This is a genomic window from Pseudomonas sp. OTU5201 (assembly GCF_038440135.1).
In the GTDB taxonomy this organism is placed as follows: domain Bacteria; phylum Pseudomonadota; class Gammaproteobacteria; order Pseudomonadales; family Pseudomonadaceae; genus Metapseudomonas; species Metapseudomonas resinovorans.
On sequence record NZ_JASATC010000002.1, the window covers coordinates 168,833 to 223,730 of the forward strand.

54 protein-coding genes, 2 tRNA genes and 3 pseudogenes (1 of these 59 only partly in view) are annotated in these 54,898 nt (G+C 62.2%); 34 read left to right on the plus strand and 25 right to left on the minus strand.

What is annotated here, in order from left to right:
- Positions 1-16: 16 nt before the first annotated feature.
- Complete coding sequence (locus AAHM40_RS02050) at positions 17-1,354, minus strand: OprD family porin (RefSeq protein ID WP_342243209.1); 1,338 nt, start codon at positions 1,352-1,354, stop codon at positions 17-19.
- 708 nt (positions 1,355-2,062) lie between these two features.
- On the opposite strand from AAHM40_RS02050, the gene AAHM40_RS02055 reads away from it, so the two are divergent.
- Both AAHM40_RS02055 and AAHM40_RS02060 read left to right on the plus strand, forming a co-directional pair.
- Entirely contained in the window at positions 2,063-2,488 is a 426-nt protein-coding gene (locus AAHM40_RS02055) for an HIT family protein (protein WP_342243210.1), read from the plus strand.
- Positions 2,489-2,491: 3 nt separating this feature from the next.
- Positions 2,492-2,698: a SlyX family protein gene (locus AAHM40_RS02060; RefSeq protein WP_342243211.1), complete on the plus strand. Its 207-nt coding sequence runs from the start codon at positions 2,492-2,494 to the stop codon at positions 2,696-2,698.
- Between the two features lie 48 nt (positions 2,699-2,746).
- On the opposite strand, the gene AAHM40_RS02065 is transcribed toward AAHM40_RS02060, so the two are convergent.
- The 5 genes and pseudogenes from AAHM40_RS02065 to AAHM40_RS02085 form a co-directional block, all read right to left on the minus strand.
- The gene (locus AAHM40_RS02065) at positions 2,747-2,971 is read right to left on the minus strand and encodes a cold shock domain-containing protein (RefSeq protein WP_162945915.1); all 225 of its coding nucleotides are present in this window, start codon (positions 2,969-2,971) and stop codon (positions 2,747-2,749) included.
- A gap of 54 nt (positions 2,972-3,025) precedes the next feature.
- Positions 3,026-3,424 (minus strand): annotated as a pseudogene (locus tag AAHM40_RS02070) (cold shock domain-containing protein membrane protein); the annotation flags it as partial.
- 75 nt (positions 3,425-3,499) lie between these two features.
- Positions 3,500-4,567 (minus strand): GGDEF domain-containing protein, encoded by a 1,068-nt coding sequence (locus AAHM40_RS02075; protein ID WP_342243212.1) that lies wholly within the window; start codon positions 4,565-4,567, stop codon positions 3,500-3,502.
- Positions 4,568-4,673: 106 nt separating this feature from the next.
- Positions 4,674-5,144: a Dps family protein gene (locus AAHM40_RS02080; RefSeq protein WP_280286138.1), complete on the minus strand. Its 471-nt coding sequence runs from the start codon at positions 5,142-5,144 to the stop codon at positions 4,674-4,676.
- 134 nt (positions 5,145-5,278) lie between these two features.
- A complete protein-coding gene (locus AAHM40_RS02085; RefSeq protein ID WP_342243213.1) occupies positions 5,279-6,097 on the minus strand; it encodes an SDR family NAD(P)-dependent oxidoreductase in 819 nt (272 codons plus the stop codon).
- Positions 6,098-6,369: 272 nt separating this feature from the next.
- Between AAHM40_RS02085 and aspS the strand changes: the two genes are divergently transcribed.
- The 16 genes from aspS (at position 6,370) to nadA (ending at position 19,664) form a co-directional block, all read left to right on the plus strand.
- Complete coding sequence (aspS, locus tag AAHM40_RS02090) at positions 6,370-8,145, plus strand: aspartate--tRNA ligase (RefSeq protein ID WP_342243214.1); 1,776 nt, start codon at positions 6,370-6,372, stop codon at positions 8,143-8,145.
- Positions 8,146-8,206: 61 nt separating this feature from the next.
- Positions 8,207-8,956: a YebC/PmpR family DNA-binding transcriptional regulator gene (locus AAHM40_RS02095; RefSeq protein WP_342243215.1), complete on the plus strand. Its 750-nt coding sequence runs from the start codon at positions 8,207-8,209 to the stop codon at positions 8,954-8,956.
- 136 nt (positions 8,957-9,092) lie between these two features.
- Positions 9,093-9,617: a crossover junction endodeoxyribonuclease RuvC gene (gene ruvC, locus AAHM40_RS02100; RefSeq protein ID WP_028627594.1), complete on the plus strand. Its 525-nt coding sequence runs from the start codon at positions 9,093-9,095 to the stop codon at positions 9,615-9,617.
- A gap of 21 nt (positions 9,618-9,638) precedes the next feature.
- Complete coding sequence (gene ruvA, locus AAHM40_RS02105) at positions 9,639-10,244, plus strand: Holliday junction branch migration protein RuvA (protein WP_028627595.1); 606 nt, start codon at positions 9,639-9,641, stop codon at positions 10,242-10,244.
- A 6-nt stretch (positions 10,245-10,250) separates the two neighbouring features.
- Entirely contained in the window at positions 10,251-11,303 is a 1,053-nt protein-coding gene (ruvB, locus tag AAHM40_RS02110) for a Holliday junction branch migration DNA helicase RuvB (RefSeq protein WP_342243216.1), read from the plus strand.
- A 92-nt stretch (positions 11,304-11,395) separates the two neighbouring features.
- On the plus strand, positions 11,396-11,842 hold the full coding sequence (gene ybgC, locus AAHM40_RS02115; protein ID WP_028627597.1) for a tol-pal system-associated acyl-CoA thioesterase: 447 nt from the start codon (positions 11,396-11,398) through the stop codon (positions 11,840-11,842).
- A 2-nt stretch (positions 11,843-11,844) separates the two neighbouring features.
- The gene (gene tolQ / locus AAHM40_RS02120; protein WP_028627598.1) at positions 11,845-12,540 is read left to right on the plus strand and encodes a protein TolQ; all 696 of its coding nucleotides are present in this window, start codon (positions 11,845-11,847) and stop codon (positions 12,538-12,540) included.
- 34 nt (positions 12,541-12,574) lie between these two features.
- Positions 12,575-13,033, plus strand: a complete 459-nt coding sequence (tolR, locus tag AAHM40_RS02125) for a protein TolR (RefSeq protein WP_028627599.1) — start codon at positions 12,575-12,577, stop codon at positions 13,031-13,033.
- Positions 13,033-14,046: a cell envelope integrity protein TolA gene (tolA, locus tag AAHM40_RS02130; protein WP_342243217.1), complete on the plus strand. Its 1,014-nt coding sequence runs from the start codon at positions 13,033-13,035 to the stop codon at positions 14,044-14,046. Before tolR ends, tolA begins: the two co-directional genes overlap by 1 nt.
- Positions 14,043-15,347, plus strand: coding sequence for a Tol-Pal system beta propeller repeat protein TolB (tolB, locus tag AAHM40_RS02135; RefSeq protein WP_028627601.1), 1,305 nt, complete (start codon positions 14,043-14,045; stop codon positions 15,345-15,347). The genes tolA and tolB overlap by 4 nt, the downstream gene beginning before the upstream one ends.
- A 57-nt stretch (positions 15,348-15,404) precedes the next feature.
- A complete protein-coding gene (gene pal, locus AAHM40_RS02140) occupies positions 15,405-15,902 on the plus strand; it encodes a peptidoglycan-associated lipoprotein Pal (protein WP_028627602.1) in 498 nt (165 codons plus the stop codon).
- A gap of 6 nt (positions 15,903-15,908) precedes the next feature.
- Positions 15,909-16,733, plus strand: a complete 825-nt coding sequence (ybgF, locus tag AAHM40_RS02145) for a tol-pal system protein YbgF (protein ID WP_137822567.1) — start codon at positions 15,909-15,911, stop codon at positions 16,731-16,733.
- Positions 16,734-16,859: 126 nt separating this feature from the next.
- Positions 16,860-17,507, plus strand: coding sequence for a 7-carboxy-7-deazaguanine synthase QueE (gene queE, locus AAHM40_RS02150; RefSeq protein ID WP_342243218.1), 648 nt, complete (start codon positions 16,860-16,862; stop codon positions 17,505-17,507).
- A 71-nt stretch (positions 17,508-17,578) separates the two neighbouring features.
- A complete protein-coding gene (queC, locus tag AAHM40_RS02155) occupies positions 17,579-18,253 on the plus strand; it encodes a 7-cyano-7-deazaguanine synthase QueC (RefSeq protein ID WP_342243219.1) in 675 nt (224 codons plus the stop codon).
- 58 nt (positions 18,254-18,311) lie between these two features.
- A tRNA-Lys gene (locus tag AAHM40_RS02160) sits at positions 18,312-18,387 on the plus strand.
- Between the two features lie 218 nt (positions 18,388-18,605).
- The gene (gene nadA / locus AAHM40_RS02165) at positions 18,606-19,664 is read left to right on the plus strand and encodes a quinolinate synthase NadA (protein ID WP_274800743.1); all 1,059 of its coding nucleotides are present in this window, start codon (positions 18,606-18,608) and stop codon (positions 19,662-19,664) included.
- 74 nt (positions 19,665-19,738) lie between these two features.
- On the opposite strand, the gene AAHM40_RS02170 is transcribed toward nadA, so the two are convergent.
- The gene (locus tag AAHM40_RS02170) at positions 19,739-21,172 is read right to left on the minus strand and encodes a M48 family metalloprotease (protein WP_342243220.1); all 1,434 of its coding nucleotides are present in this window, start codon (positions 21,170-21,172) and stop codon (positions 19,739-19,741) included.
- 156 nt (positions 21,173-21,328) lie between these two features.
- On the opposite strand from AAHM40_RS02170, the gene AAHM40_RS02175 reads away from it, so the two are divergent.
- Both AAHM40_RS02175 and AAHM40_RS02180 read left to right on the plus strand, forming a co-directional pair.
- Positions 21,329-21,580 (plus strand): sulfurtransferase TusA family protein, encoded by a 252-nt coding sequence (locus AAHM40_RS02175; protein WP_028627608.1) that lies wholly within the window; start codon positions 21,329-21,331, stop codon positions 21,578-21,580.
- Positions 21,581-21,617: 37 nt separating this feature from the next.
- On the plus strand, positions 21,618-22,688 hold the full coding sequence (locus AAHM40_RS02180) for an AI-2E family transporter (protein WP_342243221.1): 1,071 nt from the start codon (positions 21,618-21,620) through the stop codon (positions 22,686-22,688).
- Positions 22,689-22,728: 40 nt separating this feature from the next.
- Here the strand turns inward: AAHM40_RS02180 and AAHM40_RS02185 are convergent, their stop codons facing one another.
- Both AAHM40_RS02185 and AAHM40_RS02190 read right to left on the minus strand, forming a co-directional pair.
- Entirely contained in the window at positions 22,729-23,202 is a 474-nt protein-coding gene (locus tag AAHM40_RS02185; protein WP_342243222.1) for a peroxiredoxin, read from the minus strand.
- Between the two features lie 13 nt (positions 23,203-23,215).
- Entirely contained in the window at positions 23,216-23,773 is a 558-nt protein-coding gene (locus AAHM40_RS02190) for a glycine cleavage system protein R (RefSeq protein ID WP_342243223.1), read from the minus strand.
- A gap of 176 nt (positions 23,774-23,949) precedes the next feature.
- On the opposite strand from AAHM40_RS02190, the gene dapA reads away from it, so the two are divergent.
- The 4 genes from dapA (at position 23,950) to AAHM40_RS02210 (ending at position 27,172) form a co-directional block, all read left to right on the plus strand.
- Positions 23,950-24,828, plus strand: coding sequence for a 4-hydroxy-tetrahydrodipicolinate synthase (dapA, locus tag AAHM40_RS02195; RefSeq protein ID WP_342243224.1), 879 nt, complete (start codon positions 23,950-23,952; stop codon positions 24,826-24,828).
- A 19-nt stretch (positions 24,829-24,847) separates the two neighbouring features.
- A complete protein-coding gene (gene bamC, locus AAHM40_RS02200) occupies positions 24,848-25,966 on the plus strand; it encodes an outer membrane protein assembly factor BamC (protein WP_342243225.1) in 1,119 nt (372 codons plus the stop codon).
- Positions 25,967-26,053: 87 nt separating this feature from the next.
- Positions 26,054-26,923 (plus strand): phosphoribosylaminoimidazolesuccinocarboxamide synthase, encoded by an 870-nt coding sequence (locus tag AAHM40_RS02205; RefSeq protein WP_342243226.1) that lies wholly within the window; start codon positions 26,054-26,056, stop codon positions 26,921-26,923.
- A 159-nt stretch (positions 26,924-27,082) separates the two neighbouring features.
- A tRNA-Ser gene (locus AAHM40_RS02210) sits at positions 27,083-27,172 on the plus strand.
- Between the two features lie 93 nt (positions 27,173-27,265).
- Here AAHM40_RS02210 and AAHM40_RS02215 read toward each other — a convergent pair.
- On the minus strand, positions 27,266-28,114 hold the full coding sequence (locus AAHM40_RS02215) for a hypothetical protein (protein ID WP_342243227.1): 849 nt from the start codon (positions 28,112-28,114) through the stop codon (positions 27,266-27,268).
- A 143-nt stretch (positions 28,115-28,257) separates the two neighbouring features.
- On the opposite strand from AAHM40_RS02215, the gene AAHM40_RS02220 reads away from it, so the two are divergent.
- Positions 28,258-28,617: a Rap1a/Tai family immunity protein gene (locus AAHM40_RS02220; RefSeq protein WP_342243228.1), complete on the plus strand. Its 360-nt coding sequence runs from the start codon at positions 28,258-28,260 to the stop codon at positions 28,615-28,617.
- A 222-nt stretch (positions 28,618-28,839) separates the two neighbouring features.
- On the opposite strand, the gene AAHM40_RS02225 is transcribed toward AAHM40_RS02220, so the two are convergent.
- The 7 genes and pseudogenes from AAHM40_RS02225 to AAHM40_RS02255 all read right to left on the minus strand — a co-directional run bounded on the left by AAHM40_RS02225 (position 28,840) and on the right by AAHM40_RS02255 (position 33,513).
- Positions 28,840-29,406 carry a recombinase family protein gene (locus AAHM40_RS02225; protein WP_342243229.1) on the minus strand — a complete coding sequence of 189 codons (567 nt, stop codon included), beginning with the start codon at positions 29,404-29,406 and terminating at the stop codon, positions 28,840-28,842.
- A 186-nt stretch (positions 29,407-29,592) separates the two neighbouring features.
- Positions 29,593-30,030: a PH domain-containing protein gene (locus AAHM40_RS02230; RefSeq protein WP_342243230.1), complete on the minus strand. Its 438-nt coding sequence runs from the start codon at positions 30,028-30,030 to the stop codon at positions 29,593-29,595.
- Between the two features lie 107 nt (positions 30,031-30,137).
- Positions 30,138-30,614: a hypothetical protein gene (locus AAHM40_RS02235; RefSeq protein WP_342243231.1), complete on the minus strand. Its 477-nt coding sequence runs from the start codon at positions 30,612-30,614 to the stop codon at positions 30,138-30,140.
- A 380-nt stretch (positions 30,615-30,994) separates the two neighbouring features.
- Positions 30,995-32,470, minus strand: coding sequence for a site-specific integrase (locus AAHM40_RS02240; RefSeq protein WP_342243232.1), 1,476 nt, complete (start codon positions 32,468-32,470; stop codon positions 30,995-30,997).
- A gap of 159 nt (positions 32,471-32,629) precedes the next feature.
- Positions 32,630-32,938 (minus strand): annotated as a pseudogene (locus tag AAHM40_RS02245) (tyrosine-type recombinase/integrase); the annotation flags it as partial.
- A gap of 12 nt (positions 32,939-32,950) precedes the next feature.
- Positions 32,951-33,280, minus strand: coding sequence for a type II toxin-antitoxin system RelE/ParE family toxin (locus tag AAHM40_RS02250; RefSeq protein ID WP_342243233.1), 330 nt, complete (start codon positions 33,278-33,280; stop codon positions 32,951-32,953).
- Positions 33,277-33,513 (minus strand): type II toxin-antitoxin system ParD family antitoxin, encoded by a 237-nt coding sequence (locus AAHM40_RS02255; protein WP_342243234.1) that lies wholly within the window; start codon positions 33,511-33,513, stop codon positions 33,277-33,279. Before AAHM40_RS02255 ends, AAHM40_RS02250 begins: the two co-directional genes overlap by 4 nt.
- Positions 33,514-33,668: 155 nt before the next feature.
- Here AAHM40_RS02255 and AAHM40_RS02260 point away from each other — a divergent pair, with 155 nt between their 5' ends.
- Positions 33,669-36,506: a 1-acylglycerol-3-phosphate O-acyltransferase gene (locus AAHM40_RS02260; protein WP_342243235.1), complete on the plus strand. Its 2,838-nt coding sequence runs from the start codon at positions 33,669-33,671 to the stop codon at positions 36,504-36,506.
- Between the two features lie 127 nt (positions 36,507-36,633).
- On the opposite strand, the gene AAHM40_RS02265 is transcribed toward AAHM40_RS02260, so the two are convergent.
- The gene (locus tag AAHM40_RS02265; RefSeq protein ID WP_342243236.1) at positions 36,634-37,020 is read right to left on the minus strand and encodes a hypothetical protein; all 387 of its coding nucleotides are present in this window, start codon (positions 37,018-37,020) and stop codon (positions 36,634-36,636) included.
- Between the two features lie 113 nt (positions 37,021-37,133).
- Here AAHM40_RS02265 and AAHM40_RS02270 point away from each other — a divergent pair, with 113 nt between their 5' ends.
- Positions 37,134-37,565 carry a hypothetical protein gene (locus AAHM40_RS02270; protein ID WP_342243237.1) on the plus strand — a complete coding sequence of 144 codons (432 nt, stop codon included), beginning with the start codon at positions 37,134-37,136 and terminating at the stop codon, positions 37,563-37,565.
- 25 nt (positions 37,566-37,590) lie between these two features.
- Here AAHM40_RS02270 and AAHM40_RS02275 read toward each other — a convergent pair whose 3' ends face one another.
- The gene (locus AAHM40_RS02275; RefSeq protein ID WP_342243238.1) at positions 37,591-38,292 is read right to left on the minus strand and encodes an SOS response-associated peptidase; all 702 of its coding nucleotides are present in this window, start codon (positions 38,290-38,292) and stop codon (positions 37,591-37,593) included.
- A 283-nt stretch (positions 38,293-38,575) separates the two neighbouring features.
- Here AAHM40_RS02275 and AAHM40_RS02280 point away from each other — a divergent pair, with 283 nt between their 5' ends.
- From AAHM40_RS02280 to AAHM40_RS02295, 4 genes are all read left to right on the plus strand, one after another.
- Positions 38,576-40,189, plus strand: coding sequence for a M28 family metallopeptidase (locus AAHM40_RS02280; RefSeq protein WP_342243239.1), 1,614 nt, complete (start codon positions 38,576-38,578; stop codon positions 40,187-40,189).
- 208 nt (positions 40,190-40,397) lie between these two features.
- Entirely contained in the window at positions 40,398-41,012 is a 615-nt protein-coding gene (gene imuA, locus AAHM40_RS02285; protein ID WP_342243240.1) for a translesion DNA synthesis-associated protein ImuA, read from the plus strand.
- Positions 41,013-41,018: 6 nt separating this feature from the next.
- On the plus strand, positions 41,019-42,434 hold the full coding sequence (locus tag AAHM40_RS02290; protein WP_342243241.1) for a Y-family DNA polymerase: 1,416 nt from the start codon (positions 41,019-41,021) through the stop codon (positions 42,432-42,434).
- Positions 42,431-45,511 (plus strand): error-prone DNA polymerase, encoded by a 3,081-nt coding sequence (locus AAHM40_RS02295; protein ID WP_342243242.1) that lies wholly within the window; start codon positions 42,431-42,433, stop codon positions 45,509-45,511. Before AAHM40_RS02290 ends, AAHM40_RS02295 begins: the two co-directional genes overlap by 4 nt.
- A 441-nt stretch (positions 45,512-45,952) precedes the next feature.
- On the opposite strand, the gene AAHM40_RS02300 is transcribed toward AAHM40_RS02295, so the two are convergent.
- Positions 45,953-46,351, minus strand: a complete 399-nt coding sequence (locus AAHM40_RS02300) for a hypothetical protein (RefSeq protein ID WP_342243243.1) — start codon at positions 46,349-46,351, stop codon at positions 45,953-45,955.
- Positions 46,352-46,379: 28 nt separating this feature from the next.
- Positions 46,380-46,862 carry a GreA/GreB family elongation factor gene (locus AAHM40_RS02305; RefSeq protein WP_342243244.1) on the minus strand — a complete coding sequence of 161 codons (483 nt, stop codon included), beginning with the start codon at positions 46,860-46,862 and terminating at the stop codon, positions 46,380-46,382.
- 575 nt (positions 46,863-47,437) lie between these two features.
- Between AAHM40_RS02305 and AAHM40_RS02310 the strand changes: the two genes are divergently transcribed.
- Both AAHM40_RS02310 and rmuC read left to right on the plus strand, forming a co-directional pair.
- A complete protein-coding gene (locus AAHM40_RS02310; RefSeq protein WP_342243245.1) occupies positions 47,438-47,848 on the plus strand; it encodes a tetratricopeptide repeat protein in 411 nt (136 codons plus the stop codon).
- A 52-nt stretch (positions 47,849-47,900) separates the two neighbouring features.
- Positions 47,901-49,379, plus strand: a complete 1,479-nt coding sequence (gene rmuC / locus AAHM40_RS02315; protein WP_342243246.1) for a DNA recombination protein RmuC — start codon at positions 47,901-47,903, stop codon at positions 49,377-49,379.
- A gap of 171 nt (positions 49,380-49,550) precedes the next feature.
- On the opposite strand, the gene AAHM40_RS02320 is transcribed toward rmuC, so the two are convergent.
- From AAHM40_RS02320 to AAHM40_RS02330, 3 genes and pseudogenes are all read right to left on the minus strand, one after another.
- The gene (locus tag AAHM40_RS02320) at positions 49,551-50,435 is read right to left on the minus strand and encodes a metal-dependent hydrolase (RefSeq protein WP_342243247.1); all 885 of its coding nucleotides are present in this window, start codon (positions 50,433-50,435) and stop codon (positions 49,551-49,553) included.
- A 10-nt stretch (positions 50,436-50,445) separates the two neighbouring features.
- Positions 50,446-52,209 (minus strand): SDR family oxidoreductase, encoded by a 1,764-nt coding sequence (locus AAHM40_RS02325; protein WP_342243248.1) that lies wholly within the window; start codon positions 52,207-52,209, stop codon positions 50,446-50,448.
- Positions 52,210-52,235: 26 nt separating this feature from the next.
- Positions 52,236-52,691, minus strand: a pseudogene (locus AAHM40_RS02330) (M24 family metallopeptidase); the annotation flags it as partial.
- 262 nt (positions 52,692-52,953) lie between these two features.
- Between AAHM40_RS02330 and AAHM40_RS02335 the strand changes: the two are divergent.
- Positions 52,954-53,763, plus strand: a complete 810-nt coding sequence (locus AAHM40_RS02335) for a MerR family transcriptional regulator (protein ID WP_342243249.1) — start codon at positions 52,954-52,956, stop codon at positions 53,761-53,763.
- Positions 53,764-53,767: 4 nt separating this feature from the next.
- On the opposite strand, the gene AAHM40_RS02340 is transcribed toward AAHM40_RS02335, so the two are convergent.
- Positions 53,768-54,898 carry the 3' portion of an MgtC/SapB family protein gene (locus AAHM40_RS02340; RefSeq protein WP_342243250.1) on the minus strand. It continues 126 nt past the right edge of the window, so the window shows 1,131 of its 1,257 coding nt (coding positions 127-1,257); the start codon falls outside the window, past its right edge — the gene reads right to left on this strand; its stop codon occupies positions 53,768-53,770.

A 54,898-nucleotide genomic window follows, 5' to 3' on the forward strand; every position in this document is an offset into this window, starting at 1 on the left:
GTGTACGCGAGGGATATTACAGGATATCCAGCGGGTACTCGGTGATCACACGGATTTCGTCGTTGGCAGTGCCGCCAGCGGAGCCGAAGAAGGCCATGTCGTTATTGGCGCGCCAGCTGGCGTGACGAATACGGATGGACAGGTCTTTAGCAGCACCTTCCTGAACCACGTACTTGGCTTCGATGTCGCGTTCCCACTCCTTGCCGTCGTCGCCGATTGCACCTGCGAAGGCGCCAGTCGGGTCGGCCTTGGTGCCGTCAACGTCCTCACCAGTGATGTAGCGAGCCATGAAGCTCAGGCCAGGTACGCCGTACTCAGCCATGTTCAGGTCGTAGCGAACCTGGATGGACTTCTCGTTCGGGCCGTTGAAGTCGGAGTACTGAACGGAGTTGGCCAGGTAGATGGAGTCGCCGGAGTTCTGGCCGTCCATCGCGATGTAGTCGAAGGGTTCGTCGCCGTTCACTTTCTGGTAGGCCAGGGTGAATTTGTGGGCGCCGATGGAGTAGGCGGCGGCGGCAGACCAGGCGGTGCTGTCGAGATCGCCAGCCAGGGCCTGGCCCTCATCAAGGGTGCGGTAGACGTTGAAGTCCAGGTTCAGCGCTTGGCTGTCGCTGAACGGGATGTTCCAGTTCAGGTTGCCGTAGTACTGACGCCAGATGTCTTCCAGCTCGGCACCGTACAGGCTAGCGCTGACGTTGTCGGTGAAGGAGTAGGAACCGCCCACGTAGTCGGCGCTATCACTGGCGATGCCGGTGTAGGTGGTGGTGATTTCGCCGTGGCTGTTGGTGGAGGCGCTGCCATCACGGATGGAGGTGAAGTGGCCGGCGTCGATGTTCAGGCCTTCGATCTCGCTGCTCAGCAGTTGGAAGCCTTCAGCAGAGCCAGGGAACAGACGAGCGGTACCGGTAGCGAATACCGGAGCGGTCGGGAACAGGTTGCCGTATTTCAGCTGGGTGTTGGACACCTGCATTTTAACGGAGCCACCCGCATAGGAGTAATCGTCCTGGGAGCGACCGTCAGAGCCGGTGGGGAGCAGGCCGGTACCGTTGGTGCCGTTGCCGCTGTCCAGCTTCAGGCCCAGCATGCCGTGGGCGTCAACGCCGAAGCCAACAGCGCCTTGGGTAAAGCCGGACTCGTACATGGCGCTGATGCCATGGGCCCATTCTTTACGGTAGTTCTGGCTGGTAGAAGGGTTGTTACGGAAGTCGCGGTAGAAGAAGAAGTTCTTGTTCAGAAGAGTCAGGTTGCTGTCTTCTACGAAGCCCTTGGACTCTTCCTGGGCGCTGGCAAAAGCCAACTGCATGCTACCGGCGGTCACGGCCAGAGCCAGTGCGCTCCACTTCATCACTTGCATTGTGATTGCTCCTTTGGTTTTGAAGATTCTCGCCGCTTTCTTATTTATGGAAGGCGGTTCTTTCTTTTTGTGTCGGCGCTAACTTATAGCACGGCGACAATTATGGCGATAGTTGAAACCTAGTCCTTACGATTTCTTCACAGTGCTGTCGCAAATCGAAAAGACCTGTGTCGCATATCTATAGATTCGGCCTTGCATCCCTTCATCCCCTATGTATTCGAGGCACTATGCGGGTGGGCGTCCATTGGAGTTGTTCCCGTTCCCGCGTGTGACCTGGCACCTGTTAAGCAACAACCGTGCACAAACTGGGGAGGACGGAAAGAAAACCTCCCTTACCCACGTGGTGCGGTCGTTCCAGCTTGGCCAATGCCTGATCCCAGCATGCTTGGAGCGGAAAGTCTCTGCCCCGAAATGAGGCATTTTGCGCGTCGGGTGGCTATTGACAGGCGATCACGCCAAAGCCTTGGATGGTCAGTGGCTGCGGTCTGGCTTGCGGAGCGTAACTCGAGTGTGGCGAGAGGTAACGAAACGCGGGTCGTGCGCGATTCTGGTGCGCTGTATCGCTTTGCTTCCTTATATATAGATGGCGGGGCACTCCGAGTTCCGCTCACCGCGCGCCTTGGCTATGCTGCGCGCCCCTGCGTTGGTTGTATGGCTGTGGCAGGGTGCTAATCTCGAATCCCCTACCGTCGAACAGGAGAGGCCAGTATGTTCGCCCTGGACCCAAGACTTCAGCAGGACACTCTGCCCATCGGTGATTTTCCCCTGTGCCGCCTGCTGTTGATGAACGATGCCCAGTACCCGTGGTTCATTCTGGTGCCGCGTCGCGAGGAAGTCAGTGAGCTGTTCCAGCTCGGCGCTGACGAGCAGCGTCAACTCTGGCAAGAGACCACGTTCCTGGCGGAAACCCTCAAGGACACCTTTGGGGCCGACAAGATGAATGTCGCGACGTTAGGTAATGTGGTCAGTCAGTTTCACATGCATGTAATCGCGCGGCGCCGTGAGGATGTGGCCTGGCCTGCTCCGGTCTGGGGGCGCCATCCGGCAGTGGCTTACTCATCTGAGGATGTGGCTGCCATTCGCGCCAAGCTGCGCCTGGTACTGGCCGATGATTTCCGCTTCGTGGAGGAGTGAGTCATGAGTTTGGAGCTACGCATTGCTGACCTGGAGAGCCGACTGGCTTTTCAGGATGACACCATCCAGACCCTGAACGATGTACTGGTTGAGCAGCAGAAAGTGGTGGATCGCCTGCAGCTTCAAGTGGCGGCACTGGCCAAGCGTCAGGAGGAGCTGCTTGGCCAGTACGGGTCTAGTGAGGACGAGGCGCCCCCGCCCCATTACTGATCACCCATGAAACAGGCCGCCAATTGGTGGTCTGTTTCGTTGTTGCTATCAGCGTCGGCTGGGCAGTGCGGCAATCACGTCTTCGGCCTGTAGGCCTTTGTCCCGCTGGATTACCGAGAACTCCACGCGTTGGCCTTCGATCAGCACGCGGTGGCCCTCGCCGCGAATGGCGCGGAAGTGCACGAAGATGTCATCTCCGGAGTCACGGGAGATGAAACCGAAGCCCTTGGAGGTGTTGAACCACTTCACTGTGCCGGTTTCGCGGTTGGATATGTCCTGGGGCAGTAGCGGTGCCTGGGTTACCTTGCGCAGGTTGATGGCCAGATGAAGTGCGACGGCGAGAATCACTGCGAGGAGACTGACGAGGACGGCCGGCTGCTCGCCGATCGTCGGCAGAGGGGCCAGGAGAATCAGGGTCTGCAGGATCACTGCCAGTACTAGCAGGGCGGAAACCAGGTTCTGCAACTGGTTGTGAAGGCCCTTGGCCCAGGCAGGAACCACCGGCGCCAGTAGCAGGTTGAGCAGGCCGCAGAAGGCCAGGTAAAGCGCATCGGGTTGTTGCAGGTAGGGGAGGGCGTCAGCGCGCAGGCTAGGAATGAAGGACAGCAGCAAAGCGGCAGCGCCCGTCAACAGATGGACGATTTTCAGTATGTTCAATGGATTCACCTTAGAAACGGAATCTCTAACGGAAGAGCCGGGCCACGCGAGATGAAGAGGGCATGCCATCGGCCTATGCCCCAGGTCGCTGGATCGACATGCGGCACCGGCTGTATTTAACAGGAAAGGAGAGGGCTACTCAAATCAAGCGGTTAGCGCTTCTTCCGTGGCTGGCGGATGCACTTGGTTGCGGCCATTGCGTTTGGCCTGATAGAGGGCATCGTCGGCCCGGGTGACAAGGCTTTCCAGGGTGTCGCCGGGTTCCGCCAGGGCCAGGCCGAAGCTGGCGGTGATCGTGTCGAGCACTTGATCTGTGCGGCGGACTTTCACGCGCAGTGCTTGCATCTTGTTGCGCAGTTGCTCGGCAAAGGTCCGTGCAGCGTCCAGGTCCTGGCAGTCGCGCAGTACCACACAGAACTCTTCTCCGCCGTAGCGGCCGGCCATGGCGCGCGCTGGCAACAGCTCCCGCAGCAGCTGTCCTACGTGCTGGAGCACGCGATCCCCCAGTGGATGGCCGAACTGGTCGTTGAATTGCTTGAAGTGGTCGATATCCAGCATCACCAGCGCCAGGCCTTCTTGGCCGCCTTTCAGGGATTGCTCCAGCAGGCGAGTGAATGCCTGGCGGTTGAATACCTGGGTCAGGCCGTCCAGGGTGGCGGCCAGTTGCGCGCGTTCCAGTTGGTTGCGCAGGTTCTGGATTTCCGCCTGTGCAGCGCGCAGGCGATAGAGGAACTGCTCCTGCTGCTCCTGCATCAGTTGGGTGCTTTCCTGGAGATGGTTCAGTACGCTGGGTAGATCGTCGATGATGGGTTCGTGCAGGGCGGCCAGTCCCGCCGTCAGACTGCTTTGGTAGGCCTGACTGCCATTGACGCTGCGGCTGACGTCGCCCTCGATGTCGTCCACCAGGTCGATGACCTGTTGCTGGCCATGACGCGCCTCTTCCAGTTCTCCCCGAATGATGTATTCGCGGAACAGCTTGATGGCTGATTCCGGCGGGAAGATGTCGAAATCGTGGGTGATCTTGTCCAGTCGGCGGTTTAGGTCCGGCTCCACGCCCTTGCTGTAGGTGTACCAGAGGGCGTAGTGCACCGGGTTTGGCGGTATTGCATGGCGCACCATGTGAGGAATGGCCTGCTTCAGCAGGTCGGCCGCCTCACGGGTTTCTTCGGGGAAAAGCTCAAGCAGCGACGGATGTTTCGGAGGCTTGCTCATGCACTTCACTGTGGCGAGATATCGAATTGCCAGAGCATAGATCAGGCGGGCTTTCGCGCATAGCGAAAGGCCCGGCTTTCCCGGGCCTATTTTATGTGCCTGGAGGTCAGGCGGCGAGCAGGCTGCGGAGCATCCATGCAGTCTTTTCGTGGACTTGCATGCGCTGGGTCAGCAGGTCGGCGGTGGGTTCGTCGCTGACCTTGTCCAATAGCGGGAAAATGCCACGGGCGGTACGCACGACGGCCTCCTGGCCCTGGACCAGTTGCTTGATCATGTCCTCGGCAGCTGGCACGCCTTCTTCTTCCTTGATGGAAGACAGGCGAGAGTAGGCAGCGTAGGTGCCGGGCGCTGGGAAGCCCAAGGCGCGTATGCGTTCGGCGATGGCGTCCACTGCCAGTGAGAGTTCGTTGTACTGCCCTTCGAACATCAGGTGCAGGGTGTTGAACATCGGCCCGGTGACGTTCCAGTGGAAGTTGTGAGTTTTGAGATAGAGGGTGTAGGTGTCGGCCAGCAGGCGGGAAAGACCCTCTGCGATGGCGGCACGATCCTGTTCGGCGATTCCGATGTTGATTTCCATACCAGTTCTCCTCTCGGTAGCTTGTGGCCCGGACCGGGGCCGTGATGGGCAAAGCCTAACACGGGGTGGGTAGGGGGTAGCCTTGTCTTCTATTAATGAAGGCGATGCTTAGAAGTCATTGGTCTGTACGGGGTTCAACTCTTCTTCAGCAGCTTGCCCAGCAGGCGAGGATAGTTGGCGGGTAGCAGGCGTTGCAGGTGGTCGAGGAAGCGGGCATCGGCGCCGACCATGATGCGCGGCTGACCGGCCTGTATGCCTTTGATGATGATCTGTGCGGCTTGATCCGCAGAGGTGCGCGCCAGCTTGTCGAAGTGGGCAGCGGCCTTGGTGGCGTCGGTCCTGCCATCGATGCCCTGATAAAAGCGCGCCGAGCGGGCGATGTTGGTTCGGATGCCTCCGGGATGGACGCAGCTGACCTTGATCGCGGTGCCGCAGAGTTCCTGGCGCAGCGCTTCGGTGAAGCCGCGCACCGCGAACTTGCTGGCGTTATAGGCGCCCTGGGTGGGCATGCTGATGATGCCGAAGATGCTCGACACGTTGACGATGTGGCCTTCGCCCTTGCTCAGCAGGTGAGGCAGGAAAGCCTTGGTGCCGTGGACTACGCCCCAGAAATTGATGCCCATCAGCCACTCGAAGTCGTCGTAGCTAAGCTCGGCGATGGTCTGGGACACCGCCACGCCGGCGTTATTGATCACAAGGTGAGCTTGTCCGTGGTGGGTCAGCACATTGCCGGCGAAGGCCTGTACGGCGTTGCGGTCAGAGACGTCCAGTGGATGGGTGGAGAGTTGCCGGCCATCTCGACGCAGCGGCGCGGCAGTGGCTTCGAGGCCCTCGACATCTATATCCGCAAGAGCGAGGTGGCAGCCCTGGTCGGCCAACTGGTTGGCCAGGGCGCGACCGATGCCGGAGCCAGCCCCCGTGATTACTGCGACTTTCCCTGCAAGCGATTGCATCTCCGCTCCTTCCTTGTGTGCGTCGCGTCCGTCCGTCGGGCGAGTGTTGGCGAGATTAGACACTGCCCTGCGGCCCAGCAAGCGACCCCGCTCTCGATCAGGGCTTCCGGGGTGGCGGGGCAGGCGGCTGCGCGGTGACAATTTACGCTATATAATCCCGCTCTTTGCCGCGAACCCCGGCCTGTCCGGCAGGGGGTTGCACCTCCGCCGGATGCTCTGCCGTCCTTCGGTGGGCGGACGAACTCACGACTCAAGAGAAGCGAAACACGACCATGATGCGCAGCCACTATTGCGGCCAACTGAACGAGAGCCTGGACGGCCAGGAAGTCACCCTCTGCGGTTGGGTACACCGCCGCCGCGACCACGGCGGGGTCATTTTCCTCGATATCCGTGACCGCGAAGGCCTGGCCCAGGTGGTGTTCGACCCGGATCGCGAAGAAACCTTCGCCCGCGCCGACCGCGTACGCAGTGAATTCGTGGTCAAGATCACCGGCAAGGTCCGCCTGCGCCCGGAAGGCGCGCGCAACGCCAATATGGCGTCTGGCGCCATCGAAGTGCTGGGCTACGAGCTCGAAGTCCTGAACCAGGCCGAGACTCCGCCCTTCCCGCTGGACGAGTACTCCGACGTGGGTGAAGAAACCCGTCTGCGCTACCGCTTCATCGACCTGCGCCGTCCGGAAATGGCAGCCAAGCTCAAGCTGCGCGCGCGCATCACCAGCAGCATTCGCCGCTATCTGGACGAGAACGGTTTCCTCGATGTGGAAACCCCGATCCTGGGTCGTCCGACTCCGGAAGGCGCCCGCGACTACCTGGTGCCGAGCCGCACCTACCCGGGCCACTTCTTCGCCCTGCCGCAATCGCCCCAGCTGTTCAAGCAGCTGCTGATGGTTGCCGGCTTCGACCGCTACTACCAGATCGCCAAGTGCTTCCGCGACGAAGACCTGCGTGCCGACCGCCAGCCGGAATTCACCCAGATCGACATCGAGACCAGCTTCCTGGATGAAAGCGACATCATCGGAATCACCGAGAAAATGGTGCGCCAGCTGTTCAAGGAAGTGCTGGATGTGGAGTTCGACGAGTTCCCGCACATGCCGTTCGAAGAAGCCATGCGTCGCTACGGTTCCGACAAGCCGGACCTGCGTATTCCGCTGGAGCTGGTTGACGTTGCCGACCAGCTGAATGCAGTGGAATTCAAAGTCTTCTCCGGTCCGGCCAACGATCCGAAGGGCCGTGTTGCCGCCCTGCGCGTGCCGGGCGCCGCTTCCATGCCGCGCAGCCAGATCGACGACTACACCAAGTTCGTCGGTATCTACGGTGCCAAGGGCCTGGCCTACATCAAGGTCAACGAGCGCGCCAAGGGCGTCGAGGGCCTGCAGTCGCCCATCGTCAAGTTCATCCCCGAAGAGAACCTCAATGTGATCCTCGACCGCGTCGGTGCGGTTGACGGCGACATCGTGTTCTTCGGCGCCGACAAGGCCAAGGTCGTCTGCGACGCCCTGGGCGCGCTGCGTATCAAGGTCGGCCATGACCTCAAGCTGCTCACCAAGGAGTGGGCGCCGATGTGGGTCGTGGACTTCCCGATGTTCGAAGAGAACGACGATGGCAGCCTGACCTCGCTGCACCACCCGTTCACCTCGCCCAAGTGCACCCCGCAGGAGCTGGAGAGCAATCCGGCCGCGGCCCTGTCCCGCGCCTACGACATGGTGCTTAACGGCACCGAGTTGGGCGGTGGCTCCATCCGTATCCACGACAAGTCCATGCAGCAGGCGGTGTTCCGCGTGCTGGGTATCGACGATGCGGAGCAGGAAGAGAAGTTCGGCTTCCTCCTCGACGCCCTGAAGTACGGTGCCCCGCCGCACGGTGGCCTGGCCTTCGGCCTGGATCGTCTGGTGATGCTGATGACCGGCGCTTCGTCGATCCGCGAAGTCATCGCCTTCCCGAAAACCCAGAGCGCTGGCGACGTTATGACCCAGGCTCCGGGTGCTGTGGATGCCAAGGCCCTGCGCGAGTTGAACATCCGCCTGCGCGAACAGGCCAAGGCCGAGTAAATAGAACCAACCCGAGACGGCGCCAGAAGGTGCCGTCCGTTCAGAGAGTACGGAGTGAGTTATGGCTGGTCATTCCAAATGGGCCAACATCAAGCACCGCAAAGAACGCCAGGACGCCAAGCGCGGCAAGATATTCACCAAGCTCATCCGTGAGCTGACGGTAGCCGCCAAGCACGGCGGTCCGAGCCCGGCGGACAACCCACGTCTGCGCCTGGCCGTGGACAAGGCGCTGACTGCGAACATGACCCGCGACACCATCGATCGGGCCATCGCTCGCGGTGCCGGTTCCAACGACGCCGATAACATGGTCGAGCTGAGCTACGAAGGTTATGCGCCGAGTGGCGTGGCCATCATCGTCGAAGCCATGACCGACAACCGTAACCGCACCGCGGCCGAAGTTCGTCACGCCTTCAGCAAGTGCGGCGGCAACCTGGGCACCGATGGCTCGGTTGCCTACATGTTCGACCGCAAGGGCCAGATCAGCTACGCACCGGGTGTCAATGAAGATGCCTTGATGGAAGCAGCGCTGGAAGCTGGCGCTGACGACGTCGTGGCCGAAGAAGACGGTTCCGTCGAGGTCTACACCACCTTTGCCGACTTCCTCTCGGTGAACGAGTCCCTGACCGCCGCTGGCTTCAAGGGCGACGAGGCCGAGGTGGCGATGATCCCGTCGATCACCGCGCCGATCGCTGATGTGGAAACGGCGCAGAAGGTGTTGAAGCTGATCGACATGCTGGAAGACCTGGACGACGTCCAGAACGTCTACCACAACGCTGAAATCTCCGACGAGATCATGGAACAACTCGGCTGATTGCTTGCGTGATCTCGAAGCCGGAAGTCGCCCCGTGCGCTTCCGGCTTTTTTGTTGGTGGGCCGGTCCGTATACTCGCGGCTGGATGAATAAACAGTGTGCTGACCCTGGGTCAGTTCGTGGAGCTTGCGGCGGCATGACCCTGATTCTTGGTATCGACCCCGGATCGCGCATCACCGGTTACGGTGTGGTTCGCGACACCGGGCGCGGCTGCGAATACATCGCCTCGGGCTGCATCCGCACCGGCGCCGGTCCGCTGCATGAACGCTTGCAGATTGTCTTTCGCGGCGTGAGTGAGGTCATTCGCACCTTCGAGCCCGTGACCATGGGCATCGAACAGGTGTTCATGGCGCGCAATGCCGATTCCGCGCTCAAGCTGGGCCAGGCTCGGGGCGCCGCCATAGTCGCGGCAGCCGAGGCGGGCCTGGAAATCGCCGAGTACACGGCCAGTCAGGTCAAGCAGGCCATCGCTGGAACCGGCGGCGCCGACAAGCAACAAGTCCAAATGATGGTCATGCACCTGCTCAAGCTGGTGCAAAAGCCACAGATCGACGCCTCGGACGCTCTGGCCATTGCGCTGTGCCACGCGCACCACCGGCAGAGTCTGATTCCCCATGGTCTGGCCACCGCCAAGCGGCGGGGCGGCCGTCTCCGTTTGTAACCAATACATAGGACGCTATTCGTGATTGGACGCCTGCGCGGCAACCTGGCTGAGAAGCAACCGCCGCACCTGATTCTCGACGTCAACGGCGTGGGCTATGAGCTGGAAGTGCCCATGACCACGCTTTATCGCCTTCCGTCGGTAGGTGAGCCGGTGACCCTGCACACCCATCTGGTGGTGCGCGAGGACGCCCATCTGTTGTACGGCTTCTTCGAGAAGCGCGAACGTGAGTTGTTCCGTGAGTTGATTCGGCTGAACGGGGTTGGCCCCAAGTTGGCCCTGGCCCTGATGTCCGGCCTGGAAGTGGACGAGTTGGTGCGCTGTGTGCAGGCCCAGGATACGTCGACCCTGGTGAAGATTCCCGGCGTTGGCAAGAAGACCGCCGAACGCCTGTTGGTGGAACTCAAGGACCGTTTCAAGGCCTGGGAAAGCATGCCGGCCATCGCCACCCTGGTGGTCGAACCCCGGGTTGGCGTGGCAGTCTCCAGTGCCGAGAGCGATGCCCTGGCCGCGCTTATCGCTCTTGGCTTCAAGCCCCCGGAGGCTAGTCGCGCGGTGTCCGCCATCAAGGAAGACGGGTTGTCCAGTGAAGAAATGATCCGCCGCGCCCTGAAAGGAATGGTGTAAACCCGCATGATCGAAGCCGACCGCCTGATCACCGCCAGCAGCCGCGACCGCGACGAGCAGCTGGACCGTGCCATCCGCCCGCTGAAACTGGCCGACTATATCGGCCAACCGGTGGTGCGCGAGCAGATGGAGCTGTTCATCCAGGCTGCCAAAGGGCGGAGCGAGGCCCTCGACCACACGCTGATTTTCGGTCCGCCTGGACTTGGCAAGACCACTCTGGCAAACATCATCGCCAGTGAAATGGGCGTGGCCATCAAGAGTACCTCCGGCCCCGTGCTGGAGCGCCCTGGGGATCTGGCGGCATTGCTGACCAATCTGGAAGCCGGCGACGTGCTCTTCGTCGACGAGATCCATCGCCTCTCGCCCATAGTCGAAGAAGTTCTCTACCCGGCGATGGAAGATTTCCAGCTCGACATCATGATCGGCGAGGGCCCGGCAGCGCGTTCCATCAAGCTTGACCTGCCGCCCTTCACGCTAGTGGGCGCCACCACGCGCGCTGGCATGCTGACCAACCCATTGCGTGACCGCTTCGGCATTGTCCAGCGCCTGGAGTTCTACAACACCCAGGACCTGGCCACGATCGTTGCCCGATCCGCCGGCATCCTCGGCCTGCACATCGAGCCCGAGGGGGCCTTCGAGATTGCCCGTCGCGCCCGGGGCACGCCGCGTATCGCCAACCGTCTGCTGCGTCGGGTGCGCGATTTCGCCGAAGTGCGTGGTCAGGGTCAGATCACCCGCGTCATCGCCGACAAGGCCCTGAACCTGCTGGATGTCGACGAGCGTGGCTTCGACCACCAGGACCGGCGTCTACTGCTGACCATGATCGACAAGTTCGACGGCGGTCCGGTGGGTGTCGACAACCTGGCTGCGGCCATCAGTGAGGAGCGTCACACGATCGAGGACGTGCTCGAGCCCTACCTGATCCAGCAGGGCTACATCATGCGCACGCCACGGGGGAGGGTGGTGACCCGTCATGCCTACTTACACTTCGGGCTGAACCTGCCCAAGCGGATGGCGGAAAATCCGACAGCCGATCTGTTCGGCTCGGGTGACGAATAGACGCTTTCGTGGTCGAAGCGCTCGGCAAGGACTGAGCCAAGAAAAAACAGTTGCCCCGCCGGATTGGCAACCTTAGGAGTAAGCACTAGAGTATGCGCGCGCAAAATGGGGCCCAGCCATTCCAGCATCGTTGTCGTGTCTATTACGAGGACACTGATGCTGGTGGCATCGTCTACTACGTCAATTACCTCAAGTTCATGGAGCGGGCTCGTACCGAGTGTCTGCGCAGTCTGGGCTTTGCCCAGTCGGAGCTGGCCGGGGAGAACCTGCTGTTCGTCGTGCATTCGGCCGAAGCGCGCTATATGGCGCCCGCGAAGCTGGACGATGAGCTGGATGTCAGTGCCGAGGTAATCGAGTTGAACCGTGCCAGCCTGCGTTTTCGTCAACAGGTCAGGCGAGCCGCCGATGGCGCATTGCTATGCGAAGGGCAGTTCCTGATTGCCTGTGTACGTGCCGACAGTTTGAAACCCCGGGCGATTCCCGAAGCGCTGCGTTCAGCCTTCGCCGCCGACCCGGGTCTATTCCCAGCAGGAGATTAAGCGTGGAAGCCAACGTCGTCGACCATACCTCCATGTGGAGCCTGATCAGCAACGCCAGTATCGTGGTGCAGCTTGTCATGCTGACACTGGTGGCCGCCTCGGTCACCTCCTGGATCATGATTTTCCAGCGCAGCAACATGCTGCGCGCCGCCAAGAAGTCTCTGGAGACCTTCGAAGAGCGTTTCTGGTCCGGTATCGACCTGTCCAAGCTCTACCGTCAGGCCGGCAGCAATCCGGACCCGGATTGCGGCGTCGAGCAGATCTTCCGTGCCGGCTTCAAGGAATTCTCCCGACTGCGCCAGCAGGCTGGTGTGGACCCGGACGCCGTGATGGAAGGCGTTGCCCGTGCGATGCGCGTGGCCATTTCGCGTGAAGAAGAGAAGATCGAGCAGAGCCTGCCCTTCCTCGCGACAGTGGGTTCCACCAGCCCTTACATCGGCCTGTTCGGTACCGTATGGGGCATCATGAACTCCTTCCGCGGCCTGGCCCAGGTGCAGCAGGCGACCCTGGCCACTGTGGCACCCGGCATCGCCGAAGCGCTGATCGCCACCGCGATCGGCCTGTTTGCCGCGATCCCGGCGGTAATCGCCTACAACCGCTTCTCCGCTCGTGGTGAGACCCTGATCAGTCGCTACTACACCTTTGCCGACGAGTTCCAGGCCATCCTGCACCGCAAAGTGCACACCAGCGACGAGTAAGTCGCCGGGCCCCTGAGAGGAAAGGTTTAAAGCCATGGCCAGAACCCGCCACAAACGCAAACCGGTCGCCGAGATGAACGTCGTGCCTTACATCGACGTCATGCTCGTGCTGCTGGTGATTTTCATGGTCACCGCGCCCATGCTCAACCAGGGCGTGAAGGTCGATCTGCCCAAGGTCTCCAGCGAGGCCTTGCCGCAGGACAACGACTCCCGCGTGCTGACCATCTCCATCAAGGCCGACAAGACGTACTACTGGAACATGGGCGAGGAAGTCGACCCCGACCAGGGCAAAGGCAGCGAAACCGCTACCGCGCTGCCGCAGCTGGTACAGACAGTCACTGCGATCATGAGCCAGAACACCAGCCAGGGTAAGAAAGTGCAGGTCTTCGTGCGCGGCGACAAAGCCGTCGACTACGGCTCCGTCATGGCCGTCATGGGCGGCCTGCAGCAGGCCGGCGTGGGTAATGTCGGGCTGATCACCGAGGCGCCCTGATGCAACAGCAGAGCGAACGCTCCTCCTCGGAAAGCTATTTCTGGCCGACTGTCTGGGCCGTGTCCCTGCACGCGCTGATGTTCGGCATGCTGTTCGTCAGCTTCGCTTTCACTCCGGAATTGCCGCCATCCCGGCCCATCGTGCAGGCCACCCTGTACCAACTGAAGTCCCAAAGCCAGGCCACTACGCAGACCAACCAGAAGATCGCTGGTGAGGCCAAGAAGACTTCTGCACCGCAGTTCGAGACCGAACAGATGGAGCAGAAGAAGGCCGAGGAACAGAAGGTCGCTGCGGCCAAGGCAGCGGAACAAAAGAAAGCCGAAGAGGCTCGAAAGGCCGAGCAGGCTGAGAAGAAGGCCGAGGAAGCCAAGCAAGCGGCCGAAGCCAAGAAAGCCGACGAAGCGAAGAAGGCTGAACAGAAGAAACTCGCCGACGTCGCCAAGAAGAAAGCGGAAGAGGAAGCCAAGAAGAAGGCTGCCGAAGACGCCAAGAAGAAAGCCGCGGAAGAGGCCAAGAAAAAGGCGACGGCCGAAGCAGCCAAGAAAAAGGCTGCCGAGGATGCCAAGAAGAAAGCTGCCGCCGATGCTGCGAAAAAGAAGGCAGCGGAGGAGGCCAAGCGTAAGGCTACCGAGGACAAGAAAGCCGCAGCGCTGGCTGAGCTGCTTTCCGAGGACGTCGGTCGCCAGCAAGCACTGGCTGATGAGGTGGGCGACCAGGTCGCGGGCAGTCTTGATGACCTGATCATCAAACTGGTCAGCGAGCAGTGGCGTCGTCCGCCATCGGCGCGTAATGGCATGAGTGTAGAGGTACTGATCGAGATGCTGCCCGATGGCACCATCACCAACGCCAGTGTCACTCGCTCCAGCGGTGATGCACCCTTCGACAGCTCGGCCGTGAGTGCAGTCCGCAGCGTCGGGCGCATTCCCGAGATGCAACAATTGGATCGCGCTACCTTTGACCAGATGTACAGGCAGCGCCGCATCATCTTCAAACCGGAGGATTTAGGTCTGTGAAAACCCTGATTCGTATCGCCCTGATCGGAGTGGCCATGCTGGTCGGCTCTGTCCAGGCCGCCGACCCGCTGGTGATCACCAGCGGTACTGACCGGGCAACCCCGATCGCCGTGGTGCCCTTTGGCTGGCAGGGCGGTACCGTGCTGCCCACCGACATCTCCGAAGTCGTCGGCAACGACCTGCGCAACTCCGGCTACTTCGAGCCGATCCCGCGCCAGAACATGATCAGCCTGCCGAGCCAGGCCAGCGAAGTCATCTACCGCGACTGGAAGGCCCTGGGCGCCCAGTACGTGCTGGTAGGCAGCATCGTTCCGGCCGGCGGCCGTCTGCAGGTGCAGTTCGCCCTGTTCAACGTCACCACCGAACAGCAGGTCTTGGCCGGCAACGTCAGCGGAACCAACGACCAGTTGCGCGACATGGCCCACTACATCGCCGACCAGTCCTTCGAGAAACTCACCGGCATCAAGGGCGCATTCTCTACACGCATGCTCTACGTGACCGCTGAACGCTTCTCGGTGAACAACACCCGCTACACCCTGCAGCGCTCCGACTACGATGGCCAGCGCGCCGTGACCCTGCTGCAGTCCCGCGAGCCCATCCTGTCGCCGCGCTATGCGCCCGATGGCCGTCGCATCGCTTATGTCTCCTTCGAGCAGAAGCGCCCGCGCATCTTCATCCAGCACATCGATACCGGCCGCCGTGAGCAGATCACCAACTTCGAAGGCCTTAACGGCGCCCCGGCCTGGTCGCCGGAAGGCAACCGCCTGGCGTTCGTGCTGTCCCGCGATGGCAACCCGGAGATCTACGTGATGGACCTGGGAAGCCGCCAGATGCGACGTGTGACCAACAACATGTCGATCGACACCGAACCCTTCTGGGGCGCGGATGGCCAGACCATCTATTTCACCTCGGATCGTGCTGGCAAGCCTCAGATCTACAAGGCCAACATCAACGGCGGCGAGCCGCAGCGCGTGACCTTCGTGGGTAACTACAACGCCAACCCGAAACTCTCGGCTGACGAGAAGATGCTGGTGATGATCCACCGTCAGGATGGCTTCACCAACTTCAAGGTGGCTGCCCAGGATCTGACCCGCTCGGGCAGTGCTCCGCGCATCCTTTCCGGCACCTCGCTGGACGACTCGCCCACTGTTGCGCCCAATGGCACCATGCTAATCTACGCAACTCGCCAGCAGGGGGGCGGCGTACTGATGCTCGTGTCTACAAACGGGCGCGTACGGGTCCCGATTCCCACAGTTCAGGGTGACATTCGCGAACCGTCCTGGTCGCCGTACCTGAACTGAAGCGGTCATTAAAAATACCTTTGCTAAACACACCTGGGGTTCATTAGGAGTTACATGATGGAAATGCTGAAATTCGGCAAATTTGCCGCTCTCGCTCTGGCCATGGCCGTAGCTGTTGGTTGCTCGTCCAAAGGCGGCGAAGGCACCGGTGAAGGCGCTGTTGACCCGAACGCTGGCTACAACGCCGGTGGCAGCGGTGTAGACGGCAGCATGAGCGAAGAAGCCGCTCTGCGCGCTATCACCACCTTCTACTTCGAGTACGACAGCTCCGACCTGAAGCCGGAAGCCATGCGCGCTCTGGACGTACACGCCAAAGACCTGAAGGCCAACGGCAACCGCGTTGTCCTGGAAGGCCACACCGACGAGCGCGGCACCCGCGAGTACAACATGGCTCTGGGTGAGCGTCGTGCCAAGGCTGTTCAGCGCTACCTGGTTCTGCAGGGCGTTTCCCCGGCTCAGGCGGAACTGGTTTCCTACGGCGAAGAGCGTCCGGTTGCCACTGGCAACGACGAGCAGTCCTGGGCGCAAAACCGCCGCGTAGAACTGCGTAAGTAATTTGCTATGCGCAAGTCCAGTCGTGCTTTGACTTTCCTGGCCCTCTCCAGTTTGCCGTTCTCGGCGCTGGCTGAGGTTCCCGTGGTGGATAACAACGCCGGTTACGGCACCAGTTACCCGCCGGCCGGTTACGGCACGACTGGCGCTGCCTACGCCGGGACAGGGGCCCCAGCGGCCCCTGTCTCAGCGCAGGGCGAGCTGTTCATGCAGCTCCAACAAATGCAGGAAGAGATTGCTCGCCTGCGCGGCATGCTCGAGGAGCAGCAGTACGAGATCCAGCGCCTGAAACAGGAAAGCCTGGAGCGTTACCAGGACCTCGACCGCCGTGTTTCCGGTGGTGCCGCCGCCGGCGCACCGGTAGCCCCGAATTCTCCTGCCGCTGGCGCACCCGCCGCCAACGGCGCCCCGGCCGCTCCCGCGCAGCAACCGGCTGCCAGCAGCGAACCGGGCGACCCCGCGAAGGAAAAACTCTACTACGACGCGGCCTTCGACCTGATCAAGCAGAAAGATTTCGATAAGGCCAGCCAGGCCTTCAACGCTTTCCTGCGCAAGTACCCCAATAGCCAATATGCTGGTAACGCGCAGTACTGGCTGGGGGAAGTGAACCTCGCCAAAGGCGACCTGCCTGGCGCCAGTCAAGCCTTTGCTCGCGTTGGCCAGGCCTATCCGCAGCATCCGAAGGTGCCGGACTCCCTGTACAAGCTGGCGGATGTCGAGCAACGCCAGGGCAACACTGCCAAGGCCAAGACGATCCTTCAGCAGGTGGTCACTCAGTTTCCCGGCAGTTCCGCTGCGCAACTCGCTCAACGCGACCTGCAACGCCTGCCCTGAGTTCGGACCGCCGAATCACGAAAACCCGCGCCAGCCGCGGGTTTTTTCGTTAGAATCGCCGGCCTCCAACCTTCATTCCCGCAACGGAGGCGGATGGCCTGTTTAGCCGTCACGCCCGTGGCTGATATGCATCAAACCCTGCGAATTACCGAGATTTTCTACTCGTTGCAGGGGGAAACACGTACCGCCGGATTGCCGACGGTTTTCGTGCGCCTGACCGGCTGCCCCCTGCGTTGTCAGTATTGCGATACCGCCTACGCATTCAGCGGCGGCGAGATCATGACGCTCGACGCCATACTCGAACGCGTTGCCGCCTTCAAGCCGCGCTATATCTGCGTCACTGGCGGTGAGCCGCTGGCCCAGCCGAATTGCATCCCGCTGCTGCAGCGCCTGTGCGATGCCGGTTACGAGGTCTCCATTGAAACCAGTGGCGCCCTCGACGTTTCCACCGTGGACCCTCGGGTGAGCAAGGTGGTCGACCTGAAAACCCCCGGTTCAGCCGAGGTCGGTCGCAACCGCTACGAGAACATCGCCTACCTGACGGCCAACGACCAAGTGAAGTTCGTCATCTGCTCCCGCGAGGACTATGACTGGGCGGTGTCCAAGCTGATCGAGTACCGCCTCGACCGGCGCGCCGGTGAGGTGCTGTTCTCTCCCAGTCATAAGGAAGTGAGCGCGCGCGACCTGGCGGACTGGATCGTGGCCGACAACCTGCCGGTGCGTCTGCAGCTGCAGCTGCACAAAATCCTCTGGAACGACGAGCCGGGTCACTGATCCGGCGCGTTTGCGCACCTTGCCTGCCTGTGCCTCGAGTGCACGGCAGGCCGATATCGAGGAATACCCCCATGAGCGAGAAGAAAGCGGTCATTTTGTTATCCGGCGGCCTGGACTCGGCCACAGTGGTCGCCCTGGCCTGCGCCGAGGGTTACGCCTGCTACACCATGAGTTTCGATTACGGGCAGCGTCATCGCGCCGAGCTGAATGCGGCGGAGCGCGTCGCCCGCCAGTTGGGCGTGGTGGAGCACAAGGTGATCGGCCTCAACCTGAATGGCATCGGCGGCTCCGCCCTGACCGACACCTCCATCGACGTGCCGGAGAACCCGACCGAGGGCATCCCGGTCACCTACGTACCAGCACGCAATACCGTCTTCCTATCCCTTGCCCTTGGCTGGGCTGAAGTGCTCGGTGCTCGAGACATCTTCATTGGTGTCAACGCAGTCGACTATTCCGGCTACCCGGATTGCCGCCCCGAGTTCGTCGAAGCCTTCGAGCGCATGGCCAACCTCGCCACCAAGGCCGGCGTCGAGGGGGAGGGCTTCCGTATCCAGGCGCCGCTGCAGAACCTGAGCAAGGCGGAGATCGTCCAGGCCGGTCTGCGTCATGGTGTGGAATATGGGCTGACGGTGTCCTGCTATCAGGCCGACGACGATGGTCGCGCTTGCGGGAAATGTGACAGCTGCAGGCTGCGTGCGGCGGGCTTCGTAGCGGCCGGCGTTCAGGACCCAACGCGCTATCAATAATTTTTTCGAGGAGAGGTGTTGAATTCCTGAATAAAATCAGTATCATGCGCCTCGCGTTGGGTCGTTAGCTCAGTCGGTAGAGCAGTTGGCTTTTAACCAATTGGTCGTAGGTTCGAATCCTACACGACCCACCACTTTCAAAAGCCCGCCTTATCAAGGCGGGCTTTTTCGTTTCCGGGTGGCGAACTTTCTCGTTGAAACTCACCGGTCGCGACAGACGAAAGGTGCTTGCCGCGGCTGTCCCGGCGTCGCCAAATCTGCGTTATCATCCGCGACCCTCCCGTGGCGCAGTGGTCACAGGGGGCGGGTGTATAATCGATTTCGCGCCATCGCGCTCGCAGGTCCAGTTCCTATGACACAGCTTTCCGAACGCTTTCTGGTCCAGGCCCATCTTGCCGCCAAGCAGCCCAAGCAGCTGACGGCCGAGGAGGAAGCGCACTTCCGTGCTGCCATCGCCGCTGAGCTGAAGGCCAGGGATGCCGTGCTGGTTGCGCACTACTACTGCGATCCGGTGATCCAGGCGCTGGCAGAAGAAACCGGTGGCTGCGTTTCCGACTCCCTGGAAATGGCCCGCTTCGGCAACCAGCATTCGGCACAGACCGTGGTCGTCGCCGGTGTTCGTTTCATGGGCGAGACTGCGAAGATCCTCAACCCGGAAAAGCGCGTGCTGATGCCCACGCTGGAGGCAACCTGCTCGCTGGACCTGGGTTGCCCGGTCGACGAATTCTCGGCCTTCTGTGATCAGCATCCTGAGCGCACTGTGGTTGTCTATGCCAACACTTCGGCGGCGGTCAAAGCCCGAGCCGACTGGGTCGTGACGTCCAGCTGCGCCCTGGAAATCGTCGAGAGCCTGATGGATAACGGCGAAAAGATCATCTGGGCGCCGGACCAGCATCTGGGCCGTTACATCCAGCGCGAAACCGGTGCCGATATGCTGCTCTGGGACGGTGCCTGCATCGTCCACGAAGAGTTCAAGGCCAAGCAGCTGCAGGACATGAAAGCCCTGTACCCGGAGGCTGCTGTGCTGGTCCATCCGGAGTCCCCCGAGGCTGTGATCGATCTGGCCGACGCGGTGGGTTCCACCAGCCAACTGATCAAGGCTGCGCAGACCCTGCCGAACAAGACCTTCATCGTCGCCACCGACCGCGGCATCTTCTACAAGATGCAGCAGCTCTGCCCGGACAAGCAGTTCATCGAAGCCCCCACTGCTGGCAATGGCGCGGCTTGCCGCAGCTGCGCCCACTGCCCGTGGATGGCCATGAATACGCTGGAACGTACCCTGCAGTGCCTGCGCGAGGGCACTAACGAAATATTCGTCGACCCGGCGCTGATCCCACGAGCGGTCAAGCCGCTCAAGCGCATGTTGGACTTCACCCAGGCTGCACGCCTGAAGCAGGCCGGCAACGCCTGATCTACCTCGAAAAAAAGCCCGGACCAGTCCGGGCTTTTTCGTTTCTAAGTGGGCGTTGGTCTACATCACGAGATTCAGCGCATCATCTGCTTGAGCATCTTCTGCTGTTGAACCAGCTCTTGCTGGCGCGCGTCGATGCGCGCGGCCAGCGGGAAGTTGCCGCTGGCGCGGCGCTTGGCGAAATCCAATTGCTCAATGGCCTGGTCGAAGTCGCCCACCAAGGCGAAGTATTCGGCGCGCGCCTGGTGGAGGCCGATGGTATTGCCAGCCAGGCCGCGTACCTCGGCGACCTGGTACCACACGTCCGGATCGTTCGGTCGGCTCTTGAGCAAGCCATCGAGTACCTTCTCGGCGTCTTTCGGCTTGCTTTGCTTGAGCAGGAGGTCACTACGCATCTGCTTCAGCGGGTAGTTGTTGGGGTACTGGCCGAGCAGGCGGTCGACGCGTTGTTGGGCGTCCGCTATTCGGTTGGCTGTGATGTCCAGGTCCACCTGGGCCAGGTTGTAGACGATTTCGTTCGGCGCTTTGGCCAGCAGCGGAGCCAGGTTCTCCTTGGCCTGGTTGAGCTGGCCCCCCTTGATCTGGGCAATGGCCAGGCCGTAACGAGCCGCGTCCAGTTTAGGATCTTCGTCGAGCATGGCGCGGAAGCGCTTGGCGGCGATGCCCGGGGTTTCCTCGAACATCAATTGAACACGGGCGCGCATCAACTGATAGCGCAGGCTGTTCTCGACGCCACCGGGCGGTAGTTGTTCGGCACGGTTGCGGGTGTCGGCAATCCGGTTTTCGGTCACCGGGTGCGTGAGGAGGAATTCCGGCGGCTTGGCGTCATAGCGGTACTGGCGCATCAGGCGTTCGAACATTCGCGGCATGGCGCGTGGGTCATACCCGGCCTTCTCGAGGTTGAGCAGGCCGATACGGTCGGCTTCCTGTTCATTCTGTCGGGAGAATCGACGCTGTTCCTGGATGGCAGCGGCCTGGGTGCCCATGATGGCCGCCATGCCAGCGTCACCGGCACCGGCTGCAGCGGCAACGATGCCAGCGAGCATGGCGGCCATCACCGGTATCTGCATGCGCTGCTGGGCCTCGACGCCACGTGCGAAATGGCGCTGCGACAAGTGCGCCAGTTCGTGAGCCAGTACCGAGGCGTACTCGGACTCGGTGGGGGCATAGAGGAAGAGGCCGCCGTTGACGCCAATGATGCCGCCAGGTGCCGCGAACGCGTTCAGCTGCGGGCTGTTGAGCAGCACGAACTCCAGGCGTCGGTCTTGCAGCTGACTGGTTTCGGCCAGGCGGTAGACGCTTGTTTCCACGTAGTCCTTGAGCTGCGGGTCATTGAGTTGCGGCACCTGGCCGCGCAGCAGGCTCAGCCAGGCCCGGCCGAGTTGATGTTCCTGCTCCGGGGATACGATGGAAGAGCTGGAGTCCCCAAGCGACGGCAAGTCGTCGGCCATGGTGGGTGGGGCAAGAAGGCAGGCAAGCGTCAGCAGAGTGGGGCGCAGAAGATTCATGCACTGGGCTCGTTGGCGGCAAAGGCGTAACTGTAGCCTCCAGCGCAGCCGGCTGGCCAGCGGCGCTCTGCGTTGGGTATCCTAACCGCCCGCTCAAGTATTTCGCCCTGCGACCTTCCTCGGGCGGCCACCAGGTATCTTCTCCGGAGACTCACCATGACTGACACTGCCAGTCGAACAGATGCTTTCGACGTCGAGTTGGATGCCTGTGGCCTTAACTGCCCCTTGCCCTTGCTCAAGGCCAAGCTCGAGCTGAATCGCCTTCCCAGTGGCGCCGTTCTAAAGGTGATTGCCACCGACGCCGGATCCCAGCGCGATTTCCGCGCCTTCGCGCAATTGGCCGGGCACCAGTTGTTGCGCGAAGAGGTCGAAGACGGCGTATTCCGCTACTGGCTGCGCAAGGCCTGACCCTGGCCCCATATAGCGGGCCATCAAAGGATCTCCGATGCTCAAGGTGCTTCGCGACTGGATCCAGCGCTACTTCTCCGATGAAGAGGCTGTGGTGCTGGCTGTGGTCCTGGTTCTCGGCTTCACGGCCGTTCTTACCCTCGGCAACATGCTGGCGCCCGTGCTGGCGGGGATGGTGCTGGCTTTCCTCATGCAGGGGCTGGTCAACCTGCTGGAGCGTTTGCAATTGCCGCAGACCCTGGCGGTGTGGGTCGTTTTCACGCTGTTCATCGGCGTCCTGGCGCTGATTCTCGGTGTGCTGCTGCCGCTGCTCTGGCAGCAGCTCAGCACCCTGTTCCAGGAGCTACCGGGCATGCTTGGCGAGTGGCAGTCGCTGCTGCTGCTTCTGCCCGAGCGCTACCCGCACCTGGTAACCGACGAGCAGGTGCTTAAGGCCATCGAGGTCACTCGCAGCGAAGTGGCCAAGTTCGGCCAGTGGGCGCTTACTTTTTCTCTCTCCAGCTTGCCGCTGCTGGTCAACATCATGATCTACCTGGTCCTGGTGCCCATCCTGGTGTTCTTCTTCCTCAAGGACCGCGCATTGATCGGGCGCTGGATCAGCGGCTACCTGCCCAGCGAGCGCGGGCTAATGACCCAAGTCTGGGATGAGGTGAATACCCAGATCGCCAACTACATCCGCGGCAAGGTGATCGAGATCGTCATTTGTGGCGCGGTCACCTATGTGGCCTTCGTCTGGTTGGGGCTCAACTATGCGGCGCTGCTGGCATTGCTGGTGGGGCTTTCGGTTGTGGTGCCTTACATCGGCGCGGTGGTGGTCACGGTGCCGGTGGCACTGATCGCGCTGTTCCAGTGGGGCTGGAGCGACCAGTTCATCTACCTGATGGTGGTCTACACCGTGATCCAGACCTTGGACGGTAATGTGCTGGTGCCGCTGTTGTTCTCCGAGGCGGTAAACCTTCACCCGGTGGCGATTATCTGCGCTGTACTGCTGTTCGGCGGACTGTGGGGCTTCTGGGGCGTGTTCTTCGCGATCCCTCTGGCGACCCTGTTCAAGGCAGTGCTGGACGCCTGGCCCCGTGCAGGGCCGCAGAGTGTGGCACTGCAATGAAAAAGGCCGCGATTGCGGCCTTTTTCGTTGGGGCGGAGCGTCAGCCCTGGTTCAGCGCTTGTGCAGCGGCGAGAACGGCGTCCACGTGGCCTGGCACTTTCACGCGGCGCCATTCCTGGCGCAGCACGCCGTGCGCATCGATCAGGAAGGTGCTGCGATCAACGCCCATGTATTCCTTGCCGTAGAGCTTCTTCAGCTTGATCACGTCGAACAGCTGGCAGAGTGATTCATCCTTGTCGGAGATCAGCTCGAAGGGGAACTCCTGCTTGCACTTGAAGTTCTCGTGGGACTTCATGCCGTCGCGGGAGACACCGAAGATCATTGTGTTCGCTGCCAGGAAGGCCTCGTGCTGGTCGCGAAAGCCCTGACCTTCGGTGGTGCAGCCGGGCGTGCTGTCCTTCGGATAGAAATAGAGCACTACTTGCTTGCCCCTGAGGGCCGACAGGGTGACTTCCAGGCCGCTGGTGGCCTGAACGGTGAAGTCAGTGATGGGGTTATCCAGGGAAACTGCCATGTTTAACGACTCCTCAAGGGTGTTGCGGGCGCCAGGGTTCGATCAGGGCATCCAGGTTCAAGGCGTCAGCGAAGTCAAGGAACTGGTCGCGCAGCCAGCTGATCTGGGTACCGGCGGGCAGGGTCACAGTGATGGTGGCGTTGAGCATGGTGCTGCCGGTCTGTGGCGCCTGATAAGTGTCGCAGGTGAGGTTCTCCAGCTCGACGCGATGATCGACGAAGAACTGGCACAGCTCGTTGAGGATGTCCGGGCGATAAGCGGCACTGACATAGGCCACATAAGGCAGGGCCTGGGGACGTATCTCCATGGCGTTGCTGCGGGTTACGTTGGCGGTGAAACCATGGCGTTTCGACAGCGCCGACAGACCCGCTTCCAGTCGCGCGAGGCCGTCCCAGCTGCCAGAGATCTGCAACACGATGGCGCAGAACTCACCATGGCGGGTCAGGCGGCTGCTGACCACGGCGCAGCGGTTTTCCTGGCTGGCGCGGCACAGCACGTTGGTCAGCTCCGTCGGGTTACGGCCCAGGGCACTGATCAGAAGGAACTGTTCGCGGGGCGGGGTGGTGGACATGCAGCATTCCTAAAGAGGGGAGGGCGGCCGGGGCCGCGCTGTTCAAACGGAGAAGGTTAGCGAAAAGCGGCGCCGAGGGAAATGCTGTAACCGCCTGACGGCGCTTGCGTTCACCTTGTGCAAGGCCAGAGCCGACAGTACCATTACGGCTCTCTTTTTCCGGCAGGAGCGGTTGCATGATTGCGGGCAGTATGGTGGCACTGGTTACGCCCATGGATGCACAGGGTCAATTGGACTGGGACAGCCTTTCCAAGCTCGTTGACTTCCATCTTCAAGAGGGCACCAACGCCATAGTCGCCGTCGGCACCACGGGCGAGTCCGCCACGCTCGACGTCACCGAGCACGTCGAAGTGATCCGCCGCGTCGTCGACCAGGTGAATGGCCGCATCCCGGTGATCGCCGGCACCGGTGGCAATTCCACCCGTGAGTCGATCGAACTCACCGCTGCCGCCAAGAACGTCGGCGCTGACGCGTGCCTGCTGGTGACCCCCTACTACAACAAGCCGACCCAGGAAGGCCTGTACCAGCATTTCCGTCACATCGCCGAAGCCGTGGCCATCCCGCAGATCCTCTACAACGTACCGGGCCGCACCGTGTGCGACATGCTCCCGGAGACCGTCGAGCGCTTGTCCAAGATCAGCAACATCATCGGTATCAAGGAAGCCACTGGCGACCTGCAGCGCGGTCAGGAAGTCCTGAATCGTGTCAGCAAGGATTTCCTCGTCTACTCCGGCGATGACGCCACCGCCGTCGAACTGATGCTGATGGGCGGCAAGGGCAACATCTCGGTAACCGCCAACGTCGCGCCGCGCGCTATGGCCGATCTCTGCGCCGCCGCCATGCGTGGCGAAGCCGAAGCCGCCCGTGCCATCAACGACAAGCTGATGCCGCTGCACAAGGCGCTGTTCATCGAGTCCAACCCCATTCCGGTGAAATTCGCCCTGCACGAAATGGGTCTGATCCCCGACGGCATCCGTCTGCCGTTGACCTGGCTCAGCCCGCGTTGCCACGAGCCTCTGCGCCAAGCCATGCGCCAGACCGGCGTACTGGCCTAATTCCAAGGAAACATTCCGCATGAAGCGACTGGCCGGACTTTCCGCTCTCGCCCTGATCATTTCCAGTACCAGCGGTTGCGGCTGGCTCTGGGGCCAAGATGGCTATTTCCGCGACCGTGGCAGCGACTATCTGGAAGCACGCCAGACCGCACCCATGCAGCTTCCCCCGGATGCTGACGCCAAGCGCCTCGACCCGCTGTTACCGGTGCCGATGAACGTCGCCGACAGCCGTGCCGAAGGCGAATTCGAAGTACCCCGCCCGCAGGCTCTCCAGGCCAAGGGTGAGGTCAGTGACTATAGCCTGCAGAAAAGCGGCGACTCCCGTTGGGTGGTTGCCCAGCGTGTGCCGGCGGAAGTGTGGCCAGTGGCTCGCCAGTTCTTCGAAGACGGCGGATTCCGCATCACCGACGAGCGTCCGCAGACCGGTGAATTCAGTACCGATTGGCAACGCTTCGACCAGCTCTCGGGCCCGCTGGCCCGTCGCCTGGGCAGCCGCGTCAGCGGTGTCGAGCCGGACAGCGAAATCCGCGCTCGCGTGCGTATCGAGCCGGGCGTGCAGCGCAATACCAGCGAAATCTTCGTCCTGACCACCACCCGTCCGGCCGGCAGCTCCGCCGACACCGGCTGGCCGAGCCGTTCCGACAGCCCGAGCCTCGAAGCAGCTCTGCTGGATGAAATGCTCGCGAGCATGGCTCGTAGCGCCGAACAGGGCGGTTCCGTGTCCCTGCTCGCCGCCCGCGACTTCGATGCGCCGAGCCGTGTGAGCCTGTCCGAAGACGGTAACGGCAACCCCATGCTCAGCCTCGGCGCCGACTTCGACCGCTCCTGGTCCAGCGTCGGCCGTGCTCTGGAAACGGGTGACGTTCGTGTCGACGACCTCAACCGCAGCCTGGGTGTCTACTACATCAACCTCGCGGAAGGTGCCTCGAAGGAAGATGAGAAGCCTGGCTTCTTCAGTCGCCTGTGGGGCAGTGATGCCAGCGAGGAAGAGATCGAGGCACGTGCCGAACGTTACCAGGTGCGCCTGACCCGCGTTGGTGACAGCGTGCAGGTCACCGTGGAGAAGGACATCAACACGGTGGCGCCTGCCGATGTGGCGCGCCGCGTGCTGACCCTGATCCAGGAAAACCTCGGCTAATCAGCGCCGCTTGGCGGCGCGACGTGGAAACAACAAGGCGAAACCCCCGGGTTTCGCCTGTTTCGTTTGATAAAGGCGGAAAACGACATGAGCACACCCACCACCCTCAGTCTGAAGAAGATCTACTCGGGCAAGGTCCGTGACCTCTACGAAATCGACGACAAGCGCATGCTGATGGTCGCTACTGACCGCCTTTCCGCGTTTGACGTGATCCTCGATCAGCCGATTCCAGAAAAGGGCAAGATCCTCACCGCCATCTCCAACTTCTGGTTCGACAAGCTCTCCGGTCTAGTGCCTAACCACTTCACTGGCGACAAGGTGGAAGACGTGGTGCCTGCCGCCGAACTGCCCCTGGTGGACGGTCGCGCAGTGGTGGCCAAGCGCCTGAAGCCCGTTGCCGTCGAAGCCATCGTACGTGGCTACATCGTCGGTTCCGGCTGGAAGGAATACCAGAAGACCGGCACCGTCTGCGGTATCCAGCTGCCGGCCGGCCTGAAAGAGGCCTCCAAGCTGCCTCATCCCATCTTCACCCCCTCGACCAAGGCCGCTGTCGGCGACCACGACGAGAACATCTCCTTCGAACAGTGCGAAGCCATCATCGGCAAGGAACTGGCCGCCAAGGTCCGTGACACTGCCATTGCCCTGTACAGCACTGCCGTCGAGTACGCCGCCACCCGCGGCATCATCATCGCTGACACCAAGTTCGAGTTCGGCATCGACGAAGACGGCACCCTGACCCTGATGGACGAAGTGCTGACCCCTGACTCCAGCCGCTTCTGGCCGGTGGAAAGCTACGTCGAAGGCAAGAATCCGCCGAGCTTCGACAAGCAGTTCGTCCGCGACTGGCTGGAATCCACCGGCTGGAACAAGGAACCACCGGCCCCGGCTGTGCCCGCCGACGTCGCGCAGAAGACTGCCGATAAATACCGCGAAGCCCTGACCAAGCTGACTTCCTGAGCCGCGTTTTCTCCCCTCTCCCGTTGGGAGAGGGACTGGGGGTGAGGGATGTATTTTGTCGCTGGGACTACCCATTCTCGCAACCATCTGAAACCACGCGAAAAAATCACGCCCCGGGCTTCGCCAATTGCCACTGAGCTGGTATGATGCGCGCCGTTCGGGAAGATGCCGGAGTGGCCGAACGGGACGGATTCGAAATCCGTTGTGTCAGCAATGGCACCTAGGGTTCAAATCCCTATCTTCCCGCCATATTCAGAAAAGCCCCGTAATTCAATGAGTTACGGGGCTTTTTATTTGCCAGTTGTACGTACCAGTTGTACGTAATCAGCGTATGCGCAAAGGTCAGTCAGTGCTGGCGTCGGTCGGTTTCCTGTGCTGCATCAGGTAATCACGGCCGGCAGCGGTGAGCTGGACAATGGGGGCGCCATCTGCCCGCGTGGGCCTATGGGTCGCAAGCTCCCGCTCGACTAGCACATCCACTGCGTGGCGGACCTCCAAATCGCTAAGCGCCGTTACCAGTGTCAACCAGCCAACGTGCGGGGGCATAAGCGTTGAGCCATTCCCCGCATAAGACAAGACTCTCAACTGTGACGGCGTTAATTCCTGTTTACGCGGATTCGACGACTCAGCAATCCGAGACTGAGCCTGAATTATCGCTGGGGTCGCTCGGACAGAAAAAGCAGCGTGTCTGCTCATAACGTCCTGCTGTCGCAGGTAGTCGCGTCCATTAGCAGTTATGGAAATGGGGTCACTTTTATACCGCTTCTTAAGCACAAATCCCTTTCGTTTGAGCACATCTAGGGATGCCTCAACTTCAGTGAGAGGGAGGTCTGCGACATTTGCGATATCGGTAGGAGTTGGGCCCTGACTCTTTACGCGGGAGTTGTGGAGGTCGGTTGCCCAGAACAGTACACGTTCTTCAGGATCGTTCAACGCGCCACGTTCGGAAAGCTGGCGAAAGAGGTAGGCAGCAGCCAAGACAACCAACGTCAGGACTGGTATCAACGACCAAACAGGCACCGTAACGTCAGCAGAAAGCCAGTCCGTGTGGGTTGCAATCCAATTGCCTACGCCTATGACCCAATCATGTTTGGTGAAATCGGTAAGCGTGTTGATACCGCCAATGACCGCGACCATGAAAACGATGAATGCAATGATCTTGTAGCGCTTCAACCGTTCTAATAACTCCATCCTGCCGTTCCTATCCGTGGGCTGTCATGCGAGTGCAGCAAGGGTAACAGCAAGCCAGTTCCCACACAGCCACCCCGGCCCTACCAGAACCAGCGGGCTTTCTGACACACTGGAAGCATTCAGCCAGTACAAGGGGACGGTAGATGAAAGGAATGTTTGTGGGCTTGATGGCGACGGCTTGGGCTGCTGGGGCAATGGCGGATGGAAACACACTTGTGAGGAATTGCGAAAGTGCGATTCAAATGGCCGGAGGGAAAGCGGGGGGCGATTTGATTGGGGCGGGAAGGTGTCAGGGTTTAGTGGAGGGAACGTTAGACACCGTGTACATGATGGACACTGTGCACAATGCAAAACGGGCGATTTGCTTACCAGAAGGTGTGACGAAACTCCAACTGATTAAAATAACGGTTAAGTACATCAACGATAACCCCAAGCTGCTAAACCAGAATGAATCCTCACTGATTATGCTTGCAGCGTTGGATGCTTTTCCGTGCAACCAATGACCTTTCCACGCCCTGCCCAATCCCCGTCAGAAAAACGGCCCTCTCTCCGGGCTGCTTATCACACCGCAACAGGGGGCTTGCTGGCGTTTGGCTTTTTCAAAATATCGAAGGCTCAGGAACGGCCCTACAAGGCGTTTGCAGCGGCGATTGACTGAGGCGCTACAAACCCCCACGCATAAACAAAAAGCCCGCACTTGGCGGGCTTGGCTGGGGCGTCTGGCGTTACTTATTCCAGTGCCTTTTCACCGTGGCAATGCCAATCTCCATCTTGGCTGCAACTTGGCTCTGAGTGAGTCCGGCGGCCTTGTGGGCTTGTACGGAGGCAGTTGTGTCCGTGGCCACTGGGCGACCTAGCTTCTTCCCTTCCACCTTCGCCCGTATCAAAGCTTCCTTGGTGCGTTCTCGGATTCGATCCCGCTCGAATGCTGCAACGGCGGCCAGCACCGTAAGTTGAAGCTTGCCTGCTGCACTGGTGAGGTCCACACCATCGAGGTCGAGACTCTTCACGTGGATGCTGCGGGAGGCCAGCACTTCGATAGTGGCGAGAACGTCTTGCACGTCACGGCCAAGTCGATCCAGCTTCAACACCGCAAGTGAATCCCCGGCTTCCATCCGATCAACCATCTTGGCGAATTCAGGACGCTGAAGGGCTGGCGTACCCCCGGAGATTTGTTCGGCAAACCAGCGTTGCGGCTGAATGTCGTGAACCTTCTGCTGTAGGGCGATCAGTTGGTTATCCGTGGACTGCTCGTGGGTGGAGACTCGACCGTATGCGAAGGTGCGGCTCATCGTGATCCCTTCCGGTATCAGTTAAGGTGGGATCACAATGTACTGGTATCATCAACCTGTAAACCCGTACTTGGTGATGCCATCCTGATCACCCGATGACTGGTATCAACAAACGGTCGATTGATGATGCGTCTGGATGCGAGGAGGGCCCGCTGAAAGGTCGTGCTTCCAGCGGGTGGGAAGACCCTACACCGAGGCGGGGATGGTCTTGCTCTGCTCGGCTTCTTCCTGCATGTCGAGGAAGGCTCGACGGAAGATCAGCGGATTCGAGATTCCGGGAATTGGTGCTTGAGGATATCCGCCCCCGGAAACCAAGATCGATCCGTAGTTGAAGATTCGACCAAAGATGCTCTGTTTGACCTGTACGCTTTCGATCTTCGACAGGTTGATTTCGATGGACGTGCGGCTAATCAGGCCAGTCTTGGCAATTACGCGTTTATTGGTGATGGCCAGTTCAGTCGTGAAGTAGCGAATCGCGGCGACGATCCAGAACAGAACTCCGATCAGGAGCGTTAGTAGTAGGAAGCCGATAACGATGTGTGGCAGCAGTGACCAAAGGCTGATTCGGCCTTGGTAGATCACCCGCTCTCCCTTGGTAAGTGAACTTTCGACGTAGCTAGCCATGCTTGTCCTCTCGTGCTTAGTATGACGGCGATCCCTGCTGAAGCCGGCGACTGGTTGCCCGGTCTTCGTAGGACGACATGGAAGCATGGCATGCCATTACTCTGCCATCAATCTCCGGCCTCTGCATGTGAGGCCCGCATTTCCTCGAAACAGTTCTTGTTGATTAGCGCGTACCGGTTGACCTTCTCCTTCCCGAAGAAATGCTTCAGGTCGTGTGGCCTGAACTTCAAGATCGCTTCGGCGGTTTGTTCGGCCTTGGCTTGTGAGTACCGGCGGAAGATCACATTCACCGGGACTGAGAACTTCTGTTCGGCCCAGTCGATCAGCTCCGGGGATTTCTGAGTGGTGAGCACCGACAGCCAAGCTTGCTTCGATTTTCCTGTTCCCTTCAGGCTCACCCGGATCAGGAATGGTTGATTCGGGAACTTGCGGCTTAGGCCCTGCTTGAAGCTTGCGGCGTCCTCGATTAGCTGATGGCTGTCGTCAGGATTCTGGTAGAAGACGGAATACTGGTAGGTCCAGATGCCAGCCAGTAACTGATCCACGTACTTCCGTTTGGTCTTGTCTTCGCTGGACTCACTCATTCACTACAACCCTTACTACTAATCGAACATCTCTTCCTATACTGCGGCTGCTTCGCCGCATCATCGCCCCCGCCAGAAATCCACGCAGCCAGCACCAGCACTGACGTGGCCTGCACTAATCGGGATGGGAAATCCTACCGGGATTTACCTGCTTTTACATTACTTGTGCGGTAACAGGGAGGAAGGAACGGCCTTGCTTGGTCTCGTGATTCGGAGAACTGCATGGTCTGTGCGTTCTGGCTGCTCGTGCTGGAATCCTAGTTGATAACGAATGGCGACCTAGGCCCTGATAACACATTGTTTTAAATGGATTTAAATGGCCTCAGGATGCGATATGAGGGTTCTCTGCGGGGTGGTGGTGGGGGAGCGCAGGGCTTGGGTTATTCGTTGCGTACAGAGCGATTTAGGAGGTCTGGGTGAAGCTTTGCCACAGCGGCGGCCTTCTGCTTCATGCTCGGGCCTTGGGAGTACACGTCAAACGTCACAGTGCCCGTTTCGTGGCCAACGATGGCGGCCAAGGTGATCCCTGCCACGTCCGCCCGGTGTAACTCAGTGATGAAGAACATGCGGATGCTGTGGAAAACGAACTGCCGTCCGTACTCCATGGCGGTCTTCAACCTTCCAAACGCCTTGCTGTAGAGGTCGGAGCGGACGCCGTACTTGTTCCCGTTCGTGCTGGGTATCAGGTAACCGTCTTTCGAATCTGCAGCCAGCCGCTCTACCAATTCGACAATGTCGGGGTGGATGGGGATTTCCCGAATACCAGCTTCCGTCTTGGAATCGTTGATGGACAGGGCGGGGATGCCCTCCACGGTGATGATGCTCTCAACCCGCAATTGGCACAGTTCCTCGATACGGGCTCCGGTGTAGGCCCCAAGGGCGATCAGGTCGGGGAGGTGGGTGTTCTTCGACTCCTTCGCTGCCGCGTACAATCCAGCAAGCTGTTCGGCGGTGAACGCCTTCCGCTTGGCGTCAGCGGCAGCTTTACCCCGGAGGGTGGGCAATATGTGATCCTCGAACGGATTCGGCTTGCCCTTGTAGTCCTCACGCCAGCGACTGTCGTACTTGATTGCCCATTGCCAGAACTGGCTGCCAGCCCACACGTACTGCTTCTTTGTTTTTGGCTGGACGGTGAGGCTGTCCAACCACGCTGCCACCGTGTCGAAGTTCAGCGGCAAGCCTTCAGCATTGAGGTAAGCGGACAGGACGGCCAGCTTGCTTGCTTGAATATCGAGAGACTTCTTGCCCAAGCCTTGCCGTTCGCCGTGAGCTTTGAACGACTCCAGACGGGCAGGGGTGAGCGGGGACTTCGGCTTGTACGATGCGGGGTTGTTTACCAAGGAGGTGAGTTCGGTGGACTGGTCGGAGCTGAGCGTGTGCTTCGTCCTCATCTGGCGTTCAAGGAGCATCAGTGCGGTTTGTGCCAAGTCGTCCTCAAGCTTCACCCGCCCTACCATGCCTTCTGAAGCACGAAAAGCCATGAGCTTTCGCAGTTGCTCAATAGCTCCGCTGGCTTTCAAGCTGGCCATCACTGCGGGGTCTACAGGGGGGAGGGGTTGAGCCTGTTCGCCCATGGCTTCCAATTTACCTTGCCGGCGTAACTGGCCAATGGCTGTAGCCGTGGTCACTATTTCCTCCTGCCAACCTTCGGGAAGCTGGCGGGCTGCCCGAAACACTTCAATCTCCGCTTTCCATTGAGCAAGCTGTGCATGACTGGCGGCTAAGGCCTTGTTCCAATCGCCAGTTCTCAACGATTTCGACAGGATGCGGCGTCCGCCGAAGTTGGCTTGAACGTCCTTCGGGATGGCCAGACGCACATGGTAGATGTTGCCTTGCTTCTCCAAATGTCTGGACATTCTGGGTTCCGGGAATGGGGTTGTTGTACGTAGTAAGTGTACGTAATTCCCAGCTGAAAGCCCATAATTACGGCGCTTCAGGGGCTGGGATGCCGTAATCTGATAATCCCTATCTTCCCGCCATATTCAACAGCCTAAACCCCTGAGATTCTTAGAGTTTCAGGGGTTTTTGCTTTCTGGCTTCTGCCAAGTGTCGAAGAAGTGTCGAAAGTCTGCGACCGGGCCGAGCCGAACGGCATCCTGCAAGTGATCCGGCGCCAGGTGCGCATAGCGCATGGTCATCGCCACCGTCGTATGCCCCAGGATTTTCTGCAGGGTCAGGATGTTCCCGCCGTTCATGATGAAGTGACTAGCGAAGGTATGCCGCAGCACGTGTGACGACTGCCCAGCCGGAATGGGTAGACCGGACACCCCCAGCGTCTGGTCGAAGCTGTTGAGGCACTTCGAGAACAGTCCGTGCCGTTTGAAGCCAAGACAGATTTATTTTCTGTCTCCGTCCTGCATCCACGCTGGGATATCCCTCATCCCATGTAGCACCCGCCACACGTCAATATGGTCATCACGCTCGATATAGAAGACCAGGTAGGGATAGCGCTTCAATGTCCAGGAGCGCAGTCCCGGCAGATCGAGCTCGTGGGCATATCGCGATGAGCCCGACTCGGGATGCCGGCTGATGTGCTTATAGGCCCGCTCCAGGGCATCGATAAAGCCGAGTGCGGCCTGCTCGGCTTCTTCCTTCAGGTAGTAGCTGACAGCGTCGTCGATATCCTGATTGGCCAGTGCCCGGGGGATGATGGGCTTTGCCTTCATGCCTTTGCGTTCCGCACCCGGTTGCGCAGTGCCTCGAAGTAGCTGTCATCGGCCGGGGCGGTCGGGGCCGAGGCGGCGCCTTCCAGAAGCAGGTTGCGCAGGCGCTGGCGGTCCTGGTCCTTGCGGATCAGTTCGCGGACATACTCGCTGCTGGTGCCGTAGCCTCGCTGGTTGACCTGGTCATCGACAAAGCTCTTGAGGGCGTCGGGCAGGGAGATGTTCATGGTGCTCATGGGAGTCCACCTTTTGGCAAATTTTGCCAAACAATCTTAGCACCTAGGTCCTGTGGCAAGTGTCGAAGAAGTGTCGAAAGTCTTCGATAATCCGAAAGCGCCAGCATGGGCGCATACTGGAAGGCATCGAGTTTCCTTCCTGGCGAGGGCCTTCGATGTCTCATCCGCCTCCGGTAACCCGCGGCGTTCCTGGCTTCGATGAGGACGCGGAAAAACTGCTCGGAGTTGTCCAGCGCACCGTGGCCGAGTTGCGGCCACAAGCGGCGCCAGGGTTGCGCGTCAGTTTGCACAGCGTGCTGGACCGCGACCTAGGTGTGGACAGTCTGGCGCGGGTCGAGCTCTGGTCGCGTATCGAGCACGAGTTCGGTGTGCGTCTGCCGCAGGAGCTGTTCGCCTCGGCCAGTACGCCCGCTGATGTGCTGCAGGTGCTGCGCAGCCGTTCCATCGGCCGGCCTGGCCAGCCAGCCTCCACGGCAGATCCCGTTGCACCCGAGATCGTCGAGTGGCAGGCCCCGGATACCGCAAGCACCCTGGTCGATGTATTGAACTGGCATGCAGATCATCAGCCAGGGCATACCCATGTGCGCCTGCTGGGTGATGACGACCGCCCCGAGGACATCAGCTACGGCGACTTGCAGCGTGAAGCGCGGCGGGTGGCGGCGGGGCTGCAACGCGGTGGCTTGCGCGCCGGACAAACCGCGGCGCTGATGTTGCCGACCGGCCGCGATTTTCTTCGGGGCTTCTTCGGCATCCTCCTGGCCGGTGGCATCCCGGTGCCCATCTACCCGCCGTTGCGCCTGTCGCAGATCGAGGACCACCTGCGGCGCCAGGCTGGAATCCTGTGCAATGCCGAGGCCAGAGTCCTGGTCACAGTGACGGAGGCGAAGCTGCTCGCCCAGTTGCTTCGGTCCCAGGTTCCGAGCCTTGCGAGAGTCGTCAGCGTGGCCGAGTTGGAGGGCGAGGAACAGGAATGCATGACGCCGACGCGGCTACCCGCAGATATTGCTTTTCTGCAGTACACCTCAGGCAGCACCGGCCAGCCCAAGGGGGTGATGGTGAGTCATGCCAACCTGCTGGCCAACCTTCGCGCTATGGGCACTTCGCTCCAAGTGGGGCCACGGGATGTGTTCGTCAGCTGGTTGCCCATGTACCACGACATGGGGCTGATAGGCGCCTGGCTGGGCAGTCTGTACTACGGCTTCAGCCTCGTGCTGATGTCGCCGCTGGCTTTCCTGGCCAGGCCGGCACGTTGGTTGTGGGAGATCCATCGTTTTCGCGGCACCCTGTCGGCGGCCCCCAACTTCGCCTACGAACTGTGCCTGAGCAAGATCAATGACGCCGAGCTCGAAGGGCTGGACCTGAGCAGTTGGCGCTTGGCCCTCAATGGCGCTGAACCGGTCAACCCGGGCACTTTGCAGCGCTTTGCCGAGCGTTTTGCCCCCTACGGCCTGGAGCCCGGTGCGCTGGCACCGGTCTACGGCCTTGCCGAAGGCACCTTGGGTGTAGCCTTCCCGCCACTGGGGCGTGGGCTGCGGGTCGATCGGGTGCAGCGCGAGGCCTTCCAGGTCCGGGGGCAGGCCCTTACCGCAGAAGTCGACGACGGCGCCACCCTGAGCTTCGCCTCCTGCGGCCGGCCCTTGCCGGGTCACCAACTGCGCATAGTCGATGGCAATGGCATCGAGTTGCCCGAGCGTCGGGAAGGCCGTCTGCAGTTCAGCGGGCCGTCCACCTGCGCCGGTTACTACCGTGCTTCGGAGGAGACTCACAGGGTGCTGCGCGATGGTTGGATGGACTCCCTCGACCTGGCCTACATGGCTGATGGCGAGCTCTACCTCACCGGGCGGTCCAAGGACTTGATCATCCGCGCTGGACGCAACATCTACCCCTACGATGTCGAAGCGGCGGTCGGAGGCCTCGCGGGCCTGCGGAAGGGTTGCATCGCGGTATTCGGCAGCCCGGACCCGGCCACGGGCACCGATCGACTGGTGGTGATGGCAGAAAGTGCCGAGAAGGACCCGGCTGCGCGGCAGCGTTTGCGTCAAGCGATCAATCGAGTGGTGGTCGACCTTACCGGAGTGCCGCCTGACGACATCGTCCTGGCGCCGCCCCGGAGCGTGCTCAAGACCTCCAGCGGCAAGATCCGCCGGGCTGCCTGCCGCGAACTGTACCTGCGTGACGAAGTGGGTCGGCCTGGCCTGGCTCCGTGGCGCCAGGTACTGCGCTTACTGGCGCAGACCCTCCACGGCTATCTCGGCCGTGCTTGGCGATCGGGCCGCAACTTGCCCTACGCCGTCTATATCTGGCTGCTGTTCTGGCTGGTCGCGCCGCTGACCTGGCTGGGCGTGGTGATCCTGCCGCGTGAGCGCTGGTGCCGCGTCTTTACCCAGCTGTCCGCGCGTCTGTTCGTGCGCCTGGCCGGGGTGCCGTTCAGCGTCGAGGGCGTGGAGCACATGCCGAAGAGTGGGCCGAGCGTGCTGGCCGCCAATCATGCCAGCTACCTCGACGGTGTCATCCTCTGCGCGGCGCTGCCGCCGCGGTTCGCCTTCGTTGCCAAGCGCGAGCTGGCCAGCCAGTGGTTCGCGGGCCTGTTCCTGCGCAAGCTCGGCGCGCGCTTCGTCGAGCGCTTCGACCTGCAACGCAGCGTCGCGGACAGTGAGGCCCTGACCGAGGCGCTGGGGTCTGGCCAGGCCCTGGTGTTCTTTCCGGAAGGGACCTTCAGCCGCGCGCAGGGTCTGCGCCCCTTCCACATGGGCGCCTTCATGCTCGCCGCGAATGCTGGTGTTCCCCTGGTACCGGTTGCCATCCGTGGCACGCGCACGGTACTGCGTGATGGCCAGTGGTTCCCGTTGAGGGAAGCGATTCACGTCAGCCTGTGCGCGCCATTGCTGGCGCAAGGGCCCGGCTGGTCGGAGGCTATCAGCCTGCGGGATGCGGCAAGGGCGGAATTGCTGGAGCACCTGGATGAATCGGAACGCGCCCTGAGTTCCGTGTGAGTTTGTGGCGCAGCGAGTCGCTGCCTTTCGAGGCTTGAATCGCTGTCTTCCCGCCATACATGCAAAGCCCCGCAGACGAAGGTCGGCGGGGCTTTTTACTTTCAAAGGACTGAAAAGGCCCAACGCCCTAGGCGCTGGAGCACATCCGCGCCGCATTGATCAGCCGCCCTTTGTCCTGCCAGGCATTGCGCTGGTACACGGAGTAGTGATTCTGGCCTTGGCCGCTGGTGAGTTCGACAAGCCCGTATGCCTTGTCGGGTTCAGTGCTGCCAACGAACAGGAGTGTCTTGCCACTTTCCTCCGTGGTGAAGGTCTGGGCGTCTTGCCGAATACCGTCCTTCACGCAGCTTATGTAGTCAGGATTCGCCCTGGTCGTGATGCCGGAGGTTCCATCACGGCTGGCTCTGATGTCGGGGTTGTGCGTACAGCCTGTTGCGATCAGCAGGGCGGAAAGAAGCGCGAAACTGCCGCTACGGATCAATGCTGACGAGGGGCCAGGGGTCATGTTCTTCATGGCGGTTGCTCCAGGCTGGTGCATTTGGCCGGTCGGTGTGTGGCCGGTTGGCCGTTCGGGCAGGGCGTCTGGGAGCGGAGGTAATCGACGGGAGGGGCGAGAATCCTCCCCCGGTGACCACTGCCTATGTGAATCAAGTGTATTCCCGCCGTTCGCCATTGTTTGGCCGGGCGATTACTGGTCTTGAAAACCGTTTTTCTTTCGCCTCTCCACCAGCCATCGGATTTTTCCTGGAGTTCCTGAGGTTCGTGCGCTATTGCTTATCAAGTGCATCTAGCAATGTGATGCGCCAGGAGCGATTCGTGATCGAACCAGATTACTGGGTGGAGCTGCGTCAGCTCTCTCTGAACGCATCTGCCGCGCATATCGCCATGGTGGCCTTCCTGGAAGAAGCGGCAGTCCCTTGGTCGGATGACCAGATGGCGGATTTTGCGCGGCTCGCGTTGGCTGAGCGGATGGCAATCAGCGCGTACACAACCTGCTGTTCACGCCTTGCGAGTCGAACGTTGGCGCCGGCCCGATTGCGGCTGGCTGTTGGTGAGTAGGCTTTCGTAGGGGTTCTGACTGGCTTCAGGACAGCGGCTCGGACACGACCTCGATCAACCCTTCATCATCATTGCGCACATCATTTACCCGCGTGGACACTGCGCGCCCCACGAAGTCACTGCGCGCCTTGGCCATGGCGCGCTGTACCTGTTCGTCTGTTGTATCGGGCGCCAGCCACAGGTCGAACTGCTCGGGCGCCAGGACCACTGGCATACGATTGTGGATCGCACCGATTGAGGGGGCGGCTTCTCGGGTGAGCAGGGCGCAGGAGGTGATGGGCTGGCCATCCGGGGCGTGCCAGGTGGCCCACATGGCGGCGAATGCCAGCACGGCGTCGTTCGGGCTGAAGAGGTAATAGGGCTGGTGGACCAGCCGGCCGCGGGCGTTGCGGACTTCCTCGCGTGGGTTCCACTCATACCAACCCAGGGCCGGCATCAGGCAGCGCTGGGTGCGCAGGCTCTGTCGCCAAAGGGGCTTGCTGGCGGCTTCTTCGCTGCGGGCATTACAGGACATGGTCGGTGGCTTCGCTTCCTTCCACCAGGCAGGGATCAGGCCCCAGCGGGCGGATGCCAGTTGCAGTTCGCCCTGTTCGTCCAGGCGCAGCATCGGGACGATGCTGGTGGGCGCCACGTTGAAGCTCTGGACCCAGCGTCCGGAGTCGCGGGCGCCGATGTGCCAGTAGTCTTCGATGGCGCGTTCCGAGGGGCTGACATAGCGGCCGCACATGGCAGGTTCCTGTGTCCGGGGATGGATTGAGCATAGGTCCTGCGAAGCCTTGGCAGGGGTGAATGACATGATATGGCCACCTTTTTAATGGCCAGGTGCCTGTATATCTGCAGCGAACTTCTGCGAAAAAGGCGACAAGCTGCACGTTTTTTACAAGGAGCCGGAAGAACTGAACGACCTTGCGCCAGTCTCTTCTCTCAGGCCTGCCCCCGAGGAAGCCGTACAGGACAGTGGCGCAACGCCATGGCGGGCCACCTACAACCACTTCAAAAGGATTGAAGTCATGACCCACAAGAACAGCGTCAGATGTGTTGTTGGTTCCCTGATTCTCGCCGCTTCCACTTCCACCCTTGCCGCTCCGATGCCTGAAGGCGATGCCTTCACCGAGTTCTGGAGCCCCGGTAAACCCAACCCCGCCCTTTGCAAGTCGCCGGTCCTGGTCGGTACGCCCCTCGGCCTGCCGCGCTGCCTGCAGGCGAACAATGTGATGCACCGCCTGCAGGAGCTGCAGGACATCGCCACCCTCAATGACGGCAACCGCGCCGCCGGCCTGCCGGGCTACCAGGCGTCGATCGACTATGTGAAGAAAACCCTGGAGCGCGCCGGCTATCAGGTGCGGGTGCAGCCGTTCCCCTTCACCGCGTTCTTCCCCAAGGGGCCGGGTACCCTGCAGGCATTGGCGCCACAGCCGTCGAGCTATGTCTGGGAGGAGGACTTCAACTACCTGTCGCAGACCGACCCCGGTGATGTCAGCGCCCCCGTGGTAGCGGTGGATCTGTCCCTCGGGGCTGGCAACGCCTCCACCAGCGGTTGCGAGGCGGAGGACTTCGCCGGCTTCCCCAGTGGCGCCATCGCCCTGGTCCAGCGCGGTAGCTGCAACTTCGAACTGAAAGCGGAGAACGCCGCCGCTGCGGGTGCGGCGGGGGTGATCATCTTCAACCAGGGCAACACCGAGGACCGCAAGGGCCTGGAGAACGTCACCCTGGGTGACACCTACGAAGGCGGCATCCCGGTGCTGTTCGCCACCTATGACAACGGCGTGGCCTGGTCCCAGACCGCCGGCCTGCAGCTACGCATGGTGGCGGACGTGATTCGCGAGAAGACGCAGACCTTCAACCTGGTGGCCGAGACCCGGCGCGGCAATCCGAACAATGTGGTGATGGCCGGTGCGCACCTGGACTCGGTATTCGAAGGCCCTGGCATCAATGACAACGGCTCGGGCAGTGCGTCTCTGCTGGAGATGGCCGTGCTGCTGCGCAAGGCGCATCCGCAGAACAAGGTGCGCTTCGCCTGGTGGGGGGCCGAGGAGTCCGGGTTGGTGGGCTCGACCTTCTACGTCAACAGCCTCAGCGATGAGGAACGGAAGAAGATCAAGGCGTACCTGAACTTCGACATGATCGGTTCGCCCAACTTCGGCAACTTCATCTATGACGGCGACGGCTCCTCCTTCGGCCTGCAGGGCCCGCCCGGCTCGGCTGCCATCGAGCGTCTGTTCGAGGCTTACTTCACGCTGCGTGGGGAGCCGTCCGAGGGCACCCAGATCGACTTCCGCTCCGACTATGCGCAGTTCTTCGAAGTGGGCATCCCCTTCGGTGGCCTGTTCACTGGCGCCGAAGACATCAAGAGCGAAGAGCAGGCGCAGAAGTACGGCGGCGCTGCTGGCCAACCCTTCGATCCCTGCTACCACCAGGGATGCGACGACACCGCCAACATCGATCTGAACGCTCTGGAGATCAACGGCGACGCCATGGCCTTCGCCACCAGTTGGCTGTCGCTGTCGACGAAGATCATCGACGACGAGATCGCCGCGGCTGCCGAGCAGGCGAAAGGTGCGACTACCCTGCGTCAGCAGTCGGTGCGCCAGGTCGAGCGCTGGGGTAACCACTACGTCAAATAGCGGACTGGACGCCTGACCTGTGGGAGCCACGCGCTCCTGCAGGCCTTCTGTCTTTTCTGGATTGACCGGGAGAAGTCTCTGCTATTTACTGTATATAAATACAGTATTCTTAGGATTTCCCCCCAATGGCCTTGATGATTGTTCCTGGCCCTTTCGGCAGCCCTTCCCCGGGGCTGCCGTTTTTCTCTTCCGACAATGGATGGGCCTGATGGGCGCTGTCGTTGCCCTCGACGCCCTGCTCAACGAGCGGCGGGTCTGGAAAGGCCAGTCCGGTGCGCAGCCGGCCGGCCGCGAGCAACCCACCGGCCATCGCGTTCTGGACAGCGTGCTGCCGGGCGGTGGCTGGCCTGAAGCCGCGCTCAGCGAAATCCTGGTTCCAGCTGCGGGCCTGGGTGAGCTGCGCCTGCTCTGGCCCACGCTGGCACGGCTGACCGCCAGCGCCGAGCGCGTGGTGCTGGTGGCGCCACCGCATATTCCTTATCCACAGGCCTGGCGGGCAGCCGGCGTGGACCTGCGTTGGCTGGCGCTGGTTGAGGCCAGCGGCCGTGATGCACTCTGGGCGGCTGAGCAGTGCCTGCGTTCCGGCAGTTGCGGCGCCGTGCTTTGCTGGCCGCAGCAGGCCGACGACCGTGCCTTGCGCCGCTTGCAGGTGGCCGCCGAAACCGGGCAGACCCTGGCCTTTGCCTACCGGCCGATCGATGCCGCCCTCAACCCCTCGCCAGCGGCCCTGCGCGTTGCCGTTGATGGACAGCCGGCGCAGTTGCGGGTGCTCAAGTGCCGGGGTGGGCTGCCACCTGCCGCGCCCATTGTTCTGGCTCGGTAAATCCTCATGCGCTGGGCCTGCATATTGCTGCCGCAATTGGCGCTGGATGGTGTACTGCGCGGCCACCCCGACCCCGAGGCACCCCTGGCGCTGGTGACCGGCACACCCCAGCGCCGTGTGCTGCGTGCGCTCAACCCGGCGGCCAGGAGCCTGGGCTTGCGTCCCGGGCAGTCATTGACTGCTGCCCATGCCCTGACCCGTGACTTCGCCCTGGTGGAATACGACCCGGCTTCCATCGAGCGCTGGCAGCAGTTGCTCGCCGCCTGGGCCTATGGCTTCAGCTCCCAGGTCAGCCTGCGTTATCCGCGTTGCCTGTTGTTGGAGGTGGAATCCAGCTTCGCCCTGTTCGGCCCGTGGCCGCGCTTCGAGGCGCGCTTGCGGGGGGAGCTGGCGGCCTTGGGCTTTCGTCACCGCATCGTCGCGGCGCCCAACCCGGTGGCGGCGCGGATGTTGGCCAATGCCTACGATGGCCTGGCAGTGGCGAACCAGGGTGAGTTGCGCGAGGTCCTGGGGCGGATGCCGGTGGAGCGAGCTGGCCTGGCTCGGGAAACCGTTACCGCTTTCATCCGCATGGGGCTGCGTACTGTCGAACAGGTGCTGGCGCTGCCCCGGAGCACGGTCGCCCGGCGCTTTCCGGCCGAGGTGCTGCAGCACTTCGATACCCTGCTCGGCGAGCGTCCGCTGGCGCTGGAGTGCTACCGGCCGCCGGATGAGTTCGACCTGCGTATCGAGCTGAATTTCGAGGTGGAATCCCACCAGGCGTTGCTCTTCCCCCTGCGCCGTCTCACCGCCGACCTGGCCGCCTTCCTCGCCAGCCGCGACAGCGGGGTACAGCGCTTCACCCTCTATCTGGAACACCGCGACATCCCGGACACACAGGTGCCAGTGGGTTTGCTCAGCGCCGAGCGCGAGGCGGCCATGCTCTTCGAACTGGCTCGTGGGCGCCTGGAGCAGTTGCAGGTACCGGCGCCGGTGCGCGCTTTCCGCCTGCAGGCGCGGGACCTGCCGGCCTTCGTGCCGGAGCGGCGCGAGCTGTTCGATGAGCGCCCGCAACAATCCCTGCCCTGGGAGCAATTGCGCGAACGTCTGCGGGCACGCCTGGGGGACGATGCCGTGCACAGCCTGGCCGCTCGTGCCGATCACCGCCCCGAATGCGCCTGGCAGCTGGACGTCGATGCCCCGCAGGTGCCGATCCTGGCTGGCCCACCGCGTCCCGGTTGGCTGCTGCGTGACCCGGTGCTGCTGCGGGAGGGCAGCGTGCGCATCCTGGCCGGCCCCGAACGCATCGAGTCCGGCTGGTGGGATGGCAGCGATGTACGCCGTGATTACTACCTGGTGGAAACCCGAGGCGGCCAGCGTGGTTGGGCCTTCCGGACGGTGAACGGGGAGGGGCCGTTGCTGTTGCACGGCTGGTTCGCATGAGCGCCTACGCCGAGTTGCATTGCCTGTCCAATTTCAGCTTCCAGCGCGGAGCCTCCAGTGCCGACGAATTGTTCCAGCGGGCAGCGCGTCATGGTTACACAGCCCTGGCGATCACTGACGAATGCACCCTGGCCGGTATCGTCCGTGCCTGGCAGGCAGCGAAGAAGGCCTCGCTGCCCCTGGTGATCGGCAGCGAGGTGCGCGTCGATGGCGGGCCCAAGCTGGTGCTGCTGGTGGAGAGCCTGACGGGTTACCAGCACCTCTGCCGGATCATTACCCAGGCCCGGCGGCGGGCGCAAAAGGGGAACTACCGATTACTTCGCGAGGACATGAGCGAATCCACCGACGGCGTGCTGGCAATCTGGGTGCCCGACCGGGAAGACGATGAGCGTGAAGGCCCCTGGCTGCGCGAGTGCTTCCCCGAACGCCTGTGGCTGGCAGTGGAGCTGCACCAGGGCCCGGATGACGCCAGCCGCCTGGCTCGACTGCTGGCCCTGGCCGAGCGCCTCGAGATTCCTGCGGTGGCGACCGGCGATGTGCATATGCATGCCCGTGGCCGCCGCGCCCTGCAGGATTGCATGACTGCCGTGCGCCACCATTGCACCCTGGCCGAAGCGGGTCACCGGCTGTTCCCCAATGGCGAGCGCCACCTGCGTCGCCGCGAAGTGCTGGCCAGCCTCTACCCGCCGGAGCTGCTTGCCGAATCGGTGCGCATCGCTCGCCGTTGCGGTTTCAACCTGGGCCAACTGAACTACCAGTACCCCCGTGAGCTGGTGCCAGACGGCCAAAGCCCCACCACCTGGCTGCGTCTCGTCACCGAGAAGGGGTTGGTCCGTCGCTGGCCCGATGGTGCGCCGGAGAAAGCCCGGATGCTGGTGGAGAAAGAGCTCGCACTGATCGCTGAGCTGGGCTACGAAAGCTATTTCCTCACGGTATACGACATCGTCGAGTTCGCCCGCAGAGAGAGCATCCTCTGCCAGGGGCGCGGTTCCGCGGCCAACTCGGTGGTGTGCTTTGCCCTGGGCATCACCGAATTGAACCCATGCGATGCCACCGAACTCCTGTTCGAACGCTTCATGTCCCGGGAACGCAACGAGCCACCGGACATCGACGTAGACTTCGAGCACGAACGCCGCGAGGAAGTCATCCAGTACGTGTTCCGCCGTTATGGGCGGGGCAGGGCGGCGCTTACCGCCGTGGTCAGCACCTATCACGGGGCCGGTGCCATTCGCGATGTGGCCAAGGCCCTGGGGTTGCCGCCGGACCAGGTCAACGCCCTGGCTGACTGCTGTGGCGGCTGGAGCGACCAGGCCCCCTCGGCAGAGCGCCTGCGCGAGGTGGGTTTCGACCCGGACAGCCCGGTGCTGCGCCCGGTGCTGGCGCTGACCAACGAGCTGATCGGCTTTCCCCGGCACCTCTCGCAGCACCCCGGCGGTTTCGTGATTTCCGAAGCGCCGCTGGACAGCCTGGTGCCGGTGGAAAACGCCAGCATGGCCGAGCGCACCGTGATCCAGTGGGACAAGGACGACCTTGACCTGGTGGGGCTGCTCAAGGTGGACGTGCTGGCGCTTGGCATGCTCAGCGCGTTGCGTCGCTGCTTTGCCCTGATCGAGCACTATCGCGGCACCCAATGGACCCTGGCCACGCTGCCCAAGGAGGACACCGCCACCTACGAGATGATCAGCCGCGCCGACACCATCGGCGTATTTCAGATCGAGTCGCGGGCGCAGATGTCCATGCTGCCGCGCCTCAAGCCCAGGACCTTCTACGACCTGGTGATACAGGTCGCCATCGTCCGGCCGGGGCCGATCCAGGGCAACATGGTCCATCCCTACTTGCGCCGGCGTAACAAGGAAGAGCCGGTGACCTATCCGAAGGAAGAACTCATCCCCGTTTTCGAGCGGACCCTCGGCGTGCCACTGTTCCAGGAACAGGTGATGCAATTGGCCATGGTTGCCGCCGACTACACCCCCGGCGAGGCCGATGAGTTACGTCGCAACATGGCGGCCTGGAAGCGTCACGGCGGCCTGGAACACCATCGTCAGCGGCTCACTTCGCGAATGCTCGCCAAGGGGTATGAACAGGCGTTCATCGAGCGGATCTTCGAACAGATCAAGGGTTTCGGCAGCTACGGTTTTCCCGAGTCCCATGCGGCCAGTTTCGCCCTGCTCACCTATGCCAGCTGCTGGCTGAAATGCCATGAGCCGGCCGCCTATGCCTGCGCCTTGATCAACAGCTGGCCCATGGGTTTCTACAGTCCCGACCAGGTGCTGCAGGATGCCCGCCGTCATGGCATCGAAGTGCGTCCGGTGGATGTGCAGCATTCCGACTGGGACTGCTCCCTGGAGTCGCTGGAGCTGGGGGGCGAACCGGCTATCCGCCTTGGGCTGCGCATGGTGAAAGGCTTTCGTGAGGACGATGCACGACGCATCGAGGCGACGCGGCAGGCTGCGCCTTTCAGCAGTGTGAGCGACCTCAGCCAACGCGCCCATCTGGATGCTCGCGCTCGCGAACTGCTGGCCGATTCCGGCGCCCTGCGCGGTCTGGCCGGTCATCGCCATCGGGCGCGCTGGACGATGGCCGGGGTGGAGGTGCAGGCGCCACTCTTCGCCGATCTGCCGGAGCAGGAGGAAGCGCAGGTGGCGCTGCCGCTACCCAGCGTGGCGGAAGACATGCTCACTGACTACGCAACAGTGGGCACCACCCTCGGGCCGCACCCCATGGCGTTGCTACGGAGTGCGCTGCGCAAGCGGCGTTGCCGCAGTTCGCGGGAACTGCTGGCGGTGGAACATGGGCGGCAGGTCAGCGTCGCCGGCCTGGTGGTGGGGCGGCAGCGTCCGCAGACCGCCAGTGGGGTGATTTTCGTCACCCTGGAAGACGAACACGGCATGGTCAATGTGGTGGTCTGGCACGACCTGGCGGAACGCCAGCGCCGTGTGCTGGTGGGCTCGCAACTGCTGCAGGTGGATGGCCGCCTGGAGTCGGTGGACGGCGTGCGCCACCTCATTGCCCGACGTCTGCACGACCTCACGCCGCTGCTTGACGGGCTCGATGTGAAAAGCCGGGATTTCCACTAGGCAGACGCTCCATCCCACGAAGAGCCGCATCCACAAAAATGCATATTTCGCCGAAAATGCCGACGCTTTTGTGGGTTTTTCAGGGGCCTATTTATTCGCCAAGGGGCGCATTGCGCGCCCGTTCTTCAAGAAGTTCAGTGCGGAGTAATCGGGGAGTCTTTCGCCTTGTGCCGCCGGAACGAGCGGGAGGAGTGGGGCGGCGAAGGCCGGCCGTGGTGATGGTGGTGATGGTGGGAGATCCTGAGCATGGCCCACAGCAGCGCGACCGCTGCCAGCAGCCAGCCCATGATCATCAGGACTATGAAGAATTCGGGACCCATTGCAAACCGCCTCTGGCGCCAAAGTGAAGGACGCACAACCGGAGTCTAGCCGCGACATTGTGACGGTCACTTGAAGCCGGCTGCCTTTGGTCGGCTGGCACGATGGATTCAGACGAGACGCCTATCCGCACTCCTGGACCATGTTGCGCTTGGCCTTCTCGGTGGGTGCGTTTCGGTACTGCTCGGTCCAGAACTGACATTTGGCATCGTTCAGCCGACGCTGCTCCTCCAGGCGTTCCAGGCGCTCGTTGTCCGCGCGCTGGGTGGCGTTGTAGCGCTCCTCGTACTTCTGCAGGCGCTCTTCGCCCGTGCTCGGTGGCGTTGGCGCTGGCTGCGGCGGCGCGGGTGGCGGGGTGAAGACCTGGGCAACCGGGGTCTCGCTGTCGGCCATGTAGAACTGGTAGCCGAGGTAGGCGCTCAGGCTGATGGCGATGAAGCCGAGCCAGACGCCCAGTGCGACGCTGAGGGTCAGGACCACGGGATTGAAGCTGATGCGCAGGATGCGACGTGGGCGAGCCATGGAGCCTCCGAGGCGATGGGCGGCTGTTTCAGTGTACCTCCAGCACCTCGAAGGTTTGGCTGCCGTTGCCAATGGTCAGCGTCACCTCTGTGCCTTCGGCTTTGCCCAGCAGGGCCTGGCCCAGGGGCGAACGGGGGCTGATCACCGTGATTTCCTCGCCGTCGTCCACCACTTTCAGGCCAGCGGCTTCGGGGCCGAGGAACAACCGCTGCTCGCTGCCGTCTTCGGCCGCCAGGAGCACCAGGGCGCTGAGCTGAATGCCGCGTGCGGGATCGAAAGGGCGCAGATTGAGGTGTTCGAACAGCCCCAGCGCCTGCTTGATCTCTGCGGCCCGGCGAGCCTGGCCGGTGGCCAGGTAGGAGGCTTCCAGGCCAAGGGTGTCGTATTTGTTTTCCGCGATGTTCTCGGCGTGGGTCGCTGCCTCGTAGGCAGTCTGCGCCGCGCGTTGCAGCACGTGCAGGTCGGCGGCGAGCTTGTCGAGGATCAGGCGATGGATACGGGCTTTGTCCATGGGGGAAGTCGAGGTCTAAGGGGCAGGCGAAGCATTCTAAGGGGCCAAGCGCGGTGGCGGAAAACAGGTCCGTACAAGAAGGGACGAATCTGTGCACAGAGTTGGCGCAAAAGTACGTTCGTACCAGCTTGGCGAAAGCCCCGGTGGCCCCATTTCATGCCATTCGTCGTCGTCTGGAACACCCGTACAACATAGGTTCTAGCCGCCTTTCCGAGGAAAATGCCCCGCAACGGGGCGTGCAGGGTATTGACAGTTCCAAGTTGTGCACAGACGCGAAGCAGCCTCGCAAACGGCTACCGAAATCCCTTGTAAGCGCTTGATTCTCCGTGCTGAATTCGTAAGTGCATGAAAAATAAGGATTTTTATAATTGGTGAAAAAATCATCAGTTTGAGCGGAGGCCCCGGTCCATAAGCACTTGGTGACGTTTCGAGCATCTTCTTCACAGAGTTATCCACAGCTTCTGTGGATTGTCCCGAGCACTTGCTCTAGAACGCGACCTGCGGCAATTGCAAGACTTTACCTGCCACGAAAAAGGAGTAGAGTTGCGCGCCTTTCCGGCCACCTGCCTCTTTTCATGAAGTACCGCGTTCCCGCCGAATCCATCGTCAATCAGCAAACCTTGCCGACCCGTGTCGCCCTCTGGCTGCTGGACAGCCCGCGTCTGGGCCAGGCGCCTAGCGTGAAGCGGTTCGCCGGCAAGCTGCTCAAGCAGCCGGCACGAGAAGGTGTGGTGGCGGCCCAGAGCCGTCTCGGGCAAATGCTCTGCCGCGACTGCGGCAATCAGCGTGACCGCCGCATCGGCCTGGACATGCTGCGACAGGCCGCCCGTGCCGGTGATCGCCGTGCCCAGCTCGAGCTGGGTCGCCTGTGCAGCCAGCCGCGCATCAACGAGCCGGAGCAAGCCCGCCACTGGCTGGAACAGGCCGCTGCCCAGGGGTCCCACGAAGCCAAGCGCCTGCTCAGCCGCCTAACGCTGCAATCCTGATCGCGCCGCGCGCCGCTGGGTATACTCGCGGCATTCCAGCGCGGAGCCGCTCATGCCCCTAGATATCCCCAACCTGTTGATTGGCCTGCTCGCCGCCGCCGTGCCCCTGCTGGGCCTGGCCTGGCAGCAGCACCGCAAGCTCACCGCCCTCCAGACCGAACACACCCTCCTTGAAGAGCGCCTGGCCAATGCCCAACTGGCCCAGGACGGCCTGGCCGTGCAACTGGATGACAGCCGCGACGAAAACCGCGAGCTCAGCCAGCTCAATTCCGCTCAACAGGCCGAGTTGGCGGCCCTGCGCCGCGAGGCCGAATTGCTCGGCGTCGAACGCCAGAGCGCCCGCGAAGCCTTGCTGGCGTGGAACCAGGAACGTGAGCGCAAGGATGCCGAGTTGCGCCGCCTGGATGCCGATCGCGCCGGTCTTGAGGCCGAACTGCGTGAGCAGCGTGAGGCCCACGAACAACGTCTGGGTGACCTGCAGGCCGCCCGCGACGACCTGCGCGCACAGTTCGCCGAACTGGCGGGGAAGATCTTCGACGAGCGTGAACAGCGCTTCGCCGAAACCAGCCAACAGCGCCTCGGCCAGTTGCTCGACCCGCTCAAGGAGCGCATTCAGGCCTTCGAGAAGCGGGTGGAAGAAAGCTATCAACAGGAGGCCCGCGAGCGCTTCTCCCTCGGCAAGGAGCTGGAGCGCCTGCAACAGCTCAACCAGCGCCTGGGTGACGAAGCCACCAACCTCACCCGCGCCCTCAAAGGCCAGAAGACCCAGGGCAACTGGGGCGAGCTGGTGCTGGAACGGGTACTGGAGCATGCCGGCCTGGAGAAGGGCCGCGAGTACCAGACCCAGGTCAGCCTGAAGAGTGCCGAGGGCGAGCGTTTCCAGCCCGACGTGCTGATCCAGTTGCCGGGAGACAAACAGGTGGTGGTGGACGCCAAGGTCAGCCTGACCGCCTACCAGGCGCTGATCGCCGCCGACGACGAGAACACCCGCAGCCAGGCCCTGAAACAGCACGTATTGTCCCTGCGCAGCCACCTCAAGGGGCTGTCGGTGAAGGATTACCAGCGCCTGGAGGGCCTGCACAGCCTGGACTTCGTGCTGCTCTTCGTGCCCATCGAAGCGGCGTTCGCCGCCGCCTTGCAGGCTGATCCAGGGTTGTTCCAGGAGGCCTTCGAGCAACACATCGTGATCGTCAGCCCGACCACATTGCTGGCCACCCTGCGGGTGATCGACAGCCTCTGGCGCCAGGAGCGGCAAAGCCAGAACGCCCGCGAGATCGCCGAGCGAGCGGGAGCGCTGTACGACAAGTTCGTTGCCTTCGTCCAGGACCTGGACGAGATGGGCAGCCGCCTGCAGCAACTGGACAAGGCCTACGCCAACGCCCGCAACAAGCTGGTGGAAGGCCGCGGCAACCTGATCAGCCGGGTGGAAAACCTCAAGCTCCTCGGCGCCCGCGCCAGCAAGAGCCTGCCCAATGACCTGCTTGAGCGGGCGGCGGGGTTGCCGCTGCTGGATGAGCAGATAGAGGGCTGAGGTTATTGGGCAGACCTTCGGTCTGCTTGGCGAATGAATTCGCCCCTACAGGGATCGCGCCAATGGTGGCGTGTGCCCATTAGGAGAGGGGCCGGGGATGAGGGCGGTGGAGCTCCATGCGGGCTTCCCGGCTGCACCTTCCCCATCGCGTCTGAACTCACTCCCACATGGTCACCCCGCCGCCTCCGCCGCTGCCCTTTGTGCGGCCGGTGAGCTGGCCAGGTAATCCAGCGCCACTTGCAGATCGCCTTCGCTGCGCGGGTGAAAATCCGGTTTGAAGTACCGCAACACCGCCACGCCGATGCTGCCCATGGCAGGCAGCAGGTCGCGCTTGCCCAGGGCGTACCAGAGCCGCAGGAAGCCCCAGTGGTAGCGGGTGGCCGGGTCCTGGCGCATCAGGGTGTGCATGGAGCGGCTGAACAGGAAGATCAGTGCTGAGCTTGCCACCAGCATGTAGAACCAGCGCATCAGCAGGCTGCCCTTCAGGTGTACGTGCAGGTCGTGGGCCACGCAGCGGTGTTCCACTTCCTCGGCACCGTGCCAGCGCAGCAGGTCGAGCATCACCGGGTCGGCGTTGTCCAGGCTGCGGGTGGTGATGATCCAGTTGCCCAGCACGCAGGTGAAATGCTCCACCGCGGCGATCAGCCCGACCCGCTGGCGCAGCCACCAGGGCTGCAGGCGGCGGGTGAGGGCGTTTTCGCCCAGGGGGTAGTCGCAGAGCACCTTCTCGAACAGCCAGTAGATGCCCTTGGTGAAGGGCGTCGGGTCGATGCCGTGGCGCTCCAGGTAGGGTGTGAGGGCGCTGTCATGGACGCGGGCGTGCTGCGCTTCCTGGCGCACGAAACCGCGCACGTCCTTGTGCAGGTGCTCATCGGTAATCAGCGGCAGGGCCTTGTTGTAGACCCGGCAGAACCAGAATTCTCCAGCCGGCAGGATCAGGTGCAGGGTGTTCATGATGTGCGAGGCCTCAGGCTCGCCGGGCACCCAGTGCAGCGGGGTGTCGGCGAAATCGAAGCGCACCTTGCGTTGTTCCAGGCGGTGATGCTCATGGCGCATGGAGATGTCCTCAGGCAGAAAGGTTCATGCGCGCCAGCAGGCGCGGCAGCCAGGGTGCGAAGCGCCATTGGGCGACGCTGAGATGGGCTTCGCTACCCACCGCCTGCACGGCCTTGTTGCGCTCCACCGCATCGGCAATGCGCGCGGCCACGGTTTCGGCGCTGAGGTTGCGGCGCCGGTAGAGCCGCTGCACCTTGGCTTTGCGCTTGGCTTCGGCGTCGCTGTCCAGGCCGTTGAAGCGGGTGGCCTGGATGATTCCGGTGTTGACCAGGCCGGGGCAGATGGCGGTGACGCCGATGCCCTTGCCGGCGAGTTCGGCGCGCAGGCATTCGCTGAGCATCAGTACCGCGGCCTTGCTGGTGGCGTAAGCCGCGTAATTGCGTGACGGCACGAAGGCCGCTGCCGAGGCGACGTTGACGATATGCCCGCCCTTACCGGCATCGACCATCTGTTGGGCGAACAGGCGGCAACCGTCGATCACGCTCCACAGGTTGACCCGCAGCAGACGCTCCCAGTCCTCGGCTCGGGTGTCGAGCATGGCGCCGGCCATGCCGATGCCGGCGTTGTTGATCACCAGGTCGGGGCAGTTGAACTCTGCCTGTACCGAATGGGCGAAGGCCTCCATCTGCGCGCTGTCGCTGACATCCAGTTGCCACGCCCAGGCCTTGGCGCCCAGGGCGCGGGCCAGTTCGGCACTGCGTTCGGCTGCGGCCAGGTCGATATCCGCAGCCAGAACGCTGGCGCCGCGTTCGGCGAACTCCAGCAGGGTGGCGCGGCCAATGCCGCTACCGGCGCCAGTTACCAGCACCAGCTTGCCGGCAAAGCGGCCACTGCCGGGCCGTATCTTCGCCAGACCCAGGGCACGGCTGGCGTTGCCGCCTTCGAGGTGATCGACGAACTCCCGAATCCACCCGGCCAGGCGGCTCGGGTCGGCCATCAGTTGCCAGTGCCCGGCGGCCACCTCGCGCCGCCACAAGCGTGGAACCCATCGATCCAGGTCCTGGAACAGCTGCGGGCGCACGAAGCGGTCGCGGGTGGGGACGATCAGTTGCACCGGCACCTCGGTCGGGCGCTGGCGCGGGCGGAACAGGCTGGTGATGAAGTTGGCGCGATAGAGCTTTACGCCGTGTTGGCCATCGGATGCTTGAGTGGGGTTGGGGCGTGATTCGCGCACGCCCTCCAGGCGCCGCAGCAAGGTCGGCCAGGCGCGGGCGAGCCCGACACGCCAGAGCAACTCCGGCAGCAGCGGGGTGTGGAAGAACGCGATATACCAGGAACTGAACAGCTGCCCGATCACCTGACCGAGCGCGCGTGGGCGCTTTTCCTTCAGGCGCGCGCGCATCCAGTGGCCCACATGGTCGAGGCAGGGGCCGGACACCGTGGTGTAGGAGGCCAGCAACGGTTGGATACGCGGCTCGGTCACCGCTTCCCAGGACTGGATCGAACCCCAGTCATGGGCCACAAGGTGCACCGGGCGATCCGGGCTGACGGCCTTGATCACCGCCTCCAGGTCGTTGGCCAGCTTCTTCAGGCGGTAGTCGCGGGTCTTGCGTGGGATATCCGAGGCACCGGCGCCGCGCACGTCGTAGGCGATGATCTGGTAGTCGGCGGCCAGCTCGCGGATCAGCGGCAGCCAGACTTCGTGGTTATCGGGGTAGCCGTGTACCAGCAGCAGGGTTCGCCCGGTGGCGTTGCCCCAACGATAGGCGGCCAGTTCCACGCCATCGCCCTTCACGGCGAAGCGCTGGGGTTCGAGCATCAGTGGCGCGTTCATGCGGCCACCTGCCTGGGCTGTTGACGGGCCAGCGGCAGGCGTTGGCGCACCAGATCGAGGATCAGTTGGCGATGGTCCATCAGGTCATCCATCAGGCGCTCTACCAGCAGGTTGCTGCCCAGGGCGCCGGAGTAGCCGATATCCGCCGTATAGGCACCCAGGGTTGGTGCGCAGTCGAGGATGAAGGGCATGCCTTCCTCCAGCCGCTGCTTGCCGGGGTAGAAGGCCAGGTTGAAGCCACCCAGGTGGCGCAGCCCATCGAAGCCCTTGAATGCGGTGCGGGGGCCGAACCAGGCGAAGGGCTGGTGGAACCAGTCCTTCACGCCATGATCCTGCAGCCAGGTCTTCATCAGCGCAGCGGTTTCTTTCTCGCTGATGCCGGGCTTGAGTTCGCCGGCGATGGCTTCCGCACAGCGATAGGCCAGTTGCTGCACGTTGCGGAACTCGGACAGGTCTTGGGCACTGAGGGCAGGGGCAGGCATGGTGATCTCCGTGGTGTGACTGTTACATCAGTCAATGTCACGGTCATTCTTGAACAGGAAATCCGACCCTGGCCATAGCCGCGCCCTGCTCGGCGTACCTGCTGTTACCGCGTTACCGCCGGGCGTCAAGGCACGATATAGAGCGGTCGCGATAACGTTTTTTGCGCTGCGCCGGGTCGCGCCCTGTGGCAAGTCCAGCCAATGGTTGGGCCAACTCGGGCGTTGTTGTTGGGGGGAGAGAGGCGGCGATATGATCCGGGCCATGAAAAAAGCCCCTTCCTTTCTCAGTACGTTGCTCAACCAGCCCGCCGAGGCACCGGTGCTGCCGGATGCCGAATACACGGTGGATGAACTGGCCGTCGAGGCCGGTACCACAGTGCGCAACCTGCGTGCCTATCAGGATCGCGGCCTGTTACCACCGCCGGAGCGGCGTGGGCGCGTGGGGATCTACAGCGGCGAGCACCTGGCGCGGTTGCGGCTGATCGGCCAGTTGCTGGAACGCGGTTACAGCATCGCCAGTATCCGCGAGCTGCTGGAGGCCTGGGAGCAAGGGCAGGATCTCGCCCATGTGCTGGGGCTGGAACAGGCCATAGTCGGCGCCTGGAACCTGGTGGAACCGACGCGGTTGGGCTTCGACGAAGTGCAGGCGCTGTTCGGCGCCGACCTCACCGACGACAACATGGATCGCGCGCGTGAACTGGGCCTGATCGAGTTCGCCGGCGACCATCTACGGGTGCTCAACCCGCGCGTGTTCAGTGCCGGGGTGCAGCTCTACCGCTCGGGGATTCCACTGGATGCGCTGCTGGATCAGTTCGCGGCGATCCGCCGTCAGGTGGAGCCGGTATCGGCCGGCATCGTGCGGATGATCGTCGAGCACTTGGTCAACCCGCTGCTCTCCAGCAACTTGCCCCACGTCAGCGAACTGGATGACCTCAATCGCCAACTGCTGGCCCTGCGCCCGCTGGTGGAACAGGTGGTGGACAGCGAACTGGCGCGTGGCCTGCAACTCTCGGCCAATCAGGAGTTGGGAGAGCGCGTAGGGGAGTTGCTCAAGGGGTTCCTGAAGCGCTGAACCTTCAAACCATCAACAGGACAACGGTACCTGCCAGCAGCCCTCCGCCGATAAAGGGAAAGGTGCGCAGCGCCAGTCCTTTGCCGCCGATCACTGCAATCAGGCCCGCTTTCACCAGGCTATTGCTCAGCACCGCGAGGAAGATGCCGCGCCCGGCCACTTCGGCCCCCAGCTCTCGGTTGGCGCCGCCGGCCAACGACAGGGTAATGGCGTCCACATCCGTGAGGCCCGAGAGCAGCGAGACCAGGTAGACGCCCACATCCCCCAAGTAGCGTCGCGCTGCCTCAACCAGGAACAGGATCAGCGCCAGCAACGCGGCGAAGCGCAGGGCCGGGCCCAGCTCGAAGGGGTTTTTCAGGGGCGGCTCGGCATTGGGTGATTCATCCTCGGCGGCCATTCTCCAGTAGAAGAATGCACCGGCGGCGTAGACCAGCGCCGCAATGCCCAGGGGCCAGCCCAGCCTGGGCAGCAGGGTGGGGTTCACCAGGCCGACCTCCAGCAGCACCCGGGGAAACATCAGCGCCGACGTTGCCAGCAGGCCGGCGGCCAGCAGCGGGCGCAGGGACCTGTGCCCGGTGAGGTGGGACAACGTGATGGTCATCGCTGTGGAGGACACTGTGCCGCCCAGCAATGCCGTCAGCAGCAGGCCGCGCTGGGTGCCCACCAGGCGGATGGCAAAGTACGCGGCGAACCCCAGAGCGGCGATCAGCACCACCATCCACCAGGTCGCGTAGGGGTTGAAGACTTCCCACGGTCCGTAGCCTTTATTGGGCAACACCGGCAGCATCACCACAGAGATGAACAGCAGCTTCAGGGCCGCTGAGAGTTCCGTCTCCTGCAGACGGAACAGCGCCTTGTGCAGTTCATCCTTGAGGCTCAACAGCAGCGCAACGACCACGGCTCCGGACGCGGACAACGTGTGATAGCCAGCCACCGCCAGGCTGCCGAGAAGAAAGGTGATGAGCAGGGTCAACTCGCTGGAGAGTCCCAGGTCGCCCACATAGACGAGTTCGCCGAAGTACGACGCGATCACCAGCACGGCGAAGCAGGCGAAGATCGCTACCCAGACCGCAGTGCCGAACTGCTCGCCAAGAAAGGCGGCGAACCCGCCGAGCAGCCCGGTGAGGCCGAAGGA

What these genes read in the sequence shown, in the direction of transcription:
- AAHM40_RS02050 (WP_342243209.1), bottom strand. Translation starts at nt 1,354, where the DNA reads ATGCAAGTGATGAAGTGGAGCGCACTGGCTCTGGCCGTGACCGCCGGT.
- AAHM40_RS02055 (WP_342243210.1), top strand. Translation starts at nt 2,063, where the DNA reads ATGTTCGCCCTGGACCCAAGACTTCAGCAGGACACTCTGCCCATCGGT.
- AAHM40_RS02060 (WP_342243211.1), top strand. Translation starts at nt 2,492, where the DNA reads ATGAGTTTGGAGCTACGCATTGCTGACCTGGAGAGCCGACTGGCTTTT.
- AAHM40_RS02075 (WP_342243212.1), bottom strand. Translation starts at nt 4,567, where the DNA reads ATGAGCAAGCCTCCGAAACATCCGTCGCTGCTTGAGCTTTTCCCCGAA.
- AAHM40_RS02080 (WP_280286138.1), bottom strand. Translation starts at nt 5,144, where the DNA reads ATGGAAATCAACATCGGAATCGCCGAACAGGATCGTGCCGCCATCGCA.
- AAHM40_RS02085 (WP_342243213.1), bottom strand. Translation starts at nt 6,097, where the DNA reads ATGCAATCGCTTGCAGGGAAAGTCGCAGTAATCACGGGGGCTGGCTCC.
- aspS (WP_342243214.1), top strand. Translation starts at nt 6,370, where the DNA reads ATGATGCGCAGCCACTATTGCGGCCAACTGAACGAGAGCCTGGACGGC.
- AAHM40_RS02095 (WP_342243215.1), top strand. Translation starts at nt 8,207, where the DNA reads ATGGCTGGTCATTCCAAATGGGCCAACATCAAGCACCGCAAAGAACGC.
- ruvC (WP_028627594.1), top strand. Translation starts at nt 9,093, where the DNA reads ATGACCCTGATTCTTGGTATCGACCCCGGATCGCGCATCACCGGTTAC.
- ruvB (WP_342243216.1), top strand. Translation starts at nt 10,251, where the DNA reads ATGATCGAAGCCGACCGCCTGATCACCGCCAGCAGCCGCGACCGCGAC.
- ybgC (WP_028627597.1), top strand. Translation starts at nt 11,396, where the DNA reads ATGCGCGCGCAAAATGGGGCCCAGCCATTCCAGCATCGTTGTCGTGTC.
- tolR (WP_028627599.1), top strand. Translation starts at nt 12,575, where the DNA reads ATGGCCAGAACCCGCCACAAACGCAAACCGGTCGCCGAGATGAACGTC.
- tolA (WP_342243217.1), top strand. Translation starts at nt 13,033, where the DNA reads ATGCAACAGCAGAGCGAACGCTCCTCCTCGGAAAGCTATTTCTGGCCG.
- pal (WP_028627602.1), top strand. Translation starts at nt 15,405, where the DNA reads ATGGAAATGCTGAAATTCGGCAAATTTGCCGCTCTCGCTCTGGCCATG.
- ybgF (WP_137822567.1), top strand. Translation starts at nt 15,909, where the DNA reads ATGCGCAAGTCCAGTCGTGCTTTGACTTTCCTGGCCCTCTCCAGTTTG.
- queE (WP_342243218.1), top strand. Translation starts at nt 16,860, where the DNA reads ATGCATCAAACCCTGCGAATTACCGAGATTTTCTACTCGTTGCAGGGG.
- queC (WP_342243219.1), top strand. Translation starts at nt 17,579, where the DNA reads ATGAGCGAGAAGAAAGCGGTCATTTTGTTATCCGGCGGCCTGGACTCG.
- nadA (WP_274800743.1), top strand. Translation starts at nt 18,606, where the DNA reads ATGACACAGCTTTCCGAACGCTTTCTGGTCCAGGCCCATCTTGCCGCC.
- AAHM40_RS02170 (WP_342243220.1), bottom strand. Translation starts at nt 21,172, where the DNA reads ATGAATCTTCTGCGCCCCACTCTGCTGACGCTTGCCTGCCTTCTTGCC.
- AAHM40_RS02175 (WP_028627608.1), top strand. Translation starts at nt 21,329, where the DNA reads ATGACTGACACTGCCAGTCGAACAGATGCTTTCGACGTCGAGTTGGAT.
- AAHM40_RS02180 (WP_342243221.1), top strand. Translation starts at nt 21,618, where the DNA reads ATGCTCAAGGTGCTTCGCGACTGGATCCAGCGCTACTTCTCCGATGAA.
- AAHM40_RS02185 (WP_342243222.1), bottom strand. Translation starts at nt 23,202, where the DNA reads ATGGCAGTTTCCCTGGATAACCCCATCACTGACTTCACCGTTCAGGCC.
- AAHM40_RS02190 (WP_342243223.1), bottom strand. Translation starts at nt 23,773, where the DNA reads ATGTCCACCACCCCGCCCCGCGAACAGTTCCTTCTGATCAGTGCCCTG.
- dapA (WP_342243224.1), top strand. Translation starts at nt 23,950, where the DNA reads ATGATTGCGGGCAGTATGGTGGCACTGGTTACGCCCATGGATGCACAG.
- bamC (WP_342243225.1), top strand. Translation starts at nt 24,848, where the DNA reads ATGAAGCGACTGGCCGGACTTTCCGCTCTCGCCCTGATCATTTCCAGT.
- AAHM40_RS02205 (WP_342243226.1), top strand. Translation starts at nt 26,054, where the DNA reads ATGAGCACACCCACCACCCTCAGTCTGAAGAAGATCTACTCGGGCAAG.
- AAHM40_RS02215 (WP_342243227.1), bottom strand. Translation starts at nt 28,114, where the DNA reads ATGGAGTTATTAGAACGGTTGAAGCGCTACAAGATCATTGCATTCATC.
- AAHM40_RS02220 (WP_342243228.1), top strand. Translation starts at nt 28,258, where the DNA reads ATGAAAGGAATGTTTGTGGGCTTGATGGCGACGGCTTGGGCTGCTGGG.
- AAHM40_RS02225 (WP_342243229.1), bottom strand. Translation starts at nt 29,406, where the DNA reads ATGAGCCGCACCTTCGCATACGGTCGAGTCTCCACCCACGAGCAGTCC.
- AAHM40_RS02230 (WP_342243230.1), bottom strand. Translation starts at nt 30,030, where the DNA reads ATGGCTAGCTACGTCGAAAGTTCACTTACCAAGGGAGAGCGGGTGATC.
- AAHM40_RS02235 (WP_342243231.1), bottom strand. Translation starts at nt 30,614, where the DNA reads ATGAGTGAGTCCAGCGAAGACAAGACCAAACGGAAGTACGTGGATCAG.
- AAHM40_RS02240 (WP_342243232.1), bottom strand. Translation starts at nt 32,470, where the DNA reads ATGTCCAGACATTTGGAGAAGCAAGGCAACATCTACCATGTGCGTCTG.
- AAHM40_RS02250 (WP_342243233.1), bottom strand. Translation starts at nt 33,280, where the DNA reads ATGAAGGCAAAGCCCATCATCCCCCGGGCACTGGCCAATCAGGATATC.
- AAHM40_RS02255 (WP_342243234.1), bottom strand. Translation starts at nt 33,513, where the DNA reads ATGAGCACCATGAACATCTCCCTGCCCGACGCCCTCAAGAGCTTTGTC.
- AAHM40_RS02260 (WP_342243235.1), top strand. Translation starts at nt 33,669, where the DNA reads ATGTCTCATCCGCCTCCGGTAACCCGCGGCGTTCCTGGCTTCGATGAG.
- AAHM40_RS02265 (WP_342243236.1), bottom strand. Translation starts at nt 37,020, where the DNA reads ATGAAGAACATGACCCCTGGCCCCTCGTCAGCATTGATCCGTAGCGGC.
- AAHM40_RS02275 (WP_342243238.1), bottom strand. Translation starts at nt 38,292, where the DNA reads ATGTGCGGCCGCTATGTCAGCCCCTCGGAACGCGCCATCGAAGACTAC.
- AAHM40_RS02280 (WP_342243239.1), top strand. Translation starts at nt 38,576, where the DNA reads ATGACCCACAAGAACAGCGTCAGATGTGTTGTTGGTTCCCTGATTCTC.
- imuA (WP_342243240.1), top strand. Translation starts at nt 40,398, where the DNA reads ATGGGCGCTGTCGTTGCCCTCGACGCCCTGCTCAACGAGCGGCGGGTC.
- AAHM40_RS02290 (WP_342243241.1), top strand. Translation starts at nt 41,019, where the DNA reads ATGCGCTGGGCCTGCATATTGCTGCCGCAATTGGCGCTGGATGGTGTA.
- AAHM40_RS02295 (WP_342243242.1), top strand. Translation starts at nt 42,431, where the DNA reads ATGAGCGCCTACGCCGAGTTGCATTGCCTGTCCAATTTCAGCTTCCAG.
- AAHM40_RS02300 (WP_342243243.1), bottom strand. Translation starts at nt 46,351, where the DNA reads ATGGCTCGCCCACGTCGCATCCTGCGCATCAGCTTCAATCCCGTGGTC.
- AAHM40_RS02305 (WP_342243244.1), bottom strand. Translation starts at nt 46,862, where the DNA reads ATGGACAAAGCCCGTATCCATCGCCTGATCCTCGACAAGCTCGCCGCC.
- AAHM40_RS02310 (WP_342243245.1), top strand. Translation starts at nt 47,438, where the DNA reads ATGAAGTACCGCGTTCCCGCCGAATCCATCGTCAATCAGCAAACCTTG.
- rmuC (WP_342243246.1), top strand. Translation starts at nt 47,901, where the DNA reads ATGCCCCTAGATATCCCCAACCTGTTGATTGGCCTGCTCGCCGCCGCC.
- AAHM40_RS02320 (WP_342243247.1), bottom strand. Translation starts at nt 50,435, where the DNA reads ATGCGCCATGAGCATCACCGCCTGGAACAACGCAAGGTGCGCTTCGAT.
- AAHM40_RS02325 (WP_342243248.1), bottom strand. Translation starts at nt 52,209, where the DNA reads ATGAACGCGCCACTGATGCTCGAACCCCAGCGCTTCGCCGTGAAGGGC.
- AAHM40_RS02335 (WP_342243249.1), top strand. Translation starts at nt 52,954, where the DNA reads ATGAAAAAAGCCCCTTCCTTTCTCAGTACGTTGCTCAACCAGCCCGCC.